At 40.1% G+C, this 57,671-nt stretch carries 55 protein-coding genes (2 of these 55 only partly in view); 46 read left to right on the top strand and 9 right to left on the bottom strand.

Annotated features, from left to right (window positions below):
* A protein-coding gene (locus FFR60_RS11615; protein ID WP_137664286.1) for a 2-hydroxyacyl-CoA dehydratase crosses the window boundary here: on the top strand, positions 1-3,859 show its 3' portion. 383 nt of this gene lie to the left of the window's left edge; only the last 3,859 of its 4,242 coding nucleotides appear in the window; its start codon lies off the left edge, out of view; the stop codon is at positions 3,857-3,859.
* A 146-nt stretch (positions 3,860-4,005) separates the two neighbouring features.
* Complete coding sequence (locus FFR60_RS11610) at positions 4,006-4,710, top strand: GntR family transcriptional regulator (protein ID WP_137664285.1); 705 nt, start codon at positions 4,006-4,008, stop codon at positions 4,708-4,710.
* Between the two features lie 9 nt (positions 4,711-4,719).
* Here the strand turns inward: FFR60_RS11610 and FFR60_RS11605 are convergent, their stop codons facing one another.
* On the bottom strand, positions 4,720-5,361 hold the full coding sequence (locus FFR60_RS11605; protein WP_137664284.1) for a YigZ family protein: 642 nt from the start codon (positions 5,359-5,361) through the stop codon (positions 4,720-4,722).
* A gap of 109 nt (positions 5,362-5,470) precedes the next feature.
* On the opposite strand from FFR60_RS11605, the gene FFR60_RS11600 reads away from it, so the two are divergent.
* The 31 genes from FFR60_RS11600 to FFR60_RS11450 all read left to right on the top strand — a co-directional run bounded on the left by FFR60_RS11600 (position 5,471) and on the right by FFR60_RS11450 (position 34,083).
* Entirely contained in the window at positions 5,471-5,752 is a 282-nt protein-coding gene (locus tag FFR60_RS11600; RefSeq protein WP_455709032.1) for a DUF7662 domain-containing protein, read from the top strand.
* 133 nt (positions 5,753-5,885) lie between these two features.
* Positions 5,886-7,190, top strand: coding sequence for a DEAD/DEAH box helicase (locus FFR60_RS11595; protein ID WP_137664283.1), 1,305 nt, complete (start codon positions 5,886-5,888; stop codon positions 7,188-7,190).
* On the top strand, positions 7,180-7,845 hold the full coding sequence (locus tag FFR60_RS11590) for a ComF family protein (RefSeq protein ID WP_137664282.1): 666 nt from the start codon (positions 7,180-7,182) through the stop codon (positions 7,843-7,845). The genes FFR60_RS11595 and FFR60_RS11590 overlap by 11 nt, the downstream gene beginning before the upstream one ends.
* 139 nt (positions 7,846-7,984) lie before the next feature.
* A complete protein-coding gene (hpf, locus tag FFR60_RS11585; RefSeq protein WP_067622946.1) occupies positions 7,985-8,530 on the top strand; it encodes a ribosome hibernation-promoting factor, HPF/YfiA family in 546 nt (181 codons plus the stop codon).
* A 270-nt stretch (positions 8,531-8,800) separates the two neighbouring features.
* A complete protein-coding gene (gene secA / locus FFR60_RS11580; RefSeq protein WP_088931785.1) occupies positions 8,801-11,332 on the top strand; it encodes a preprotein translocase subunit SecA in 2,532 nt (843 codons plus the stop codon).
* 246 nt (positions 11,333-11,578) lie between these two features.
* A protein-coding gene (prfB, locus tag FFR60_RS11575) for a peptide chain release factor 2 (protein WP_137664281.1) occupies positions 11,579-12,689 on the top strand; the annotation gives its coding sequence in 2 pieces (ribosomal slippage) (positions 11,579-11,650 and positions 11,652-12,689; 1,110 coding nt in all).
* A gap of 97 nt (positions 12,690-12,786) precedes the next feature.
* The gene (gene ftsE, locus FFR60_RS11570; RefSeq protein WP_016181267.1) at positions 12,787-13,476 is read left to right on the top strand and encodes a cell division ATP-binding protein FtsE; all 690 of its coding nucleotides are present in this window, start codon (positions 12,787-12,789) and stop codon (positions 13,474-13,476) included.
* A complete protein-coding gene (ftsX, locus tag FFR60_RS11565) occupies positions 13,469-14,353 on the top strand; it encodes a permease-like cell division protein FtsX (RefSeq protein ID WP_137664328.1) in 885 nt (294 codons plus the stop codon). The genes ftsE and ftsX overlap by 8 nt, the downstream gene beginning before the upstream one ends.
* A gap of 587 nt (positions 14,354-14,940) precedes the next feature.
* Complete coding sequence (locus FFR60_RS11560; RefSeq protein ID WP_088931788.1) at positions 14,941-15,261, top strand: DMT family transporter; 321 nt, start codon at positions 14,941-14,943, stop codon at positions 15,259-15,261.
* Positions 15,262-15,306: 45 nt separating this feature from the next.
* Complete coding sequence (locus FFR60_RS11555) at positions 15,307-15,744, top strand: GNAT family N-acetyltransferase (RefSeq protein ID WP_137664280.1); 438 nt, start codon at positions 15,307-15,309, stop codon at positions 15,742-15,744.
* Between the two features lie 60 nt (positions 15,745-15,804).
* The gene (gene cls, locus FFR60_RS11550; protein ID WP_137664279.1) at positions 15,805-17,253 is read left to right on the top strand and encodes a cardiolipin synthase; all 1,449 of its coding nucleotides are present in this window, start codon (positions 15,805-15,807) and stop codon (positions 17,251-17,253) included.
* Positions 17,254-17,674: 421 nt separating this feature from the next.
* Positions 17,675-18,523: a phosphate ABC transporter substrate-binding protein PstS gene (locus tag FFR60_RS11545; protein ID WP_137664278.1), complete on the top strand. Its 849-nt coding sequence runs from the start codon at positions 17,675-17,677 to the stop codon at positions 18,521-18,523.
* Between the two features lie 129 nt (positions 18,524-18,652).
* Entirely contained in the window at positions 18,653-19,429 is a 777-nt protein-coding gene (locus FFR60_RS11540) for a helix-turn-helix domain-containing protein (protein ID WP_137664277.1), read from the top strand.
* Between the two features lie 67 nt (positions 19,430-19,496).
* Positions 19,497-19,889: a VOC family protein gene (locus tag FFR60_RS11535; protein WP_137664276.1), complete on the top strand. Its 393-nt coding sequence runs from the start codon at positions 19,497-19,499 to the stop codon at positions 19,887-19,889.
* Between the two features lie 6 nt (positions 19,890-19,895).
* Positions 19,896-20,147 carry a helix-hairpin-helix domain-containing protein gene (locus FFR60_RS11530; RefSeq protein ID WP_137664275.1) on the top strand — a complete coding sequence of 84 codons (252 nt, stop codon included), beginning with the start codon at positions 19,896-19,898 and terminating at the stop codon, positions 20,145-20,147.
* A 268-nt stretch (positions 20,148-20,415) separates the two neighbouring features.
* A complete protein-coding gene (gene pstC / locus FFR60_RS11525) occupies positions 20,416-21,348 on the top strand; it encodes a phosphate ABC transporter permease subunit PstC (protein ID WP_088931795.1) in 933 nt (310 codons plus the stop codon).
* On the top strand, positions 21,341-22,228 hold the full coding sequence (pstA, locus tag FFR60_RS11520; protein WP_088931796.1) for a phosphate ABC transporter permease PstA: 888 nt from the start codon (positions 21,341-21,343) through the stop codon (positions 22,226-22,228). The genes pstC and pstA overlap by 8 nt, the downstream gene beginning before the upstream one ends.
* A 277-nt stretch (positions 22,229-22,505) precedes the next feature.
* A complete protein-coding gene (pstB, locus tag FFR60_RS11515) occupies positions 22,506-23,306 on the top strand; it encodes a phosphate ABC transporter ATP-binding protein PstB (RefSeq protein ID WP_088931797.1) in 801 nt (266 codons plus the stop codon).
* A 17-nt stretch (positions 23,307-23,323) separates the two neighbouring features.
* On the top strand, positions 23,324-24,079 hold the full coding sequence (pstB, locus tag FFR60_RS11510) for a phosphate ABC transporter ATP-binding protein PstB (protein ID WP_137664274.1): 756 nt from the start codon (positions 23,324-23,326) through the stop codon (positions 24,077-24,079).
* A 27-nt stretch (positions 24,080-24,106) separates the two neighbouring features.
* On the top strand, positions 24,107-24,784 hold the full coding sequence (phoU, locus tag FFR60_RS11505; protein WP_088931799.1) for a phosphate signaling complex protein PhoU: 678 nt from the start codon (positions 24,107-24,109) through the stop codon (positions 24,782-24,784).
* A gap of 183 nt (positions 24,785-24,967) precedes the next feature.
* The gene (liaX, locus tag FFR60_RS11500; protein ID WP_137664273.1) at positions 24,968-26,509 is read left to right on the top strand and encodes a daptomycin-sensing surface protein LiaX; all 1,542 of its coding nucleotides are present in this window, start codon (positions 24,968-24,970) and stop codon (positions 26,507-26,509) included.
* 25 nt (positions 26,510-26,534) lie between these two features.
* The gene (locus FFR60_RS11495) at positions 26,535-26,852 is read left to right on the top strand and encodes a PspC domain-containing protein (RefSeq protein ID WP_137664272.1); all 318 of its coding nucleotides are present in this window, start codon (positions 26,535-26,537) and stop codon (positions 26,850-26,852) included.
* Positions 26,852-27,214, top strand: a complete 363-nt coding sequence (locus tag FFR60_RS11490; RefSeq protein ID WP_137664271.1) for a phage holin family protein — start codon at positions 26,852-26,854, stop codon at positions 27,212-27,214. The genes FFR60_RS11495 and FFR60_RS11490 overlap by 1 nt, the downstream gene beginning before the upstream one ends.
* Positions 27,215-27,800: 586 nt before the next feature.
* Positions 27,801-28,736, top strand: a complete 936-nt coding sequence (hprK, locus tag FFR60_RS11485; RefSeq protein WP_088935896.1) for an HPr(Ser) kinase/phosphatase — start codon at positions 27,801-27,803, stop codon at positions 28,734-28,736.
* Position 28,737: 1 nt separating this feature from the next.
* Positions 28,738-29,568, top strand: a complete 831-nt coding sequence (gene lgt, locus FFR60_RS11480) for a prolipoprotein diacylglyceryl transferase (protein ID WP_137664270.1) — start codon at positions 28,738-28,740, stop codon at positions 29,566-29,568.
* A 129-nt stretch (positions 29,569-29,697) separates the two neighbouring features.
* Entirely contained in the window at positions 29,698-30,717 is a 1,020-nt protein-coding gene (locus FFR60_RS11475) for an NAD(P)H-dependent glycerol-3-phosphate dehydrogenase (protein WP_088935894.1), read from the top strand.
* Between the two features lie 23 nt (positions 30,718-30,740).
* The gene (gene galU, locus FFR60_RS11470) at positions 30,741-31,634 is read left to right on the top strand and encodes a UTP--glucose-1-phosphate uridylyltransferase GalU (RefSeq protein WP_088935893.1); all 894 of its coding nucleotides are present in this window, start codon (positions 30,741-30,743) and stop codon (positions 31,632-31,634) included.
* A 165-nt stretch (positions 31,635-31,799) separates the two neighbouring features.
* Entirely contained in the window at positions 31,800-32,360 is a 561-nt protein-coding gene (locus FFR60_RS11465) for a TetR/AcrR family transcriptional regulator (protein ID WP_137664269.1), read from the top strand.
* A gap of 117 nt (positions 32,361-32,477) precedes the next feature.
* A complete protein-coding gene (locus tag FFR60_RS11460) occupies positions 32,478-32,915 on the top strand; it encodes a DUF948 domain-containing protein (RefSeq protein ID WP_088935891.1) in 438 nt (145 codons plus the stop codon).
* 2 nt (positions 32,916-32,917) lie between these two features.
* Positions 32,918-33,484 (top strand): YtxH domain-containing protein, encoded by a 567-nt coding sequence (locus tag FFR60_RS11455; protein ID WP_137664268.1) that lies wholly within the window; start codon positions 32,918-32,920, stop codon positions 33,482-33,484.
* 116 nt (positions 33,485-33,600) lie between these two features.
* Complete coding sequence (locus tag FFR60_RS11450; RefSeq protein ID WP_137664267.1) at positions 33,601-34,083, top strand: helix-turn-helix transcriptional regulator; 483 nt, start codon at positions 33,601-33,603, stop codon at positions 34,081-34,083.
* 46 nt (positions 34,084-34,129) lie between these two features.
* Here FFR60_RS11450 and FFR60_RS11445 read toward each other — a convergent pair whose 3' ends face one another.
* The gene (locus FFR60_RS11445; RefSeq protein ID WP_137664266.1) at positions 34,130-35,230 is read right to left on the bottom strand and encodes a M24 family metallopeptidase; all 1,101 of its coding nucleotides are present in this window, start codon (positions 35,228-35,230) and stop codon (positions 34,130-34,132) included.
* Between the two features lie 195 nt (positions 35,231-35,425).
* Between FFR60_RS11445 and ccpA the strand changes: the two genes are divergently transcribed.
* Positions 35,426-36,430: a catabolite control protein A gene (gene ccpA / locus FFR60_RS11440; protein ID WP_088935887.1), complete on the top strand. Its 1,005-nt coding sequence runs from the start codon at positions 35,426-35,428 to the stop codon at positions 36,428-36,430.
* A gap of 67 nt (positions 36,431-36,497) precedes the next feature.
* Here the strand turns inward: ccpA and treR are convergent, their stop codons facing one another.
* Positions 36,498-37,220, bottom strand: coding sequence for a trehalose operon repressor (treR, locus tag FFR60_RS11435; RefSeq protein WP_137664265.1), 723 nt, complete (start codon positions 37,218-37,220; stop codon positions 36,498-36,500).
* A 393-nt stretch (positions 37,221-37,613) separates the two neighbouring features.
* Here treR and treP point away from each other — a divergent pair, with 393 nt between their 5' ends.
* Positions 37,614-39,560 carry a PTS system trehalose-specific EIIBC component gene (gene treP, locus FFR60_RS11430; protein ID WP_137664264.1) on the top strand — a complete coding sequence of 649 codons (1,947 nt, stop codon included), beginning with the start codon at positions 37,614-37,616 and terminating at the stop codon, positions 39,558-39,560.
* Between the two features lie 15 nt (positions 39,561-39,575).
* A complete protein-coding gene (treC, locus tag FFR60_RS11425; protein WP_137664263.1) occupies positions 39,576-41,198 on the top strand; it encodes an alpha,alpha-phosphotrehalase in 1,623 nt (540 codons plus the stop codon).
* Positions 41,199-41,229: 31 nt separating this feature from the next.
* On the opposite strand, the gene FFR60_RS11420 is transcribed toward treC, so the two are convergent.
* From FFR60_RS11420 to FFR60_RS11405, 4 genes are all read right to left on the bottom strand, one after another.
* Positions 41,230-41,736, bottom strand: a complete 507-nt coding sequence (locus FFR60_RS11420; RefSeq protein ID WP_137664262.1) for a QueT transporter family protein — start codon at positions 41,734-41,736, stop codon at positions 41,230-41,232.
* A 117-nt stretch (positions 41,737-41,853) separates the two neighbouring features.
* Positions 41,854-42,606, bottom strand: coding sequence for a 3-oxoacyl-ACP reductase (locus tag FFR60_RS11415; RefSeq protein WP_137664261.1), 753 nt, complete (start codon positions 42,604-42,606; stop codon positions 41,854-41,856).
* A complete protein-coding gene (locus FFR60_RS11410; RefSeq protein ID WP_010740040.1) occupies positions 42,603-42,824 on the bottom strand; it encodes a DUF2829 domain-containing protein in 222 nt (73 codons plus the stop codon). Before FFR60_RS11410 ends, FFR60_RS11415 begins: the two co-directional genes overlap by 4 nt.
* A gap of 145 nt (positions 42,825-42,969) precedes the next feature.
* Positions 42,970-45,360, bottom strand: coding sequence for a transglycosylase domain-containing protein (locus FFR60_RS11405; protein WP_137664260.1), 2,391 nt, complete (start codon positions 45,358-45,360; stop codon positions 42,970-42,972).
* Positions 45,361-45,691: 331 nt separating this feature from the next.
* Between FFR60_RS11405 and tyrS the strand changes: the two genes are divergently transcribed.
* The 3 genes from tyrS (at position 45,692) to FFR60_RS11390 (ending at position 48,867) form a co-directional block, all read left to right on the top strand.
* The gene (gene tyrS, locus FFR60_RS11400; protein WP_137664259.1) at positions 45,692-46,954 is read left to right on the top strand and encodes a tyrosine--tRNA ligase; all 1,263 of its coding nucleotides are present in this window, start codon (positions 45,692-45,694) and stop codon (positions 46,952-46,954) included.
* A 95-nt stretch (positions 46,955-47,049) separates the two neighbouring features.
* The gene (locus tag FFR60_RS11395; RefSeq protein ID WP_137664258.1) at positions 47,050-47,955 is read left to right on the top strand and encodes an AEC family transporter; all 906 of its coding nucleotides are present in this window, start codon (positions 47,050-47,052) and stop codon (positions 47,953-47,955) included.
* Between the two features lie 21 nt (positions 47,956-47,976).
* Complete coding sequence (locus tag FFR60_RS11390) at positions 47,977-48,867, top strand: deoxyribonuclease IV (RefSeq protein WP_137664257.1); 891 nt, start codon at positions 47,977-47,979, stop codon at positions 48,865-48,867.
* 43 nt (positions 48,868-48,910) lie between these two features.
* On the opposite strand, the gene FFR60_RS11385 is transcribed toward FFR60_RS11390, so the two are convergent.
* Positions 48,911-50,161: a glutamate-5-semialdehyde dehydrogenase gene (locus tag FFR60_RS11385; protein WP_137664256.1), complete on the bottom strand. Its 1,251-nt coding sequence runs from the start codon at positions 50,159-50,161 to the stop codon at positions 48,911-48,913.
* A complete protein-coding gene (proB, locus tag FFR60_RS11380; RefSeq protein ID WP_088931812.1) occupies positions 50,154-50,963 on the bottom strand; it encodes a glutamate 5-kinase in 810 nt (269 codons plus the stop codon). The genes FFR60_RS11385 and proB overlap by 8 nt, the downstream gene beginning before the upstream one ends.
* Positions 50,964-51,265: 302 nt before the next feature.
* Between proB and FFR60_RS11375 the strand changes: the two genes are divergently transcribed.
* The 7 genes from FFR60_RS11375 to thrB form a co-directional block, all read left to right on the top strand.
* Positions 51,266-51,484, top strand: coding sequence for a YneF family protein (locus tag FFR60_RS11375; RefSeq protein ID WP_010740033.1), 219 nt, complete (start codon positions 51,266-51,268; stop codon positions 51,482-51,484).
* Between the two features lie 224 nt (positions 51,485-51,708).
* Positions 51,709-52,623, top strand: coding sequence for a thioredoxin-disulfide reductase (gene trxB / locus FFR60_RS11370; protein WP_088931813.1), 915 nt, complete (start codon positions 51,709-51,711; stop codon positions 52,621-52,623).
* Between the two features lie 182 nt (positions 52,624-52,805).
* Positions 52,806-54,530 carry a phospho-sugar mutase gene (locus FFR60_RS11365; RefSeq protein WP_137664255.1) on the top strand — a complete coding sequence of 575 codons (1,725 nt, stop codon included), beginning with the start codon at positions 52,806-52,808 and terminating at the stop codon, positions 54,528-54,530.
* Positions 54,531-54,548: 18 nt separating this feature from the next.
* Positions 54,549-54,836 carry an ArsR/SmtB family transcription factor gene (locus FFR60_RS11360; protein WP_088931815.1) on the top strand — a complete coding sequence of 96 codons (288 nt, stop codon included), beginning with the start codon at positions 54,549-54,551 and terminating at the stop codon, positions 54,834-54,836.
* Between the two features lie 127 nt (positions 54,837-54,963).
* Positions 54,964-56,253, top strand: a complete 1,290-nt coding sequence (locus FFR60_RS11355) for a homoserine dehydrogenase (protein ID WP_137664254.1) — start codon at positions 54,964-54,966, stop codon at positions 56,251-56,253.
* Between the two features lie 2 nt (positions 56,254-56,255).
* Positions 56,256-57,314, top strand: a complete 1,059-nt coding sequence (gene thrC, locus FFR60_RS11350; protein ID WP_088931817.1) for a threonine synthase — start codon at positions 56,256-56,258, stop codon at positions 57,312-57,314.
* A protein-coding gene (gene thrB, locus FFR60_RS11345; protein ID WP_088931818.1) for a homoserine kinase crosses the window boundary here: on the top strand, positions 57,311-57,671 show its start. Its footprint extends 503 nt past the window's final position; the window shows 361 of its 864 coding nt (coding positions 1-361); the start codon lies at positions 57,311-57,313; its stop codon lies off the right edge, out of view. Before thrC ends, thrB begins: the two co-directional genes overlap by 4 nt.

Genomic DNA, 57,671 nt, shown 5'->3' with positions numbered 1-57,671 from the left:
AGCTTTTATCGACCAGATGGCCGTTCTATTGAAGACAGATGCTAATGGCGTGAATGAATTAGCCAAAAATTATAAAACCATTTATCCGATCGCTTCACGATGTGGAGTATTCGCGAAAACAGATGTACAGCCACTGATCAATGAAGGAGCAGCAAAAGAAGATATCGCTGCGAGTATTTTTCAAGCAGTTGTGAATCAAACGATTGCTGGTTTAGCTGCCGGTCGAAAAATTAAAGGAAACATTGCGTTTCTTGGCGGTCCATTGTATTTCATGTCAGAGTTGCGTCAACGATTTATTGAGACGTTGAATATCGCACCAGAAAATGTGATCTTTCCAGAAAATCCGCAACTCTTTGTCGCGATGGGGGCTGCGTTCTATTCAGAAGAAGCAGACGCTACTTCTTTGGAAGGTTTATTGCATCGTTTAACAACTGCTGAAGAGGGACATTTATCACCTTCAGATACTTTAGAGCCATTATTTGAAGACGAAGCAGATTTAGCTGACTTTCGGATGCGTCATGGTCAGGCACAGGCTAAAGAAAAAAGTTTGGCTGAACATGAAGGTGTGGCATTTTTAGGTATCGATGCTGGATCAACGACGACAAAAGTAGCTTTGATCGATGATAACGGTAATTTGATGTATTCATTTTATGGCAACAACCAGGGGCAACCGTTGGAAACGACCATGACAGTATTAAAAGATCTCTATACAAAATTACCGGAAAATGTTTTTATCGGAAAAGCTGCGGTGACTGGATACGGAGAGCAATTAATTCAAAATGCATTGAAGGTCGATATCGGTGAAGTAGAAACAATGGCCCACTACAAAGCCGCGAATCATTTCCAACCGGGCGTTGATTTTATTCTGGATATTGGCGGTCAAGATATGAAGGCCATGACCATCAAGGATGGTGCCTTGTCTTCGATCCAGTTGAATGAAGCATGCTCTTCAGGCTGCGGATCGTTTATCGAGACCTTTGCAAAATCGTTGAATTACAATGTAGAAGACTTCGCGAAGGCGGCCTTAAAATCAAAAGCACCGGTTGACTTAGGTTCACGCTGTACCGTCTTTATGAACTCCAAAGTAAAACAAGTTCAAAAAGAAGGCGCCTCTGTGGGCGATATCTCTGCAGGATTGTCTTATTCAGTTATCAAGAATGCTATCTATAAAGTAATCAAAATTCGTCGGCCAGAAGAACTGGGAGAAAAAATCGTCTGTCAAGGCGGTACTTTTTACAACGAAGCTGTTTTACGGGCCTTTGAAATGGTTACAGGACGAGAAGTTGTTCGTCCCTCAATCGCTGGATTGATGGGGGCATTCGGAGCGGCTTTGATTGCTCTAGAAAATTATGAGATCGGTGAAAAAACTGAAACCCTTTCTTTAGCAGAGATCGATAGCTTTACTGCTGAAAAAGAATTTACGCACTGCGGTCTATGCGAAAATAATTGTATGTTGACCGTTACAATGTTCTCAGACGGCCGTCAGTTCATTACAGGAAATCGTTGTGAACGCGGGGCACGAATCAAAGTTAAACGAGAAGATAAAAAGGTCAATTTGGTGGATTACAAATATCGCCGTTTATTCAAGTATCGTCCATTACGCAAGAAAGAAGCGGTTCGCGGCGAGATCGGAATCCCTCGTGTTTTGAATATGTATGAAAATTATCCATTATGGCATACCTTCTTTAGCGATTTAGGTTTCCGCGTAAAATTATCACCACGTTCAAACAAGGAATTGTATGAACAAGGGATGGAGACGATCCCTAGTGATACAGCTTGTTATCCTGCGAAGATCGCTCACGGACATATCCAAGCATTGATCGATGGCGGTGTTCCGATGATTTTTTACCCAGGCGTAGTATTCGAACGGCAGGAATCCAAAAAAGCGGACAATCATTTTAACTGTCCAATCGTTCAAAGTTATCCTGACGTCATTCGTAACAACGTAGATGATATCCGTGAAGGCAAAGTCGATTATCGCAATCCTTATTTGAACTTAGCCAATGAAGCCTCTGTAGCAGCTGTTTTAGGACGCTGTTTCCAAGATCTAGGTATTACGCAAGAAGAAATCAATAAAGCATTGCATCATGCCTATGAAGAATTAGAGGCCTTCAAAGAAGATGTTCGTCAAAAAGGTGAAGAGACCTTGCTGATGCTTAATCAAAAAGGTGAACGGGGTGTCGTTCTTTCTGGTCGCCCGTATCACTTAGACCCTGAAATCAATCATGGGATCGCTGAGGTTATTACACAAGAAGGATTTCACGTATTAACAGAAGACAGTGTCTCACATTTAAGTGATGTCGGTAATCTTCGTGTAGTTAATCAATGGGTTTATCATTCTCGTCTTTATGCAGCGGCCCGTGTTGTGGCAAAATCGAAAAATCTTGAGCTTGTTCAATTGAACTCCTTTGGCTGCGGTTTAGATGCTGTAACAACGGATCAAGTAGAAGAGATCATGGAGCAATATGGAAAAATCTATACTGTCTTGAAAATTGATGAAGGATCAAATCTTGGCGCGATCAGAATTCGTCTGCGTTCATTAAAGGCTGCGGTCAACGAACGAGATAAATCAAATTTCCAACCAGTCAAACGTTTCGAAGAACCAGAAAAAATCGTCTTCACCAAAGAAATGCGCAAAAAGCATACTTTGCTGCTGCCGATGCTTAGTCCGATCCATCAATCAGGATTATTTGATATTGCGTTGGAAGCTTCGGGTTATAATGTCGTTTGTTTACCAGCGATGGATAGAGAAGCGGTTAATGTTGGGTTAAAATTCGTCAATAATGATTCATGTTACCCAGCGATCATTTCGATTGGTCAACTTGTTGAAGCATTGCAAAGCGGCGAATATGATTTGAACAATACGAGCGTGATGATGAGTCAAACCGGCGGCGGGTGTCGTGCAACAAATTACATTCCATTATTGCGTAAGGCGTTAAATGATGCTGGGTTCCCACAGGTTCCTGTTGTTTCAGTTTCACTTGGAAACAAAGGTGTGGAAAGCAATCCAGGCTTCAAGTACACATTGCCGATGCTGAAACGAATCGTTGTTGCGATTCTTTACGGTGATTTATTCGAGCGAGTCGTTTATCGGACACGTCCATATGAGTTGGAAAAAGGGCAAATCGATGCTTTACATGCAGAATGGTTGAAAAAAGTTGAGAGCAATGTACGAAATGGTTCGTTGACAATCTTCAATCGCAACATGAAAAAAATCATTAAAGACTTTGACACTGTACCGATTTCAAATGAAGTCAAACCGAAAGTCGGTGTCGTCGGTGAAATCTTGGTGAAATATTCTCCGACAGCGAATAATGATATCGTTCGTTTGCTGGAAGAAGAAGGTGCTGAGGCGGTAGTTCCAGACTTGATCGGGTTTATGAATTATTCCTTGTACAACCAAATTTGGAAATACGATAATATGGGAATGCCGAAGAAAAATAAAAACATTGCTGAAATGGCGATTAAATTGATTGAAGTCGTGGAAAAACCAATGGATAAAGCTTTGCGTGCATCGGAGCGCTTCACTGGTATTCATTCAATTTATCAATTAGCTGAGGACGCCAGCAAGATTCTTTCAATCGGAAATCATACTGGTGAAGGCTGGTTCCTGACAGGTGAAATGATTGATCTGTTGAAAACCGGTGTTAACAATATTGTCTGTATGCAGCCGTTTGGTTGCTTACCAAACCATGTCGTTGGTAAAGGAGTAATCAAAGAACTGCGTCACCAATATCCGAAATCGAACATTGCGGCGATTGATTATGACCCAGGTGTTTCAATCGTTAACCAATTAAACCGAATTCGCTTAATGATGGCGACTGCCAATAAACAGTTAAAAGAAGAAGTCAAAAATTGATTAAAAGAGTAGACCAATTAAAACAGGTCTGCTCTTTTATTATAGAAAAGAAAAGAGTGAAAAGAATCGCAAAGGATTATTGTTGTACATTAGGTATATACCAGTTATAATAAGAGTAGTAAAAATTTTGAACGGGGTGACGGAACGTGGCGAATCAAGTGCCAGTTTATATTCAAATACATGATCAATTGAAGCATGAAATTGAAAACGGTGTATGGAAGGTTGGAGCGCGCTTGCCTTCTGAACGCGAATTGTCGTTGAGATTTGGAGTAAGTCGAATGACTCTCCGCCAAGCAATCCAAACATTATCCGATGAGGGGATTTTAGAACGAAAGATCGGTTCAGGAACTTATGTAGCAAGTAAGAAAGTCCAAGAAAAAATGAGCGGAACGACGAGCTTCACTGATATTATGGAATCATTAGGTAAAGTGCCAGCAAGCAAAACGATTTCTTTCTTTCATTCGCGAGCAAGCTCTAGTGAAGCGGAAAAATTAGGTTTAGAAAAAGGCGAACAAGTTCTGCGTATGGAACGAATTCGTTATGCGGATGATGTGCCGATTTGTTTTGAAGTCGCAAGTATTCCGGCAAAGCTGATAGAAGGCTTTAGTAAAGAAGAGATCACCGATTCTTTTTATCACAGTCTGCAAGAAAAAGGGTTTGAAATCGGACGTGCCAATCAAACAGTATCCGCCACTCTAGCTTCAGAACAAATTGCTGAATACTTAGCAGTGAAACGCGGAGATGCCATTTTACGTCTGCGGCAGGTATCATATTTAGCGGATGAGCGTCCATTTGAATATGTGCGAACACAGTATGTTGGCAGTCGTTTTGAGTTTTACTTAGAAAAATAATCCAAGCGGTTACACCTCTTGGATTACTTGTTCGTGGTAAATGACTTCACCAGATTTGAAGTTGACTTGACCGTTTAATAAATCGGTCACTTGATTTTCGAAATCAGCAGTCTTATTTTCATCTACCATACAAGTCACAACGACTTGATCGGTAAATTGGGTATCTTTGACTGCCAAATGTTCATTAGCAATGAAATTCTCCATCTTCCCCCAATTGGGATAATCTAACTGCACAAGAACCTCTTGCTGCAGTCGACCTTCTACGATGCCCGTGGCAGCTATCGCTTGGGCCACGGCTCCTGAATACGCACGAATCAAGCCGCCTGCGCCGAGCTTGGTTCCGCCGAAATAGCGGGTTACGACCGCGCAAACGTTGATCAAATCATTTTTTTTCAGCACTTCCAGCATGGGGACACCAGCGGTTCCGCTAGGTTCACCATCATCTGAAGAACGCTGAATCTCATTGCGATCGCCTAAGACAAAGGCACTGCAATTATGGTTTGCTTTCCAATGCTCCTTTTTGATCTGTTGAATGAAGTTTTTTGCTTCATCTTCTGATTTGATGCGTTTCAAAAAACAAATGAAGCGAGATTTTTTGATCTCGATTTCGTGTTGATTGTCTTCTTTAATAGTTCGATAGTTTTGCAGCATGATTTTGCCTCACTTTAATTTTCTCTATTACAGTATAGGAGAAAAGCGGGGCAGGTTTCAACTAAACGCTGTTTATCAGTATGATTTTGTTTGAAGGTGAGGGATGAGCATGACACGAGCAAAAAAATATGATGGTATTACTCATTATTTGAAAAGTAATAACGGCTCACAGGTAACGCTGACCTTTACACAGTTCGATGAGCTGTTGTTTCCCCGCAGCGGTCTGCCGCAAACTGCGCGTCAAGATCTAGATTGGTGGGCGAATGATTATCGTCATCCAGAAAAGGGAGCTTATGGCTGGTTGAACGCCAACTATGAAGTAGTCCAGGTTAATCTCACCAAAGAATATGTAGTTTTCAATAAATTGGTAAAATCAAACTGGCTGATTTAAGCCTAGACTAAAAAGGAAGTGCGATTTAATTGTCGTGCTTCTTTTTTTTGTTTCTTTCAAGCTAGTAAAATCATCTGAACGTGAAGATTGATAAGTCAATTTGCGTATGTTTCTTGAAAAGAGGAGGTCTCAGATGGAAATAACTGGTCAACGATTATTATGGAAGGAATGGCAGGTTTTTTACCCGCAGATAGATTTAGCATATGCTGAAAGAATTTCTGCAATGGTAGAGGTCGAAGATGGGTGGTTATGCCAACGCTGTGGAGGGATTTCTCAGGAAAAACTGCCGGCAGGCTTTTTTTACTGTACAGACTGTCTAACTTTGGGACGTGTGGATAGTCGCAGTTTTCTGTATTATTTTCCAGCCGAAGAATTATGCACGAGGCAGGTTAATCTTGTCTGGTCGGGACAACTTTCACCTGCACAAAATAAAATTGCAGAGCATTTATTGGAGAATCAAGCTGTAGCAAAAACATTTTTGATTTGGGCCGTGACGGGAGCAGGAAAAACAGAGATTCTATTTCCTTTATTAAAAGCTTCGTTGGAGCGAGGAAAAAGGATTGCGGTAACGTCGCCTCGGGTTGATGTTTGTAACGAACTTTATTTGCGTTTTCGTAACGCTTTTCCGCAAGAAAAAATCAGTCTTTTTCATGGACAGGAGCGAAAAGATGCCGGAGATGTTTTTGTTGTATGTACAGTCCATCAGCTTTTACGTTATCACAGCTACTTTGATCTGATCATTGTTGATGAAGTAGATGCGTTTCCTTATGCAGCCGATCCATTATTGCATCGTGCAGTAGATGACGCTCAAAAAATAGATGGAAATCGCATTTATTTAAGTGCAACCCCCGATGATTTTTTAAAAAAGGAGGTAGATAGACTTTATTATTTACCAGCACGTTATCATCGTCGTCGTTTACCCGTTCCGCAACTGCTATTTTCTTGGCGTTTAGAAAAATACTTAATCAAAGGACAACTCTCTGAAAATATTTTGATGAAAATCGGCAGGTTATTAGAACAAAACAATGTTTTGCTTTTCTGTCCCAGTATCTCTTTGTTAGCAAACATAGCCAGCTATATTGAAAAAAAATTTCCAGAAGTACGTTTGACAACTGTTTTTTCACAAGATCAAGAGCGGCTGATAAAAGTCGAAAATATGCGAGCGGGTAAATACCAATTGCTTATAACAACGACTATTCTTGAGCGTGGTATAACCTTTGAAAAAGTATCGGTTGTTGTATTGCAGGCCTCACATCGTGTTTTTAATAGATCAGCGCTGGTTCAAATCGCAGGAAGAGCGGATCGTAAGGGTGGTTATACTCATGCTGAGGTGATTTTTATCACGAGTGAAGTAACTATTTCGATAAAAAAAGCGATTAAAGAAATTGAAGAAAATAATCGTCAGGCGTTGCAGGAGGGATTAATTGATGCGCTGTAGTTGTTGCCAAAAAGAATTAATTAATAATCTAACCTTGCGGGAATTATTTTTTCCAAGCAGTCAGCGATGCTATCACTGTGAACAATTATTTTCAAAAATAGATCAAGCACAAGTCTGTCCAGGTTGTGGTCGACCAAATTCAACAGAGTTGTGTCAGGATTGTTGTTTATGGCAGCAAGAGCTTGGTTTTGTGATGAGGAACTTCAGTTTGTTTAGCTATAACGAGGGCTTTCGACAATGGATTGAGACTTACAAATTTATGGGAGATTATCGAACGCGTGGGGCTTTTGTCTTGGAATTAACCGAAGCTTTACAAAAATATCAGGAATATTTGATTTGTCCATTGCCGCTTTCAAAAGAGCGTTTTGAACAAAGAGGGTTCAATCAGGTACGAGGGTGTCTAGATTTGACGAAACGTTCTTATGAACTTTTGCTAAAGCGCAGTGAATTAGCGCCGCAGTCAGAAAAATCACGTGAAGAACGTTTGCAAATGAAGCAGCCTTTCGAAATAAATGTACCAATTGAAAAAATTAGAAATCAGAAAGTTTTATTAGTTGACGATGTTTATACGACAGGTCGTACGCTGTTTCATGGAGCAGAATTGCTTTATAAAAGTGGCGCAGAAACGGTGAAAAGCTTGACTTTTGCACGCTAAAATGCATTCTTTTAGCTTTGTAATTTGATAGCGATTTACTTTGCAAAAGGATTAGATTTCGATATAATAGAGATAAGAAGAAGAGGTAAGAGTGGTCCTTCCTTAATCTTCAGTTGGCAAGACGAAAGGGGCAATACGTATGTTCAAATATAATGTTCGTGGGGAAAACATCGAAGTTACAGAAGCTATCCGCAATTACGTTGAAAAGAAAGTAGGAAAGTTAGAACGCTACTTCACTGATGTTCCGGACGCAACTGCTTATGTCAATTTGAAAGTTTACACAGAAAAAACGGCAAAAGTTGAAGTAACGATCCCATTACCTTACTTGGTTCTTCGGGCGGAAGAAACTTCACCAGATTTATATGCAAGTATTGATTTGGTTGTGGATAAATTGGAACGTCAAATCCGCAAGTTTAAAACAAAAATTAATCGTAAAGCTCGTGAAACGGGTGTACCAGAACGTGAAGTGGAAGTGTTAGTGAACGCAGAAGATTCAGAAGAATCTGAATTAGAAATCGTACGTACAAAACGCTTATCATTGAAACCAATGGGCAGCGAAGAAGCGGTCTTACAAATGAATATGCTTGGACATAATTTCTTTATCTTTGAAGATGCTGAAACAAACGGTACAAGTATCGTTTATCGTCGTAAAGACGGCAAATATGGATTAATCGAAACAGATTAACAGAAATTTATCGCCTTCCAGCGTTTTGCTGGAAGGTTTTTTATTTTGATTGAAAATAAAGTTTTAGGATAAGATCCTGTTTTTAATGCAGATTTACTCCTTGTAAGCCTTGATATTAAAGAAAATCACAAAAAAAGATTAATCATTTATATAAGTCGAGGTTTATTCGCTATGAGAAGTTTCTTTTCTCAAAGACTAATGATAAAATATACTAGCGGGTTTCTATCGAAAAATAGAAAATGAAAAGAAATAAAGGAGTAAGATAAACGAATGGCAAACTTTCTGAAACGAATGATTGAGAACGATAAAAAAGAATTAAAAAGATTAAGTGTGATTGCTGACAAGGTCGAAGAATTTTCTGGCGACATGGAAAAATTGTCAGATGGACAATTACGCGGTAAAACCGAAGAATTTAGAGGGCGTTACCAAGCGGGTGAAACGCTAGATGAATTACTGCCAGAAGCATTCGCAGTGGTTCGCGAAGCAGCAAAACGTGTCTTAGGTCTATACCCATATCATGTCCAATTAATGGGTGGGGTTGTTTTACACGATGGCAATATCCCTGAAATGAAAACTGGTGAAGGTAAAACGTTGACAGCAACGATGCCAGTTTATTTAAATGCATTAACAGGCGAAGGAGTTCACGTAGTTACAGTAAATGAATACTTAGCAACACGGGACTCGACTGAAATGGGTGAGTTGTATAATTTCTTAGGTTTGAGTGTTGGTTTGAACATCAATTCGAAAACTGCTGATGAAAAGCGTGAAGCCTACAACTGTGACATCACATACAGTACGAATAATGAGCTTGGGTTTGACTATTTGCGTGACAACATGGTAGTTTACCAAAGCCAAATGGTTCAACGTCCATTAAACTATGCGATCGTCGATGAAGTAGACTCAATCTTGATTGATGAAGCGCGGACACCATTGATCATTTCCGGTGCGGCAGAAAAATCAACGGCGCTTTACACACGGACAGATAACTTCGTGAAACGTTTGAAAGAGGATGAAGATTTCAAGATCGATATCCAATCAAAAACAATCGGCTTAACAGAACAGGGAATTGAAAAAGCAGAAGAAAACTTCGGCTTAGAAAACTTGTATGATTTAGACAATACTGCTTTGACTCACCATTTAGATCAAGCTTTACGAGCAAACTTTATCATGATTCGTGATATTGATTATGTGGTTCAGGAAGGTAAAGTCTTGATCGTTGACCAATTTACTGGACGTATCATGGATGGCCGTCGTTATTCTGATGGTTTGCACCAAGCGATCGAAGCGAAAGAATCGGTTGAGATCGAAGATGAAACCAAAACAATGGCAACCATTACTTTCCAAAACTATTTCCGGATGTATAAAAAACTTGCCGGGATGACTGGTACAGCTAAAACGGAAGAAGAAGAATTCCGTGAAATTTACAATATTGAAGTAATTCAAATTCCAACAAACCGCCCAATTGTTCGAGAAGACCATGCAGATTTGTTATATCCAACCTTGGAAAGCAAATTCCATGCGGTGGTACAAGACATCAAAGAACGTCACCGTAAAGGTCAACCGATTTTAGTTGGTACAGTGGCTGTTGAAACGTCTGAACTGCTTTCAAATATGTTGGACCGTGAAAAAGTTCCGCATGAAGTTCTAAATGCGAAGAACCACTTTAAAGAAGCGGAAATCATTATGAACGCGGGACAAAAAGGATCAGTTACGATCGCTACCAATATGGCCGGTCGAGGAACCGATATCAAATTAGGTCTTGGTGTTGTTGAATTAGGCGGATTAGCCGTTATTGGTACAGAACGTCATGAATCACGCCGTATTGATAATCAGTTGCGTGGACGTTCAGGACGTCAAGGAGATCCGGGTGTTTCACAATTTTATCTTTCATTAGAAGATGATTTGATGAAACGTTTTGGTTCTGAACGAATCAAAGCTTTCTTAGATCGAATGAAAGTTGAAGATGAGGATGCCGTTATTCAAAGTAAAATGTTGACTCGCCAAGTTGAATCTGCTCAAAAACGAGTGGAAGGCAACAACTACGACACACGTAAAAACGTCTTGCAATATGACGATGTAATGCGTGAACAACGGGAAGTTATCTATAAACAACGTCAAGATGTAATCATGGGTGAAAAAGATTTAACTCCGAACTTGCTAAACATGGTACGCCGGACAATTTCACGCGTTGTGGATAGCCATACTCAGTTAGAAAAAGATAATTGGAACCTTGAAGCGTTAGCAGATTTTGCTGGAGCGACATTAGTTCATGAAGATTCTGTTTCAAAAGCAGATTTTGAAGGCAAATCGCCAGAAGAGATGAAAGATTATTTATATGATCGTGCGAAAGCTGTCTTTGATACAAAAGTGTCTCAATTACAAAGTCCTGAGCAACTATTGGAATTTGAAAAAGTAGTTATCTTGCGTGTTGTAGACACGAAATGGACGGATCACATCGATGCGATGGATCAATTGCGTCAATCTGTAGGACTTCGTGCTTATGGACAAAACAATCCATTAGTTGAATATCAAACAGAAGGCTACAAAATGTTTGAGGACATGGTTGGTGCTATTGAGTTTGAAGTTACGCGTCTCTTTATGAAAGCAGAAATTCGCCAAAACGTTCAACGGGAGCAAGTAGCACAAAATCAACAAGAGCATCCTGTAGAAGCTGATGGCGATCCGAAGAATTTAACGCATACAAAACAAAAGCCGGTCCACGTAGAAAAAGTTGGACGAAATGATCCATGTCCTTGCGGCAGCGGTAAGAAATATAAAAACTGCCATGGTAAAGGACAATAATCTTTTACGAGAAAAGAACCTTCAGGACGGGACATAGCTGCTATGTCTCGTCTTTTGACAGTTCTGCCTTTGAAAATTTGATGAATTATGGAATAAAGCCGCTTTGTTAGAGCCTAGTATTGAAGCCGAGATACTTTGTTGAAGGACAGGTGTACGGAAAAATTATATACTACTAATTGAGCCGGCTATTTTTGGAATTATTGGTTAAACGGGTGATTTTTTACCCGTGAGAAAGAAGGAATAGATTTGGAAAACGCAGAAATTCGAAATTTGTTAGACACGATGCAAGAGCAGGTCGTAAGCTTCAGGGGGTCTCTTTGACCTCGAGCAGTTAGAAGAGGATATTGCAGAAGCAGAAAATCAAATGACTGCGCCTGATTTTTGGGATGATTCAGAAAAAGCCCAAGCACTGATCAATCGCAACAATACCTTAAAAGAAACCTATGATCAGTTTCAAGCGATAGCAAATGAAAATGATGAATTGAACGTTATGTGGGAAATGCAGCAGGAAGAATTTGATGTCGAGTTGCAAACTGAACTGGAAGAACGCTTAATTGAGCTGCAAGAAAAAATCGCTGGTTTTGAGTTGTCACTTTTATTAGATGAACCTTATGATAAAAATAATGCGATCCTAGAGCTTCATCCAGGAGCTGGCGGAACAGAATCTCAAGACTGGGGTTCAATGCTTTTACGAATGTATACTCGTTGGGCAGAGCAGCATGGTTTTTCAGTTGAAACGATCGATTATCAATCAGGTGATGAAGCGGGAATCAAGAGTGTCACGTTGATGATCAAGGGAACTAATGCATATGGATATTTGAAATCAGAAAAAGGAGTGCATCGCTTAGTTCGTATCTCTCCATTTGACTCTGCTAGTCGCCGCCATACTTCATTTTGTTCTGTCGAAGTTATGCCTGAATTGGATGAAAATATCGAAGTTGAGATTAATCCGGATGATTTGAAGGTGGATGTTTATCGAGCCAGTGGTGCGGGTGGACAGCATATTAATAAAACTTCTTCTGCTGTGCGAATCACTCACTTGCCAACTGGAACGGTGGTAGCTAGTCAAGCGCAACGTTCGCAATTTCATAATCGTGAGACTGCGATGCAGATGTTGAAGGCGAAGCTTTATCAATTAGAGATCGAAAAAAAGGAGCAAGAAGCTGCTGCTTTACGTGGTGAACAAAAAGAAATTGGCTGGGGTTCACAAATTCGTTCTTACGTTTTTCATCCTTACTCGATGGTAAAAGATCATCGTACTGAATATGAGACGGGAAATGTACAGGCAGTAATGGACGGCGAATTAGATCCTTTCATTGATGCTTACTTGAAATGGCGCTTAGCACAAGATGCTTAATGCTAAAATGAAATCAAATTGTAAAGTAATGAAAGCTAGTTGCAATGTTGGCATGCTATAATAGCAAAGAATTTAAGAGGATTTGGAGAGATAAAGCATGATTGAAATGCAGGATGTAACAAAAAAATATCCTAATAAGACAACTGCTGTACGTGGGATTTCGGTCCGTATCGATCAAGGTGAGTTCGTCTATGTCGTTGGTCCCTCTGGTAGCGGAAAATCTACCTTTATCAAGTTGATGTATCGTGAAGAAAAGGCAACTTCTGGAAAAGTGCTGGATGTTGCTCGTCATGATTTATTGAAAATCAAAAATAAAGAAGTTCCTTATCTGCGTCGTGATGTCGGCGTTGTTTTCCAGGACTTCAAATTATTGCCCCGTAAGACAGTTTATGAAAATGTTGCTTACGCAATGCAAGTAATCGGACGTAAACCGCGGGATATCAAGAAACGTGTTATGGAAGTTTTGGACCTCGTTGGCTTGAAACACAAAGTCCGCGTATTTCCAAGTGAGTTATCTGGTGGAGAGCAGCAGCGTGTTTCGATTGCACGGGCGATTGTAAACACACCGAAAGTTTTGATTGCCGATGAACCAACTGGTAATTTGGACCCAGATACCTCTTGGGAAATCATGCATCTATTAGAACGGATCAATAACCAAGGAACAACGATCGTAATGGCCACACACAACAAAACGATCGTAGATACAATGCGCCATCGTTTGATCGCGATTGAAAATGGATTGATCGTTCGAGATGAAGCGGAAGGAGAATACGAGTTTGATGATTAGAAATTTCTTCCGACATTTGTTGGAAAGTATCAAAAGTGTCAAACGTAATGGGTGGATGACATTGGCATCTGTCAGTGCGGTGACGATCACATTAACGATGGCTGGAATCTTTATGGCATTAATCATGAATGCGACAAAATTAGCACAAGACGTTGAAGGTAATGTCGAAGTAACGGTTTTTGTTGATATCGGTACAAAAGATAAAGACTTAAAAGAGTTGAAATCAGAGTTACAGGATATCAGCCATGTTGATAAGGTTACATTCTCTAGTAAAACAGACCAGCTGAAAAAGTTGCAAAAACAAATGGGTGACGCTTGGGATCTATTCGAAGGCGACAGCAACCCGCTTTACGATGTGTATGTGGTCAGTGCGACAGATGCGCAATACATTAAACCAGTAACCCGTGAAGCAAGTCAGCTTCCAAATGTTTTCCGCGCTAACTATGGTGGTAACTCAGCCGATCGAATCATTCAGATGTCAAAAGTTGTTCGTACTTGGGGTCTAGCTGCAGCAGCATTGTTAATCTTTGTAGCAATTTTCTTGATTTCCAATACGATTCGAATCACGATTATTTCACGTAAAACGGAAATTCAAATCATGCGTCTCGTGGGTGCTAAGAACGGATATATTCGTTGGCCATTCTTCCTTGAAGGCGGTTGGATCGGCTTGATTGGTTCAATCGTGCCAATTCTAGTCTTAACGTATGGCTATTCACAAGTATATGGTTTAGCAGCGCCTTATCTATTGCAATCAAATCTAGAATTGCTGCGTCCAAGCCAAATTGTTTGGATCCTGGATATCACAATGGCTGTTGGCGGATACTTGATTGGTTCAATCGGATCAGTTATTTCAATGCGTCGCTTCTTGAAGATTTAAAAAGATAAACTTCTCTGATTTTTTTGGAGAAGTTTTTTTGCTGCCAGAAAGTATAAGAAATTCACAAGTAAAACGTTGAATCAACAGCTTTAACGATGTCCAGCTTCACGAACTAGCTTTTCTACACAACGGTGTGACCTAACCAGCTTCTGCTAAATTAGCATTAAGCAGAACGAGCATATCGCGAGTAAGAAAATTTTGTTAAGTCTGAGAAACGCCAAGTAGGAATAATCGCCATCAGCTCCTAAAGATCGCTGTGTTTCTTGACAACTTATCAAAATTTTAGTCTTATTACTGTGAGACACAGCGATCTTTTTTTGGAGCTGATGTGGAACAGTACCTACTCGGTGCTCAAAAGCTGAGCGAGTTCGAGAAGCCTTTCTTATGAAAAAAATGAATGTTGAGTCTTGCCTTTTTTAATAAAAGGTTCTAAGATAGGAAACAAGTGAATAAAACGCTACCGAGCAAGGGAGCCAATTTCGTTAGGTCATTGAAGAAATTGGACTCCCTTTTGTCATTTCTATTTTTACAGTTGATTTGCTTGGTGCGTTAGACAAAATCATATTATTTTAGGAGGAGTATGTATTATGGCATGGGTATCTTTGATTGTAGCAGGAGTTTTTGAAATGTTTTGGGCAACGATGATGAAAATGAGCGAAGGGTTCAGCAAATTGAATTATTCGCTATTAACAATAATCGGCATGATTGCCAGCTTCTATTTTTTGGCAAAGTCGCTTCATGCGCTGCCGATGAGTTTGGCCTATCCGATTTGGACAGGGATCGGAGCAGTGGGGTCGATTTTGATCGGAGTACTTTTCTTCAAAGACCATTTATCCCTTTTGACAAGCTTTTTCGTCGTGCTTTTAGTAGTGGGAATCATCGGAATTAAGGTTACTAGCGGACATTAAACAAAAAATGGGTTAAACTATTTTTATTAAAAATAGGAGGTTATTATGATTAAAACAACGGATGAGTTAACCCCGCAAGAGTTAGTAACAATTTTCCAAGCTCGCACGGCTGTCTTTGTTGTGGAGCAAGAGTGTCCTTATCAGGAAGTTGACGAGGCGGATCGTCATGCGCTGCATGTTTGTCTGGAAGAAAATGGCGAGCTGCAGGCGTATGCACGAATTTTAGAAGAGGATGAGGCAATCCATTTTGGTCGTGTATTGGTCGTGAAAAAATATCGCGGGCAACAATTAGGACGAAAAATTGTAGCAACAACGTTATCAGAAATTGAAAAACGCTATCCTAATCAACCGGTTATTATTTCGGCACAAGCGCATTTAGTCGATTTTTATCGCTCATTTGGTTTTGAACAAAATTCCGAAGTATATTTAGAAGATGAAATCCCTCACATTGAGATGCTTTTACAAAATGGCAAAAATGGTTAGGGCACATTGTTTACATTAATCATTTTCTCGGCTATCCTTTAGAAGAAGGAGTGTGGAGGCATGTCTTTTGTGACAGAGCACTTAGGTTTATTTTTTTTGGTGATCAACACTATTTTATCTTTTATTATTGTTTTTCGAGAACGTAAAGATACAGTCAATACGTGGGCATGGTTATTAGTTTTGACCTTTATTCCCGTCGTGGGATTTGTTTTATACGTTTTCTTCGGGAAAGGCATCTCTAAAGAACGTATCTTTGATTTGAAGATGCAGACTAAAATCGGGATGAACGTTGAAGTTCAGCAGCAACAGCGAGCATTGGCACGAGGGCTATTTCCAAAACCAACGACCAATCAAGTCGATCCGCGACAGCTGATTTACATGCTGACGATGTTTGAAAGTTCTTTATATACTACTAATAATGAGGTTACTCTTTATACTGATGGTCGTGAAAAGTTTGATGCATTGATTGAAGACATCAAGCAAGCGAAATATCACATCCATATGGAATATTATATTTATCGAGCAGATGATTTGGGTCTTGAGGTCCGAGAAGCATTAGTCGATGCTGTTTTACGCGGCGTGAAGGTACGTTTACTTTTGGATGCTTGGGGTTCTACGCAAGTTAATCGTCGCTTTCTTGCGCCTTTGATCGAAGAAGGAGGCGAGGTTGACTTTTTCTTCCCGTTATTTTTGCCGTATTTAAATCCGCGAATGAATTATCGTAATCACCGAAAAATCGTGGTGATTGATGGCGAGATCGGTTATACCGGCGGGTTCAATGTTGGCGATGAATACCTGGGATTAGTGGAAAAGTTTGGTTATTGGCGAGATAATCATCTGCGTATCCATGGACAGGCCGTCTATACACTGCAAAATCGCTTTTTGATGGATTGGAATTCGCAACAAAAAAATGAGCTGGTTTATCAACCGGATTATTTCCCAGAGATTGAATCGGAAGGGAAATTGGCTTTGCAGATCGTCAGCAGTGGACCAGACAGTGAGCACGAGCAGATCAAATTGACTTATTTAAAAATGATCAATTTGGCTAAAAAGGAAATTTTGATTCAAACCCCTTATTATATTCCCGATGCACCAATTCATGAAGCCTTGAAGTTGGCGCTGCTCTCTGGTGTTAAAGTTCGAATGCAGATACCGAATAAGCCTGACCACATCTTGGTATATTGGGCGACGTATTCGTTTGCGGCTGAATTGTTGGAATACGGCGCAATTATTGAGACATATGAAAATGGATTTATTCATGCGAAGACTATGGTGATCGATGGCGGGATTGCTTCGGTTGGTTCGGCTAATATTGATGTTCGTTCCTTTAAATTGGACTTTGAAGTAAACACGATCGTTTATGACGCTGCTTTTGCGGAAGAATTGCGTGAGGAGATTCATAAGGATTCAATGAAGTCGGAGCTTCTAACACAAGAAAAATATGATCAGCGCGGTACTGTGATTAAGTTTAAAGAAGGGATTGCCCGCTTGATTTCACCGCTCTTATAAAAATCATTTGCGCTTTCATGGTTTGATAGTATAAAATGAACTAGCTTGTTTAGTGAGTCAAACGTAAAAGTGACGAATGAATACTTAAAAATGAATAAGGATGCCAGTTCAACTTTTATCAGTGTAATTAATTAGCGGTTCAGTTAGAATTATATAAACAAACTAAACTTGTGTGCTGGTAGTTGAATGGTATACGGCATGAAAATAAGAATCATTTTTCGTTTTTTGAAAAATGAATACTTAAAAATGAATAAGGATGCCAGTTCAATTTTTAGCAGTGTAATTAATTAGCGGTTCAGTTGGAAATATATAAGCAAACTAAACTTGTGTGCTGGTAGTTGAATGGTATACGGCATGAAAATAAGAATCATTTTTCGTTTTTTGAAAAATGAATACTTAAAAATGAATAAGGAGCTTTTTCATGAAGAAATGGTTAATTCCCCTATTGGGTACGCTTCTGCTTTTATCTGGTTGTTCAAAATGGATCGATCGCGGCGAGTCAATCACTGCTGTCGGGTCTTCCGCCTTGCAGCCGTTAGTTGAAACAGTGGCAGAAGAGTATCAAAGTAAAAATCCAGGCAGATTTATTAATGTCCAAGGCGGCGGGAGCGGCACGGGGCTTAGTCAGGTACAATCAGGGGCAGTCGATATCGGCAATTCAGATTTATTTGCTGAGGAGAAAAATGGGATTGATGCTGAGAAATTAGTTGATCATAAAGTCGCTGTTGTTGGGATCACTCCGATCGTTAATAAGGATGTCGGTATAACAAATATTTCACTAGAGAACTTGCGCAAGATTTTTCTAGGGGAGATCAAAAACTGGAAAGAGCTTGGCGGAAAAGATCAAGATATCGTAATCTTAAACCGAGCGACTGGCAGTGGAACACGTTCGACATTTGAGCAGTGGGTCTTAGACGGCAAGACGGCGGTACGTGCGCAAGAGCAGGATTCTAGCGGAATGGTTCGTCAAATCGTTGCCGATACCCCTGGAGCAATCAGTTATACGGCTTTTTCTTATGTAACAAAAGATGTTCAAACACTGAGTATTGATAATATCGAACCGACTGATGAAAATGTGACGACCAACGATTGGAAAATTTGGGCATATGAGCACATGTATACTAAAGGAAAGCCCACCGAGCTAGTCAAAGATTTTCTTGATTATATGCTTTCAAAAGAGGTTCAGGGAAAAGTTGTTCCCCAACTGGGCTATATTCCGATCTCCGATATGAAAGTTGAACGTGATTGGCAGGGCAATGAAATAAAATAAGAATTTTTAGAAGGGCACGGAATATTTCTGTGCTCTTTTTACTAATCCATTTTTTCGCAATATAGAAGATGAAGTAATAGAAGAACGACAAGCAAAAAATGTCGATCGAAAGCAAGGAGGATGACTGTGATGTATTATCCGATTCAACTACCCTTTATTTTAAATGAAGCTTTTACTCGAGTAATGACTTATCGTGAGATAGTGATTCCCGAATGTAGTGATTTTGTATTGTGCTTTTGGGAGATGTTTCCAAAAGTAAATGAGCAGACACGAGTTAAAAATGTAATCATTGCTGACGGCTGTATTGATTTGATTGTCGATTACGATCAAAAGCAGCTTTTTTTTACAGGAAATCAGCAGACTGATTTTGATTACGAAATTGAAACGCCGGCGCGCTTTTTTGGGGCTCGTATGATGCCGGGTGCTTTCCATCAATTAACTGGTTTACCTGCTGTGCAGGCGATGGATGATTTCATTTTGCTGCAAGAGGTTTTTGATGATTTGAATTTAGAGACTTTTTTTGCTTTATCATTTGAAGCGGCTAAAGAGCAGTTTCAGACATATCTGACGAAAAAGTTTTCAGGCGAACAGCCGAATGAGTTTACTCAGCTTTTCCCACGATTAGCTGAGAAAATCCCCCAGACGACCAAGGAACTATATGAGCTGCTCTATTTTAGCCCGCGTCAATGCCAACGATTATTCGCAAAAAATTTTGGATTAACACCTAAAATGGTATTGAGTATTTTAAGGTTTCAACGCTGCTTGCAGATTCTAACTTCAAACCAAGCGAAGCCAGCAGATATTTTAACTGTTACGAACTATTATGATCAACCGCATTTTAATAAGGACTTCAAACGTCATTTAGGTATCACGCCTTTGGAATTAATGGCCCGCTATAAAAAATGACGCATTTTTACAATAAAATTTTTCGTTGCCTTGTTAGAATTAGGCTATAAGTTAGGAGGCAGTTAAAATGTATAAAAATATAACAACGAATTTGATGGTGGCAAGTGTAGATAAATCTGTGGTGTTTTATCAAGAGATTCTTGGATTAGAAGTAGTAGCTTCAGTTCCAGCAAATGATCAAAGTTTGCAGTTTGCGATCCTTGCTAAAGAGGCGATTACGCTGATGCTGCAGGAAAAAAGTAATTTGAGCGAAGAGTATCCTATTTTAGCGACAGAAAAAATTCACCCGTCGATCACTTTGTATATTACGATTGAAAATTTTGAAGAATTTTATACCAATACTAAAAAAGCTTATCCAATCTATACGGAACCTCATGCAACTTTTTATGGAGCGAAGGAATTTGCTATTACAGATCCCGATGGTTATGTGTTGACCTTTACTGAATACAAAGAGGGATGATAGACAATGGAAAATAATTTACAAGTGATTCCCGGCATTGGAAAAAATATGAAACAGCATCTGATCAGAGCAGGCTATCCGGATGTTGCTTCGCTGAAAAAACAGGACCCAGAGGAAATCTATTTAAAAGATTGTGTAGTACAAGGGGCGAAAGTTGACCGGTGCGCTTTGTATGTTTATCGTTTAGCGGTACATTATGCTGATAATGACGGCAACTTGCCGCCGGATAAACAAAATTGGTGGGATTGGCAAGACTGATAAATTTTTTTAGCAGTATCTATTTTTGGATGCTGCTTTTTTTGTCGTTTTTTTTTAGTATCGACTAGATAACAGTATTTATCATTCTTGATGAAGCACCAAGCAGTTCTGTTGCAGGAAGTCTCTAATCTGGTTTACACTTTCTTTACAATTGTCATGGAAGCGTTACAGGACATTAAAAGGAAATTGATTTTCAAAAGGTAGAATGACTTTGTTGGTTTGCAAAAAAACCGAGTGAATTAGCTTGAAGGAATCAGGAGGAGTAGCTTTGGAAAATGAAGATGTAAAAAAAGCGCTGACGACGAAATCAAAGCGGGCGAAAATCGAACAGCGAGGACGTTTTATTAGTTTCATTTGTATCGCGTTGATCGTACTTGTCGTAGGAGCAATTTTCTATTTTGTAGCGAGTAAAGGACTATCAACCTTTTTTGTAGATAAAATTAATGTATTCGACTTCTTATTTGGAACGGTCTGGAATCCTAGTGCAACTGGATCAGATGGTCAACCATTAGTAGGCGCGTTGCCGATGATTTTAGGATCATTCATGGTTACATTTTTATCAGCGATCGTAGCGACTCCGTTTGCGATCGGTGCGGCTGTCTTTATGACCGAGATTTCACCTAACAAAGGACAAAAGTTTTTACAGCCGGTCATTGAATTATTGGTAGGAATCCCTTCTGTTGTTTATGGATTTATTGGCTTAACAGTGATCGTACCGTTTATCCGTTCGATTTTTGGCGGAACGGGTTTTGGTATTTTGTCAGGGACTTTCGTTTTGTTTGTAATGATTTTACCTACCGTTACGACGATGACGGTGGATACGTTGAAATCTGTGCCGCGTCATTACCGCGAAGCTTCATTAGCATTAGGCGGAACGCGTTGGCAAACGATATATAAAGTTGTTTTACGGGCGGCAGTACCGGGAATTTTGACGGCGGTTGTCTTCGGCATGGCCCGTGCCTTTGGTGAAGCTTTAGCGATCCAAATGGTGATCGGAAATGCGGCATTAATTCCGACAAGTTTAACGACACCAGCTTCAACATTAACTTCGATTTTGACGATGGGAATCGGAAATACGATCATGGGTACAGTAGAAAATAATGTATTGTGGTCACTAGCGTTGATCCTATTATTCATGTCTTTAGTTTTCAATATTTTGATTCGCTATATTGGAAAGAAAGGGGAGATAACAAATGGATAAAGCAAAACGTGCAGATAAAATCGCCACGGGCGTCCTTTACATTATCTCAGCTTTGATTGTTGCGATATTGGCATTTCTCCTGCTTTACATTTTAATTCGCGGCTTGCCGCATGTATCTTGGGAATTTTTGACTTCCCCTTCAAAAGCCTATCAAAAAGGCGGCGGGATCGGAATTCAATTGTTCAATTCGATTTATCTGCTGCTGATTACTATGATCATCAGTTTACCTATCTCGCTTGGTGCGGGAATTTATTTATCGGAATACGCAAAGAAAAATTGGGTGACGAATGTCATTCGTACATCAATTGAAATTCTAAGCTCATTGCCTTCAGTTGTTGTTGGTTTGTTTGGGTTCTTGATTTTTGTTATTCAATTCGGATATGGCTTCTCGATCCTTTCCGGCGCTTTGGCATTGACCCTATTCAACTTACCGTTACTGACAAGAAATATTGAAGAATCTTTAAGAGCGATTCATTATACGCAACGTGAGGCTGGCTTAGCGTTAGGTCTATCACGTTGGGAAACAGTCACGAAAATCGTTGTGCCAGATGCTTTACCGGGAATTTTGACTGGTGTAATTTTGAGCTCAGGCCGAATCTTCGGTGAAGCGGCAGCTTTGATTTACACAGCCGGACAAAGTGCTCCAGCATTAGATTTTACCAATCTCAATCCATTGAGTGTTTCAAGCCCATTGAGTATCTTCCGACAGGCAGAAACATTGGCCGTGCATATCTGGAAAATCAATACTGAAGGAACGATGCCGGACGGCACAGCAGTATCGGCTGGCGCATCAGCAGTTTTGATTTTAGCGGTTCTATTATTTAATTTTGGAGCCCGGGCTATCGGGAAGAGACTTCATAGAAAAATGACTTCAGCGTAAAAATTCTGATTTAACGTTGCTACGTATATCTTGCTTTAGTAAGTTGGAATAGTATACGGCGTGAAAATCCGAGAAATTTTACGAAAGAAAAATTTCAACAATAGTATGAAGTAGGATGTCAGTCCAACTTTGCCAATTCACATTGTAGAAGAAGTAAGAAAGAATTATTAAGTTTATTAAGGTGTAAGGCAGATAGTTGGATGATATACGGCGTGAAAATCCGAGAAATTTTTACGCAGGAAAAATTTCAACAATAGTATGAACTAGGAGAAATTCAATGAAAGAATATAATTGGGAGGAACGCAACATTATCAGCATGCCTGGTGAAATTGCGTTGCATACGGAAGACCTGCACGTTTACTATGGCGACAACGAAGCCATTAAGGGTGTCGATCTTGAATTTGAAAAAAATAAAATCACCGCTTTGATCGGACCTTCCGGTTGTGGCAAGTCGACCTATCTACGTTCACTCAATCGAATGAACGATGGTATCGCCAGCGCTAGTGTAACGGGTAAGATCGTTTATAAAGATGTTGACGTCAACGCATCGAACATCGATGTTTACGAAATGCGCAAGCGTATCGGCATGGTGTTTCAACGGCCGAATCCTTTCAGCAAATCGATTCGTGACAATATTACTTTTGCCTTAAAACAGCATGGTATGCGGGATAAGCATCAGTTGGAAGAAATTGTAGAAACTAGTTTAAAACAAGCAGCGTTGTGGGACCAAGTCAAAGACAATCTAGATAAGAGTGCTTTAGCTCTTTCCGGTGGACAACAACAACGTTTGTGTATTGCACGAGCAATTGCTATGAAACCTGATATTTTACTTTTGGATGAACCAGCCAGCGCCCTAGACCCGATTTCAACTGGTAAAGTAGAGGAAACGCTGGTTCAGCTGAAAGAAAATTATACGATTATCATCGTGACCCATAACATGCAGCAAGCTGCCCGAATCAGCGACTACACAGCTTTCTTTTATTTGGGAAATGTCATCGAGTACGATGATACAGCAAAAATCTTCACGCGGCCGAAAATCCAAGCGACTGAAGATTATGTTTCAGGACACTTTGGTTAAGAGACGGAGGAAATTGAATGTCGAAGATTATTACTTCCAAAGACCTTCATTTATATTATGGTAAAAAAGAAGCCTTAAAGGGCATTGATATGGAAATCGAAAAGGGCGAAATCACTGCGATGATCGGACCATCTGGTTGCGGGAAATCGACTTACTTACGTTCGTTGAACCGGATGAATGATTTGATTCCCGGCGTTACGATTACCGGAAGTGTCATGTATAAAGGCGAGGATATTTATAGCCCGAAGACAGATACGGTAAATTTGCGAAAAGAAATCGGCATGGTTTTCCAACAACCCAATCCTTTTCCTTTTTCGATTTACGAGAACGTCATTTATGGGTTAAAATTAAAGGGTGAAAAGGATAAAAGCAAACTTGATCAAGTCTTAGAAGAAAGCTTGAAGGCTGCTTCCGTTTGGAACGACGTAAAAGATAAACTGCATGAGAGTGCCTTGTCGCTATCTGGCGGACAGCAACAACGAGTTTGTATTGCTCGCGTTTTAGCGGTCAACCCTGAGGTTATTCTTATGGATGAACCAACGAGCGCTTTGGACCCTGTATCAACTGGTAAGATCGAAAATATGTTATTAGAATTGAAAGAAAATTATACGATCATCATTGTGACTCACAACATGTCACAAGCATCACGAATTTCTGATCGTACAGCCTTCTTCTTGCAAGGCGAATTGATCGAATTCGATAAAACAAAGAAAATTTTCTTAGACCCGGCAAAACAAGAAACCGAAGATTATATTTCAGGGAAATTTGGCTAACAATTAACAATCATAAGGAGGGCAACGATGTTACGTACACAATTTGAAGAAGATCTGCTGAATCTTCACAATCAGTTTTATGAAATGGGTATGATGGTCTCAAGTGCCGTGCACAAATCGGTCCGTTCATATATTGACCATGACAAAAAATTAGCGCAAGAGGTTATCGATCACGATATTGAGATCAATGACATGGAAGTCCGCTTAGAGAAAAAAAGTTTTGAAATGATCGCTTTGCAGCAGCCGGTTACGACCGATTTGCGGACGATCATCACGATCATGAAAGCCAGCTCAGACTTGGAGCGAATGGGAGACCATGCTGTTTCAGTGGCAAAATCAACTATTCGTCTAAAAGGGCTGCCGCGGATTTTAGAAGTTGAAAAAGAAATCAATGAAATGTCTAACTATGTTAAAAAGATGGTGGACAATGTCTTGATTGCTTACGTTAAGACAGACGAAAAAGATGCCCGCATGATCGCAAAAATGGATGAGCGGGTAAATGATTATTTCCAAAAAATCTATGATATGACGACTAATACGATGGAAAAAGAATCCGATACAATTATCAGTGGAACGGATTATCTGCATGTTGCAGGTTATTTGGAACGTGTGGGTGACTATGTAACGAATATCTGCGAATGGATCGTTTACTTAGCAACTGGGAAGATCACTGAGCTTAACAGCAATCGCAACGAAAATTTTTAAGAACAAGCAACCAGCTAGAATTTTCTGGCTGGTTTTTTCTACATTTAAATAGGAAGAAACACCTCTCTTTAAGAAGTCGGATAAAAAGATGGGTCTTTAGTCCTATGACAAACGGATAAAAACATTGCATAATATGAATGTAAACAAAAGTAATGTATTTGCTTTTTGAAGGAGGCAATTTCTATGAATGAAAGACAAAGAATTTTGGAATTAGTAAAAAAAGGTATTTTATCAACTGAAGAAGGTTTAGATTTATTAGAAAGCATGGCCAAGGCAAAGGATGAAGCGCAGATCAAACAAGCTGCAGATAAAGTGGATTCTTATCACCGTGACCAAGCAACGAACTTAGTTGATGAATGGGAAACTGGTAAAGAAGCAAAAGGTTCTGAAGAACAGGACTTGGAAGACCTTGAAGCTTATTTTGATGACTTAGCTACAGAAGTCAACCAAATTTCTGCTCACATTGATGAGATCAACCAAAAGAAAAATGATTTAAAAAATGTACTTCATGAAAAAGAAGAAGTTTTGATGGAGTTAGACACAAAAGAAGAATTAGATACTTTATCAGAAGCAGACGATGAAATTCGTGAAGCGGTCGAAGCTGCAATCAAAGAATTGAAAGAACAAATCGCAGAGTTAGAAGACCAAGTTGAAGAGCAAGAAGAAGAATTAAGCAACGTACAAAGTAATCAAAAAGAAAATCGTAAAAAACGGGTCTATGCTCATATTGAGATTCCAGATGATTTGAAGGATCAAGCCAGCGAAACTTTCTCGCAAGTTGGTGAAAAATTGGGAGAAGCCGGCGTTCAATTAGGTCGTTTGATGAAGAAGACTTGGAAATCTGTTTCTGACACAGTAGAAGAAAACGTTGACTGGAAAGATTTCAACGTAAAAGTTCCTGGTTTAGTTACTTCTAAGTTTGAACATCAATTCTTGTATACAGATGTTGAACCAACATTGCTTGATATTAAATTGGCAAATGGGAAAGTAACCTTAAAGTCTTGGGATGACGCAGCTATCAAAGTGGATGCGAAAATCAAACTTTATGGTAAAATGAATGAAGCGACACCATTACAATCATTGATGGAACGCAGCCAAATTGAAGTCAACGATGAACATATCTCATTTCAAATCCCGAATAAACGTGTTCAAGCAGAATTAGTTTTCTACTTGCCAAAACGGACTTACGATCATGTAGCTGTTAAACTATTAAACGGTGATTTGATTGTTGAAGAAATGGATGCCAAAGATGTTTATGCTAAATCAACCAACGGCAATATTACTTTCCAACATATCGATGCAACAATGCTTGAAATCCAAGGCGTCAACGGAAATATCGAAATTCGCGAGGGTGCGATCTTAGATTCGATCATCGAAACTGTTAATGGTAATATCACTACTAAAGCAGCGATTCAAAACTACGGTATTTCATTAGTCAATGGTGACGTGAAATTAACTGCGGGTCATGCTACTTTACAAAAAATCAAAGCAAGCTCAGTTAACGGAAATGTCAAAGTTTCTGTAGGAAAAACGATTGGGTTGGAAGGCTTAGCAAAAACAAGCCTAGGCAGTATCAATGATCGCTTATCAAACTACGAAGTCATTAGAGAGAAAAAAGAAAAAACGAATCGCTTGCTGCAATTCCGTCGAGTAGCGGATGAAATGGCGAAAATCGATGTATCAACTACTACAGGTAGTATTTTCTTGAAAGATTTCGACAATTAGGAAATAATAAGGAAGGAAGATTCATATGCAAAAGAGATTACAAAAGTCACGAAATAATGTGGTACTTACAGGTACCTTAGCCGGGATTGCCGAATACTTCGGGATTGATCCAACAATCGTGCGTGTGATTTATGTTTTCTTGAGTTTCGGTTTACTAGGCTCGCCTGTAATTCTATATATCATTCTAGCCCTATTGATTCCAGCTGGACCAAAAGGACGAGATTCATATGGACATAATAATCCCTATTACGGGAATAATGACTACAATAACTATGAGAAAAAAACGCCTCGCCAACGTAAGAAAGCGGACAAAATCGACGATGATGACTGGAGCGACTTTTAATGACTTACCTACAGCGCGTATTAGCTAATGCACTGATATTTATTTCACTGTCGGTGCTCTTTCCCAATCAAGTTTATGTGGAAAGTCTGACGATGGCTATTGCTGCAAGCTTTGTCCTATCAATATTGAATACTTTAGTGAAACCAATTTTGATTTTGCTTTCACTGCCGTTAAATATTATGACTCTCGGACTATTTAGTTTTGTAATTAGCGCTGGTATGCTGCAATTGACTTCCAACTTATTAGGAAATTATCGTTTTGGCTTCTCCAGCTTTGCCATGTCAATCTTGGTGGCTATCGTCATGGCGATTGTCAACGCGATCGTTTCAGATCATAATATCGACAAATACGCGGATAGGTAAATATTACCTATCCGTTTTTGTTAGTTCTGCTTTTCGCAGTGTTAATAGTGAACAATTCTTTTATTATGTAAAAGTATTCTTGAAGCTGTGATGTTTAGCAGAATGATATGCGTAGTGAAAATCAAACTCATTTTTCTGATCTTTAGAAAAATGAATACATTAAAATGAATTAGCTGTGTGTTCAACTTTTCCCAGTTTGCTTATGGATGAAACGAAGTATAGTTTGCTTAGAATGACTAAATTTTCAAGCTGTTTAGTTGAAACGTATGCGTAACGATGATCGGCTCATTTTTCAAGGAGTTAGCGGTTCGTTCTGCTTTTCGCAGTATTAATAATGGACAATTTTTTATTATGCATAAGTAATCTCGAAGCTGTGATGTTTAGCAGAATGATATGCGCAGTGAAAATGAATTCACTGCGTATTAATTTTTTTCTGCTTTTCATGTATGAAAATTGAATTCTTTTTCTTGGTTTCATTAATATTTTATGAAGCCTTTTTTGTTTATTATGGTAGAAGTTGTCTGAACCTAGTCACTCCATTGATAAAATGATAAAATAGAGCGGAAGTGTAGAAAAGAGGGATTATATGGCTGAAACAGTAAAAGTAAAAGAACTAGTTGATAAACTTTCATTGGAAGTAGTAACTGGCGATGAAGAAAGCCTAGAGCGGGTCATCACTACCGGCGATATTTCTCGTCCAGGTTTAGAGTTGACCGGCTATTTTAACTATTATTCGCATGATCGTTTACAACTTTTTGGAAATAAAGAGATCACCTTTGCCGAACGCATGATGCCAGAGGAGCGGTTAATGGTTTTACGTCGTATGTGCAGCGATGACACACCGGCTTTTATCGTTTCCCGAGGATTAACTCCACCAAAAGAAATGATCAAAGCAGCTAGCGAACGCAACATTCCGGTCTTGAGCTCACCAATCTCAACGTCTCGTTTATTAGGTGAAATCTCTAGCTTTTTAAATGGCGGATTGGCAGCACGGACAAGTGTTCATGGTGTATTGGTGGATGTTTATGGATTGGGTGTGCTGATTCAAGGTGACAGCGGCATTGGTAAAAGTGAAACTGCTTTGGAATTAGTTAAACGCGGACATCGCTTGATCGCAGATGATCGGGTCGATGTTTATCAACAGGACGAACTGACTTTGGTCGGGGAGCCGCCTAAGATTTTGCAGCATTTAATCGAAATTCGCGGAATCGGTATCATTGATGTAATGAACTTATTTGGTGCCAGTGCGGTAAGAGGATCGATGCCATTGCAATTAGTGGTCTATTTAGAAAATTGGTCGAAAGACAAGAAATATGATCGCTTAGGCAGTGGAAATACGGAAGTAGAGATCGCCGATGTGAAAATTCCACAGGTGAAGATCCCAGTGAAGACTGGTCGAAATGTTGCTATTATCATCGAAGTGGCAGCAATGAATTTCCGAGCGCGCACGATGGGTTACGATGCTACGAAGACCTTTGAAAATCGTTTGACCCAATTAATCGAAGAAAATTCTGGACAATAGAATGGTTGCTCAAATAAATCGTACAGCCTTTGAATTGTTTGGTCTTCCAATTTATTGGTACGCGATTATTATCGTTTCCGGGATTGCCATTGCCTTATGGCTTTCTAATCGCGAGGCATTACGAGTGGGTCTAAAAGAAGATGACATGACAAACTTCATTCTTTGGGCTCTGCCGATTGCGATCATTGGTGCTCGGCTATATTATATTTTGTTTGATTTAGGTCCCTATCTTGCAGATCCGATTCAAATCTTTAACACACGCAGCGGGGGCTTGGCTATTTATGGTGGTTTGATAGCAGCAACCATTGTCTTGATCGTTTATACACGGCATAATTTTATTGATCCGTGGCTTTTTTTAGATGTAGTAGCACCGGGTGTTCTGTTGGCGCAAGCGATGGGACGATGGGGCAACTTTACGAACCATGAAGCTTACGGCGGGGAAACAACGCGTCAATTTTTGGAGAGTTTGCATTTGCCGCAGTTTATCATCAATAACATGTATATTGATGGCGCTTTTCGCCAGCCGACTTTTTTCTATGAATCAATGTGGAGCCTAGCAGGTTTTATTCTGATTCTGATCATTCGTAAAAAGGTTTCAATTAAACACGGTGAACTCTTTTTAGGTTATGTGATCTGGTATAGCTTTGGCCGCTTCTTTATTGAAGGTATGCGGACAGACAGTCTGTACTTGTTTGGCGGCATCCGTGTATCCCAAATGTTGTCAGTTGTTTTATTTGTTGGCGGATTAGTTCTGCTTTATTATCGGAGAAGAAAACGTACGGATGTCAAGCTGTACGAACGTGATAAGGGTGCTAATCAAGCTTTAATTTAAGAACGGGACAAAGGCTATCTATGCTATGATGGTAAGGAAGAAATCTTTAAAATGAACCATTTTTGAGTACAAGCGTATTTATTTTCTTAATGGAATAAATAGCTTAATATGAACTAGGAGGAAATCTCTGTGAAGCAAAAAGTTGCAGTTTTAGGACCGGGCTCTTGGGGGACGGCGTTAGCACAAGTCTTAGCCGAAAATGGGCATGAAGTAAGACTTTGGGGAAATCATGAGGCACAAATTGATGAAATCAATACGTACCACACGAATCGCCATTACTTGCCCGATCTAAAAATTCCCGAAAGCATCAAAGGTGAAAAAAATCTGAAGAATGCGGTGAAGGATGCGGATGCGGTTTTATTCGTTGTACCAACGAAAGCGATTCGATCAGTCGCACAGGAATTTGCTCAAGTTGTTGAAAATAAACCAGTTATTATCCATGCTAGTAAAGGGCTGGAACAAGATACGCATAAACGAATCTCAGAAGTCTTGATCGAAGAGATTCCGGAAGAACATCGTCAAGGCGTGGTCGTTTTATCTGGACCAAGCCATGCGGAAGAGGTAGCTGTTCATGATATTACGACAATTACTGCTGCTTGCAAAGACGAAGAGTTAGCAACCTATGTCCAAAAACTTTTCATGAACGACTATTTAAGAATCTATACTAATCCGGATGTAATCGGTGTTGAAATGGGGGCGGCATTAAAAAATATTATTGCTCTAGGAGCCGGTGCATTACACGGTCTTTCTTATGGAGATGATGCTAAAGCTGCGATCATGACACGTGGATTAGCAGAAATCAGTCGTCTTGGTGTAGCCATGGGAGCGAATCCGCTGACCTTTATCGGATTAAGCGGTGTAGGTGATCTGATCGTTACGTGTACATCGGTCCATTCCCGAAACTGGCGTGCAGGAAATCTTTTAGGTAAAGGCCATAAACTGGACGAGGTTCTAGAAAATATGGGCATGATCGTCGAAGGTGTTTCAACGACGAAAGCGGCGAAAGAATTGTCTGATAGTATGAATGTCAGCATGCCGATCACTGAAACAATCTATGATGTTTTATACAATGGGAAAGACGTACGTCAGGCTTGTCAAGAATTGATGACCCGTGAAGGTACGTTTGAAAATGAATTTACTATAGAATAAATAGAAAGAGTGGGACAAGAAACATGCGAGTGAAAAAAGCAGTTATTCCAGCCGCAGGGTTGGGAACGAGATTTTTACCGGCTACAAAAGCGATGGCCAAAGAAATGCTTCCGATCGTTGACAAACCAACGATCCAGTTTATCGTTGAAGAAGCGTTAAAATCTGGGATCGAAGATATTTTGATCGTAACAGGAAAAGCTAAACGCCCGATTGAAGATCATTTTGATGCGAATATCGAATTAGAAATGAATCTGAAAGAAAAAGGCAAAACAGATTTATTAAAATTAGTCGAAGAAACGACAGATGTGAACCTGCATTTTATTCGTCAATCACACCCTAAAGGCTTGGGACATGCTGTCTTGCAGGCTCGCGCCTTTGTTGGCAACGAACCATTCGTTGTAATGCTAGGTGATGATTTGATGGAAGATCGTGTTCCGTTAACTAAGCAATTGATGAATGATTATGAACAAACACATGCCTCAACGATTGCTGTTATGCGTGTTCCTGAAGATGAAACTTCAAAATATGGGATCATCAATCCAGGTGAAGAGGTTTCTAAAGGGTTGTTCAATGTGAAGAACTTTGTAGAAAAACCAAAACCAGAGGAAGCACCAAGCAATTTGGCGATTATTGGCCGCTATTTATTAACACCTGAAATTTTTGATGTGTTAGACAATCAAAAACCAGGTGCAGGCAACGAGATCCAATTAACGGATGCGATTGATACTTTGAACAAAACACAGCGCGTTTTTGCTCAAGAATTTAGCGGAAAACGTTATGATGTGGGTGATAAATTCGGCTTCATGACTACAAGTATCGAATATGGCCTGAAACATCCAGAGATCAAAGATAAATTAAGAGAATACATCATTGCTACAGGAAAAGAACTAAGCGGACAAACAAAAATCAAAAAATAATTATTAAAGCGTAGATTAGCTTCTACGCTTTTTATATTGTTAGTTATTTTAAAAAGGCTAATTATTTGATTTTTAAATGCAAATTATCAATATAACGTATAGATTAAATATAATATTTTGTTATATAATGTTTTTTAGAAATAACGTAAAAGAAAAGGAGACTTAATGAAAACTTCCCGATTGAACAAAGATATCGTCATTGAATGTGCGATGGAGTTGGTCTACGAGTCAGGACTTAATGGCTTGAGACTGAATAAAATCGCTGACCGCCTTGATGTCAAATCTCCTTCGTTGTATACGCATACAGGCAGTGTAACAGAATTGCGGCAGTCAGTCGTGAAACGGGCAATGGAGGATTTTCGCGAACAATTAGTGGATTCGTTATTAGGCAGAGCAGATCTTTGTGCCTTTATCGAATTAGGAAAAACGTGGGCTGCTTTCGCGAAAAGTAAAAACGCATTTTATACTGTGTTTTACGAGAAAGAGTACATAGATTCTTACGAAAAAAATATTGCCGCTTTTCTAAGAGCTGCATTTGATCGAATTTTTACTGTATGTGATTTGACAGATAAAGAGCTTATTCAAGTCGAGCGTGTAATGACAAATTATTTTCGTGGGCATGCAGAGAGTTTTGCTGAAAATACATTTAATGAAACGGATTTGGTCAGTGATTTAGAAATCATTTACAATGGCATCCGTCAAAACTTTACGAAAGTATCTCAATGATTTAATTGAGATGCTTTTTTAATAGTACATATTATAGCTCTTTCTCTTTCATTAATTTCCCTTAGAATGGTATAATTTAAGTTAGCATAATGAGTGAAATATGAGAGGAGCGATTGAATGAGTTTAGGCGGCATTGCTGCAATTATTGCGGCACTTGCATTTGTTGTTTTGGTTATATTCTTAGTGCGTGTCTTAAGCCAAGTTTCAAAAACGGTTGAAAAAGTTGAAACGACGGTGACCGAGGCCAATACAACAATTGATGTTCTTACCAAAGATGTAGATTTACTCATGCAGCAAGTAGAAGGATTGTTAGTTAAAGGCAATCACTTGTTGAATGATATTAACGGAAAAGTTGAAACGATTGATCCATTGTTTACGGCGGTGGCTGATTTGAGTCAGAGTGTCTCTGATTTGAATACTAGCAGTCGTAATTTAGCAGGGAAAGTTGGCGGCGTTGGAAAGAATGCAGCGAAGGCAAGTGTTGCAGGAAAAGTTGGCGCGACCACAATGAGATTCTTTAGAGATCGTAAGACAACAACGAAAACGGAGGGTTAAGAATGGCAAAAAGCGGAAGATTTTTAGCAGGAGCCTTAATCGGCGGGACAGCTGCTGCAGTAGTAGCTTTATTATTAGCACCGAAGTCAGGAAAAGAAATGCGTGAAGATTTAGCGAGAAAAACAGATGAATGGTTAGATCTAGCTTCAGATTATACGGATGATATCGTTACAAAGACAAGTGAGATGGGATCGATCGTGAAAGATCGGGCTTCTGACTTGAGTGAGCAAGCAAGTGATTTGGCTTCAAATGTGAAGGAAACAGTTAGTGATTCTATGGACGACATGGATGATATCACTGCTGATACCTTGGCAGATTTGAAACGTCAAAGCTCTGATTTATCTGATCGTTTCCGTAAAGCGGCAGGCGATGCTAAAGACGTTGCTGAAGATGCCTCGGAAGATATCGTAATTGATGCTAAAGAGACTAAAGAAGACGCTAAAGACACTGTATCTGAAGGTGCAGAAGCTTTGGCTGCTAAAACAAAAGAAATGAATGATGAAACACCTGATTTTTCTGAAGTCAAAGAAGAATTAAAAGAAGAAGTTGAAAAGAATAATCCAGAATAGCATGTAATGATGTAGCCCTTAGCAATTAAGGGCTATTTTTTTAGCCATTGCGTGCGCAACGCATGATATTGCTGTAATCTGAGGTCATAATAATCAATAATTGAGGTGTAGCGAAATTGGAAATAGGAAAAACGATTCGTTCAAAAAGAGAAGAATTGAAGATGACTCAGCAGCAATTGGCCGATCAAATTTATGTGACCCGACAAACCATTTCAAAATGGGAGCTGGGAAAAAGTGAGCCGGATGCCATTTCTAAAAAAAGTTTAGAGAAAGTTTTAGCTGTTCAATTCGTCGAGGCATCTTCTTCAAAAAAAGAGAAGGAGGAAGATTTTTTGAGGAAAATTAAGTGGTTTTTAGGTTTGGCAGTATTTGGGATTGTCTTTCTTCCGTTGCGGGTACTATGGGTAATGATTCGCCGCAATTGGAAACAGCCATGGAATCGGTTTGCATTGCTGCCGGCTGTTTTAGCTTTTTCATTATGGTATTTGCATTCACTTAAAGACAATGTATTCTATTTATTTTTAGCATTGATCATGATTGCTTACTTTAGTACAAGCGCTTATTTTTTCAGTGATCAACGAGCGATAGGAGAGAATTAAAAAAAGGAACACCGATCATTTTTTTGATCGATGTTCCTTTTGTCTTCTATAAGATGGTTAATTCTTTTGAAGTCTTAGTGAATGGAATGCAGCCGTCTTTAGTTACAAACAAGCAGTCTTCGATTCGAACACCGACATCATTTGGCAAGTAAATACCTGGTTCGATCGAGAAGCACATGCCTTCTTTCACTTCCAGATCATTTCCGCCGACGATTTGCGGGAATTCGTGGATCGTTGTTCCGATACCATGCCCTAAACGATGGTTGAAGTATTCACCATAGCCGTGGCTCTCAATAACATCACGGGCCAGTTTATCTAGTTGACCGCAAGTCACACCAGGTTTCACAGCCTCTAGCGCTGCCATATGAGCGTCTAATACGATATTGTAAATATCCTTTTGGTGATCAGTTGGTTTGCCGCAAGCAACTGTTCGAGTCGCATCACTGCAATAGCCGTTAACGATCGTGCCAAGGTCAAACAAAACAAGTTCGTTTTCTTTACAGGTATTTTTCCCTGGGGTGCCGTGGGGGCTGGCAGCGTTTGGTCCAGCCAAGACTTCGGTAGGGAAGGACATTTGTTTAATGCCTTTTTTCTTTAATTCATATTCGATCTCAGCGACGATCTCTTCTTCGGTGACACCTGGCTTCACATGTCTAAACCCAATTTCAAAGGCTAAATCAGCGGTAGAGCCTGCTTCGATCAAACGTTGGCATTCTTCTTCGGTTTTATATAGTTGCAATTCTTGAACTAGCGGAGTTAAGTCAGCTGAAAAATCAGCAGCTGGAAAGGCGTCGCTTAAACGTAAATAACGATCCAATACTAATTGATTTTTTTCTAACGCGATTTTTTTAGGCGAACCGTAGCGTTTTTTGATTTCTTCTACGATGATGGTAAATGGATCTTGGCTGTCTAAGTAGCCCACCACATCATATTCAAAACTGCTGGCTTTTGCATCTTCGACTTCTAAGCCAGGGGCAAATAAAAATGGTTCCTTTTCAAGCGGAATGAACAATGCTAATACACGTTCCATCGGATTACTATCAAATCCGGAGAAGTAACCGATGTGGCTCGCATCAGAGACATAAGCCAAATCTACATCATTTTTTTGCATCCATTTGCGTAGTTCTAAAACTTTTTCTTGGTTCATTAAAGCATCCTTCTTTCTTTTGGCGTTATATTGATTGTAACACTAATAAAATTTATTGAAAAACGATTCTTATAAAACGCTTACACAATTTTAAGGAAAAATGTGTAAAACGGTTGCAATCAGTGAAACAACGTGCTATTATCTTTTAGAAATGTAAATGATATTTTCTGAAAACAAAATCAAAGGAGCATATCCATGGAAAAGCAAACAATTACGATTTATGATGTTGCCCGCGAAGCCAATGTTTCAATGGCAACCGTTTCTCGTGTGGTCAACGGCAACCCAAATGTAAAACCAACAACACGTAAAAAGGTGTTAGAAGTTATTGAACGTCTAGATTATCGTCCAAATGCTGTCGCACGAGGACTAGCAAGCAAGAAAACGACAACAGTCGGTGTAATCATCCCTGATGTCAGCAATATGTTTTTCGCGTCATTAGCACGCGGGATCGATGATATCGCCACAATGTACAAATACAATATTATTTTAGCTAACTCAGATGGAGAAGCGCAAAAAGAAGTGAACGTACTGAACAACTTGTTAGCAAAACAAGTAGACGGTGTGATTTTCATGGGTCATCGCATTACTGATGAAATCCGTGCAGAATTTTCACGTTCAAAAACACCGATCGTTTTAGCTGGTTCAATTGATCCAGATGAACAAGTCGGCAGTGTAAACATTGATTATGCAGCAGCTACGAAAGAGTCTATCGACTTATTAGCCAAACACGGCAATAAGAAAATTGCTTTCATCAGCGGCGCGTTGATCGATGCAATCAATGGACAAGCTCGGATGGGCGGTTATAAAGAAGCCTTAGCTGACAATGGCTTAGATTATAATGAAGGCTTGATTTTTGAAGCCCCTTATAATTTTAAAGAAGGTTTGGCTTTGACTGACCGTATCTTAAACAGCGGCGCAACAGCTGCTTACGTCACTGACGATGAGTTGGCGATTGGTTTGTTAGATGGTTTGATCGATAAAGGTGTGAAAGTTCCTGAAGACTTTGAAATCATCACAAGCAATGATTCATTGTTAACAGATGTGGCTCGTCCACGCCTAAGCAGTGTGACCCAACCGTTATATGATATCGGTGCAGTAGCAATGCGTCTATTAACAAAAATGATGAACAAAGAAGACATTGAACAAAAAACGATCGAATTGCCACACGGTATCTTCGAAAAAGGTTCAACCAAACAATAATTCAAGAAAGACTGTGCTGAAAAAATCAGCACAGTCTTTTCATTTAGTAATTTATCTCATAAGATCACTACATAGTAGAAGGGTGGCGCCGGGCAAAATCGAAAAAGCGAAATTTATCGACCTGATGGCGGCTCTCGGTATATTGAAATTGACGAGCATCACTGGTGAAGACTCGACTTTTTACTGAAACGATATTGATATCATGCTGATTTAAGTCTAATAAATCACGATCCTCGTCAGTCAATGCGTCGATCGTGATTTCTTTTTCTGCAAAAGCGATGTTCAATCCCAATTGGTTTTCAAAATAGCGATAGATCGAATCTTTGGCTATTTCAGTATCCAGCTCGGGAATAGTTGATGTCAGCAGTATATCCTTATCGAGAATTACTTTTTTCTGATCGATCGCACGCGTGCGAATCAATTCCCAACAAACAACTCCCGCTTCAAAGCCAGTAACACGAGTCATTTTCTCATCGATCACAATTTTTTTTAGACTGACGACCTCGGTGCTGCTGTCGTAGCCGTAGGAATTTTGCAGTTCCTTGTAACTAGTCAAGCCAGAAACAGGAAAACGCAACTGCTCCCGCTTTAATACCAGCGACCCCTTGCCTTGAATTTTTTGAATGTAACCATTCGCCATTAAAAGCGATAGGGCTTTACGAATCGTATCACGCGAGACATGATACGTTTGCCGCAGCTTATTTTCGCTAGGCAGATAAGAGCCCGCTTCATAGACACCTTTTAAAATTCCGCGTTCGATTGCTTGATAGATCACTTCATAGTTTTTCAAACTGTCCACCTTCTTCATTTTTTCTATTTCCAGACTGGCTGGTTAGCACAAAAAATCCTGTCCAGAATGATATCTCGACTTGTCCGTATAAGTAATTTCATTATACAAAGAAAAAAACTACAAGTAAAACGCTTTCTGACAGATAGTAAAAATAAAAATGAGTAAATTTTTATTTTTGCTAGGACTTGTTTGGTTTCTTCCCCACCTGTAGGTAACAATAAGACTGATAAATCCTTAATAAAATCCGTTATCTTGAATTAAAATGAGAATTCTCTAATAAATGATAATCTGCCATGAATGTAAGCGATTTACAAAAAAGCTTAAACCAACTATAGTAAAAGTATCAGCTGAACTTATCCATACAAGTTAAAAATTATTCGGAGGGAAAAAACGATGGGAAAATATGAAAAGGATACAAAGGACCTGCTGGCAGCCATTGGCGGTAAGAAAAACATTTCCGCGGTTACTCACTGTGCAACACGGATGCGCTTTGTGCTAAATGATCCGAAAAAAGCGGATGAAGAGCGTATCGAGGACATTCCTAGTGTCAAAGGCATGTTTACAAATGCAGGACAGTTTCAAGTAATTATCGGAAATGATGTAGCAGTTTTTTATAATGAGTTTGCTAAGATTTCAGGAGTAGAAGGTGTTTCTAAAGAGGCGGCGAAATCTGCGGCCAAACAAAATCAGAATCCAGTCCAACGCGCCATTACTGTTTTAGCAGAAATTTTTACCCCGTTATTACCAGCAATTATTGTCGGCGGTTTGATTTTAGGGTTCCGTAATATTTTAGAAGCTGTGCCAATGGGCTGGCTAAATGGTCAAACAATCGTGGAAGCTTCAACTTTTTGGAATGGCGTCAATGGTTTCTTATGGCTGCCGGGTGAAGCGATCTTCCACTTCTTACCAGTTGGTATTACTTGGAGTATCGCCCGTAAGATGGGTGCTACTGAAATTTTAGGGATCGTCCTAGGTATCACATTGGTTTCACCGCAGTTACTAAATGCTTACGCAGTAAACGGAACAACCGCTGCAGAAATTGCAAAGAACTGGACATGGGACTTTGGCTTCTTCACTGTTGATAAAATTGGTTATCAAGCCCAAGTTATTCCAGCGATGCTGGCAGGTTTCTTACTGGTTTATCTAGAACGTTTCTTCCGTAAACGTATCCCAGAAGCAGTATCAATGATTTTCGTTCCATTCTTCTCTTTACTACCAACGATTTTGGCAGCCCATATTATTTTAGGGCCAATTGGTTGGAAAATCGGAACAGCGATTTCAGCGGTCGTAAATGCTGGTCTGACTTCTAGCTTCAGCTGGTTGTTCGGCGGTATCTTCGGAGCACTGTATTCACCGCTGGTTATTACTGGTCTGCATCATACGACATTAGCGATCGATTCCCAATTGATTGCCGACTTTGGTTCAACGAACTTATGGCCAATGATCTGCTTATCAAATATTGCTCAAGGGGCGGCTGTTTTGGCAGTAGTATTCGCTCATCGCGGCAATAAAAAAGAAGAACAAGTGTCCATCCCATCTGTTATCTCTTCATGGTTAGGGGTTACAGAACCGGCGATGTTCGGGATTAACTTGAAATACACCTATCCGTTTATTGCAGCTATGATCGGCAGCGGGATTGCCGGATTATTCGTTACCTTGTTTAAAGTTCGTGCATTGTCAATTGGTGTCGGTGGATTACCAGGGATTTTAGCCATTCGTCCGCAAGACTATGTGATCTTTATCATCGCTATGGTTATTGCGATCGCCGTGCCGTTTGTATTAACATTGACTTTCCGTCGCATCGGATTATTCAATAAAATCGATCGGATCGAAGAAGGAAATGTTCCATCTTTAGACAATGAAGTTGCTAAAAAAGCTGGTTCGGTTGTTGAATTATTTGCACCGATCGCAGGCATGCTGCATCCATTAAGCAGTGCCAAAGATCCAGTTTTTGCTGAAGGAATGATGGGACAAGGGGTCGTGATTGATCCAAGCGAAGGGAAATTGGTCGCACCATTTGATGGTCAAATCAGTTTATTATTCCCAACCAAACATGCGATCGGCTTAGTCAGCACAGAAGGGACTGAGGTATTGATCCATATCGGGATCGATACAGTACAATTAGACGGCAAGCATTTTACTAGTCATGTAGAGCAAGGCGACAGCGTCAAAAAGGGTCAGCTGTTGATGGAATTTGATGTTGAGGCGATCAAGGCGGAAGGATATGAAGTTCAAACGCCAATCATTGTGACAAACTCGACTGATTTTCAAGTAGACCCATTGATTGATGAGGCACCTGTGACGAGCGCAGAGAAAATATTATTGGCAACAGAATTATAGAAGTTGGAGGACATCATGAGTTTTAAAGAGAAAGTAATCTATCAAATTTATCCCAAATCGTTTTTAGATACAAATCAAGATGGCATTGGAGATTTGCCGGGGATCAAGCAAAAAATCCCTTACTTGAAACGACTAGGTGTTGATATGATTTGGTTAAGTCCAATCTATCCGAGTCCGCAAAATGATAATGGGTATGATGTTGCCAATTACACGGCGATTAATCCCATGTTTGGGACAATGACTGATTTTGAAAATCTAATGGCAACCGCAAAAGAGCATGGGATTGAAATCATGCTGGATATGGTTTTCAACCATGTCTCGACGAACCATGAATGGTTTCAAAAGGCATTAGCTGGTGATAAAAAATATCAAGATTACTTTATTTTACGCGACGAGCCGACAGATTGGGTCTCAAAATTCGGTGGAAACGCCTGGGCCCCCTTTGGTGATACGGATAAATACTATTTGCATTTGTTTGATAAAACGCAGGCCGATTTAAATTGGCGCAACCCAGAAGTACGGGAAGAATTATTTGAAGTCCTGCGCTTTTGGATGGACAAGGGGGTAAAGGGATTCCGTTTTGACGTGATCAACTTGATCGGCAAGGATGAGGTTTTGAATGATTGCGCTGAAAATGACGGCAAACCAGCTTATACGGATCGTCCCATTACTCATGATTATATCCACATGATGAACCAAGCAACCTTTGGCAAAGAGGCTGAAATCATTACAGTTGGCGAAATGAGTTTTACCTCGGTGGAAAATTGTATTTTATATACCAAGCCTGAACGGGAAGAACTAAATATGACGTTCAATTTCCATCATTTAAAAGTTGATTATGAAGATGGAAAAAAATGGACGCAGATGCCCTTTGATTTTGCACGATTAAAAGAATTGTTTCATACTTGGGGAACGCAGATGAGTGAAGAAAGCGGCTGGAATGCACTTTTCTGGAATAATCACGATCAGCCGCGGGCCTTGAATCGATTTGTCGATGTGGATAACTATCGAGTAGCGGGGGCTAAAATGTTAGCGAGTGCGATCCACTTGAATCGCGGAACACCTTACATTTATATGGGAGAAGAAATCGGGATGGTCGATCCAGATTTTGATTCCATGGAAAGATATGTTGATGTGGAAAGTTTAAATGCTTATCAAGAATTACTGCTTGCAGGAAAAACTGAGCAAGAGGCTTTTGAGATCGTCAAAGCGAAATCACGGGACAATTCTCGCACACCGATGCAGTGGGATAGTGGAGAGTACAACGGCTTTTCAGATGTTGCACCGTGGTTGGCAGTAGGAAAGTCAGCAAACGAAATCAACGTAGCAAAAGAATTGCAAGAAGGTTCGGTATTCAACTACTATCAAAAATTGATCCAGCTGCGTAAAGAGTACCCAGTAATCGCTGAAGGCAGCTATGAAGTGTTTTTACCGGATCACCCACAAATTTATGGCTATATTCGCCGTTTTGAAGGGCATAGTCTGCTGGTCCTTAATAACTTTTTCGCTAAAGAAACGACGATCGAGTTACCAGCAGAATTTCAAAAAGGCGAGGTCTTGATCTCTAATTATGATAATGAAGAACTCAATCAAGATTTCACATTGAAGCCTTATCAATCAATTGCTGTTTATCGTTAAAAAATACGCGTGAGCAAATTTGCTCACGCGTTTATTTTGTTAAATCAATTCGTTTATTTATCAAGTAGATCAACACACCGCCTAGCGACATAGAAAGCAGTTCGCCTAAGCCGATGATCAGCCAATTGAAGAAAAAGGGAGCTTGATAGAAAAAGCTCAGTTGACCAGCAACCGTAAACATCGAAAAGGCAAAAATCAATGCAGTGATGATCATTTTTTTCTTAAGGCTCTTAATTTTTTTAGTTGCGACTCGACAGATCAATAAAACGATCAAGGTAGAAATACTGCCTAATAGGACATCCACGATACCAAGTGGCGAGGCTAGATTGGCGATTGCAACGCCCAGCGTCACCGCGATAGTGTAGCGTTTGTTAAAAAGAGGCATGTAGTTGAACATTTCCGCAATGCGGAGTTGGATCGCGCCAAAACTAATGATGGATAAAACAATGGTGACAGCAACATATAGTCCGGTCACTACGGCCATTTTTGCCGTGTCGGTGGTGGTCCAGCGTTGCGCTGAACTTTTTTCAAGATTCATTTTTTTAGCTCCTTTACAAGACAGTGTCTCGTTAATAACTGCGACCAAAGGATTGAAGTGCCGCAGTGCGAAATTATCGCTATCATTTATCTTAGATGATTTCACAAAAATTGCAAGTTATTTCAAAAGCCAGCCGCCATCGATTGGTAAAATATTTCCCTGCATGTACCGTGCCTCATCACTGGCTAAGAACAAGGTGGCGTAGGCTACTTCCTGTGGATCAGCCCAACGTTTAACAGGCGTTTCTTCTGCTACCCATTTAGCCATCTGACCGTCGCCAGCAAAGTCCGCTTGGTTCATAGGCGTATTGATTGCTCCAGGCGCGATGGCGTTGACATGGAGTTCTTTGGCCGCATAGTCTAAAGCCAATTGCTTGGTGAAGCCAACAATGGCGTGTTTGCTAGTAGTATAGGCGATTCCGCCGCCGCCAGCGACAAGTCCGGCGATCGAAGCCATATTGATAACTGTTCCTCGATTAGCTAAAAGCTCCGGCAACAATAATTTTGTCAATGTGAACATACTTTTTACATTGGTCTCCCAAATGCGATCCCACAACTCTTCCTCGGTTTCATGCAGCGGCAGATAGTCATCCAGCACCCCGGCAGTATTTAGTAAGATATCGACTGTTCCGAAAAGCTCATGACATTCTTGTCGCGCCTCCTGCAAGCTTTTTTTATCACGGACATCGCCAATGAAATAAGCCAGCTGTTCAGGAAAGTTTCTTTGCAGCTCCTCTAAAAGTTGTTTTTGCTTATCAAAAGCGAAAACACGGGCACCATTAGCTAAAAAGGCCTGCGCTTGAGCCGCTCCAATCCCCGAAGCCGCTCCCGTGACAAAAACAACTTTACCAGTAAAATCAACAGTCATCATTCAACGATTTTCCAGTCTTCAGCCAGAATATCACAAACGGTTGGTGCAAAGCTGGAGAAGCCTTCATCGGCTGTTTTGATTAAAAAGTAAGGCGTCACTGGTGAGCCATCAAACACTTCACCTTCCACTAGGGTTACATATAACTCAAAGCCGCCCCAGCCTTCACGAATAATTTTTGCGCCTTTTTTTAGTTCAGGCAAGATTTCTTCAAATGTCATTGATCGTTCCTCCGTTCAAAAATTCTTTGTCTTTTGGTAGGATACCAAAAAGCTGATAGTGCCACAAGGTGATTAAGTATATAGAACAATTAGGAAAACAAAAATAAAAGACCTCTCTGTAAAAGAGAAGCCTTCTATCAAAAATTTAATCATCTGTTTTTGTTTCTTCATTATCTTTGTCATCGTCTTTGCTTTTGGTGCTGGCTTTATTGCGAGTATTCCAATAAGTCTTGTAATCATCATCGGTTCCGCCGATACCAAATTCATAGGTATTATCGGCTGGACCATCCTTCGCCCAAAGCGAGGTCGTCTCGCCGCTTGGTACTTGATAATTGGTACCGTTGTGATTTACTTTTCCAGGTTTTAATCCTGTGAAATCAGATACTTTGACCTGTTTGACGTCATCGGATAACTCGAATTCTTCGTCTACACCAAAGACATTCGGGTTGACTTGATAGATTCGTCCAGCAAGATAAGCCATGTAGGTCGCTGTCCGATTTCCCGCGCCATCATTCATCGGTTTGTTGTCATCTCGTCCAGTCCATGTTCCTAATGTAATAGAAGGAGTGGAAACGATCAGCCAATTATCGGCATAATTATCAGTTGTACCGGTTTTCCCGACCCAGTCAGCAGTGCTTAGTTGATAGTTCACTCCGCTTAAAATAGATTTAAATGGCGTCGTGTGCTGTTCGGTTATAACACTGCGCATCATATCATTCATGATCGAAGCAGTTGCTTTTGAGAACACTTGTACAGGAGCATCTTTGTGCTTATAGATTTCTTTGCCTGTACTGTCCGTGATTGAATCAATCAAGTAGCCTTGTTGATAAACACCACCATTAGCCAAGGTTTGGAATCCGTTGACTTCTGTTAACGTAGTCACGTCCGTCGTTCCTAAGGGGGCAGATTCAACTCCCCAAGCATCAGATGTAGGATAATTCATTTTCTTCAAATAATTATCGTAAGCAAATTGATCAGAGCCTTTAGTTGCCAGCATATCTTGATACACATGATATGCGGTAATATTGGTAGATTGAACAAGAGCCTGTCGTGCTGTTTGGAAGGTTTTAGAACCTTTATTTTCAGCATTCGCTAATTCCTTGCCAGCATGTTCACCATGTTGATACTTCATTGGGAAATCGGCAATTCGTGTTGCACTGCCTAATAGTCCTTGGTCAATCGCAGGACCATAGACTAATACCGGTTTGATGGAGGAACCTGCTTGTCGAGCGGTATCAAAGGCATGATTATTTTGGTTGGTGTTGTAATCACGACTGCCGACAAAGCCGTAGATGCGGCCTGTTTTGTTATCCATCAGCACTGTTCCCGGTTCAACTGTTGCGCCAGAACCATCATCTAAGTATTGCCCATATTCAGCGACACCTAATCGCATCGCATCATAAATATTTTTGTCGATTGTGGATTTTACAACCAAACCTTGATTTTGCATTTTGACTTTGGCTTGTTCAACATAGCGATTACGGGTTTCTTCTTTATTGTAATCCGCATCACTGACGCCGTCTTCTTTGGCCTGTTGTTTTGCCACGATACTGATAGCTTCATTATAAACGGTATAATACAAGAAGCCGTGTTGTTGTACTTCCACGTCTTGCCGCGCTTGGAAGTCTTTTGAGAGGTCATATTTTTTTGCGTCTTCATATTCTTTTTTTGAAATCATTTGTTCACGATACATATTGAAAAGGACATCATCTTTTCGAGCCATCCCAAGGGAGTAATCTTGTTTTAGATCACCGGTATTGGTATATGGACTGTAAACAATCGGACTTTGCGGCAGACCAGCAATAAATGCCGATTGCGGCAGATTCAAGTCTTTTGCATGGACACCAAAGATACCAATTGCAGCTTCTTCGACTCCGGCAATGTTTTGACCTTTGTTATTACGGCCAAAAGGAGAAACGTTTAGATAAGCCGTTAAGATTTCATCTTTACTTAGATATTTTTCCAAATCCAATGCCAAGACAATTTCATTGGCTTTCCGTTTGAAGGAAGTCTCATTAGTTAACACCTGCTGCTTGATCAGCTGTTGCGTAAGGGTAGAACCACCAGAACCAGCCCCAAAGCCGACTACTTCACCCAGCAAAGCCCGGACAACAGCTTTAGGAACAACACCATCATGTTCATAAAAGTTCTCATCCTCTGTGGCAACTAATGCTTTTTTCACCCATTGAGAAATTTCATCAGAATTTATCTTTTCGCGAATCGGATCAGCTTGAATCGTTGCTAGCTCTTGTTCATCAGCGTAGAGCAGTTTAGACGATTCCGCGATGTCGCCAACTTTTTGCTTCATTTCTGATTTTGTCGGCGTCGGTGTTCCTTCGACAAGGTGAGCAAAATACCCAGCACCAATCCCGACCACAAGCATGCCGCCTAAAAAGAGCACAACGACTAAGCCAAGCAGCAATGACTTGACCACCCGCAATGAAACATTCAGCGCAAAAGAACCGCCCAGAGTAGCTCTGGATTTACTTTTACTGCTCTTTTTCGGTTGCTTGTTTATTTTTTTCTTGTGAGCCAAAAAGTCCACCTCATTAGATTCTATTCATTTTAATTATCTGTTGAATTATAGCAAAGTTTTACTTCTATTAACAAGCGGATGCAATGTTTGTAATCAAAACTTCAACTAATTGTTAAGTAAAACAAAACAAACATTATTACATTGCTTGGTCTCTTTATCTCAAGAAGATTTTTTATTGAGACGGAACTTCGACTATTTCCAGCGAATAGCTTTTATTTCCCTGTTTTTTCAGTTAATATGGGAAAGTATAAATCATTTAGGAATGATATGCAGAATAAGCAAATGTTTAACTTTTTAAGTAAAACATCATAACAAATTAGGAGGATAAAAAATGCATTCAGACTTTTTCCAAGAATTAAAAGCCCGTGGCTTAATTTTTCAAGTAACAGACGAAGCAGCCCTAGAAAAACAATTAAATGAAGAGTCTGTTAAACTATATATCGGCTTTGACCCGACTGCAGACAGTCTGCATATTGGTCATTTATTACCGATTTTGACGTTGCGTCGTTTCCAGCAAAACGGACACGTGCCAATTGCTTTGGTTGGCGGCGGGACCGGGATGATTGGGGACCCTTCATTTAAGGATGCAGAACGTCAATTAAATACTTTAGACACTGTTCAGAACTGGTCGCAAAGTATTAAAAATCAGCTTTCTGGAATCATTGACTTTGAAAATAAAGAAAATCCAGCGATTGTTGCGAATAACTATGAATGGTTAGGCGAGTTAAAGCTGATCGAATTTTTACGTGATGTAGGTAAAAACTTCACGATCAATTATATGATGAGTAAAGAAAGTGTCAAACGTCGGATCGAATCTGGGATTTCTTACACGGAATTCGCGTACCAATTATTACAAGCATACGATTTCTATGAATTGAATAAACGCTACGGCTGTTTATTACAGCTTGGCGGCAGCGACCAATGGGGAAACATTACATCAGGGATCGAATTAATCCGTCGTGAAGAAGGCAAACAGGCTTTTGGCTTGACGATGCCCTTAATCACTAAAGCCGATGGAACAAAATTTGGGAAAACTGAAGGCAATGCTGTTTGGTTGGACTCAGAAAAGACTTCTCCATATGAGTTTTACCAATTCTGGATCAACACAGATGATCGAGACGCGATTAAATTCTTGAAATACTTTACTTTCTTAGGTTTAGAAGAAATCGATGGGATTGAAAAAGAATTTACCGCGGCACCGGAACAACGTGCGGCTCAAAAAGCGCTGGCTAAGGAAGTCACAGTCTTAGTTCACGGCGAAGAAGCCTATAATCAAGCCGTTCATATTTCTGAAGCATTATTCAGCGGCGATGTTAAAAACTTAAATGCAGAAGAAATCAAACAAGGCTTTAAGAATGTTCCGAGCTACCAAGTTCAAGCGGATGATAATCTAAACCTTGTGGAAATTTTATTAACTGCCGGGATTGAGAATTCAAAACGTCAAGCACGTGAAGATATCAACAATGGTGCGATCTATATCAATGGAGATCGCGTACAAGATGTGGCGTACACATTAAGTGATCAAGATAAATTATCAGATGAATACATCGTTGTTCGTCGTGGTAAGAAAAAATATTTTGTTTTACAATTTTAAGCATAATTACGAGAGGGATTGGACCAATTTTTTGGAGCAATCCTCTTTCTTTATGGTGAGCGGTAAGCGTTTTAGATGGCAGATGGGGTGAGCATGTGAGAGCAGTTTTATTAAACTCGTTAGGATTATTTGTTATTATCTTGATAGGGTATCTAACGAAACGATTAAATATATTGATGAAAGCAGACGGCTCGATGATTTCAAAAATCGTCGTCAATGTCACACTGCCAGCAGCGATCATCGTGAACCTGCAGTTTTTGGAGGTAAAGAATCAATTATTGCTGCTGATTATAGCGGGACTGCTTTTGAATCTAGTAATGATCATTATTGGTCATTTTTTATCTAAAAAACAGGATCAGGTGGAACGCGAATTTTTGATGTATGGCGTTTCCGGCTACAATATCGGGAATTTCGCGATCCCATTTGTCCAAAGTTTTATGCCGCTGGCGATTCCTATTTTATCTTTCTTTGATATTGGGAACAGCGTGATGCTGGCCGGGGGATCGAATGTTGTAATCGAAGGAATCAGCGGCAGCAATGCAGAACGACCAACTGCTAAAAAGGTTTTAGGACGTTTGGGACGCTCAGTGCCATTTCTCTGCTATTTGTTTATGCTGGTCTTTCGTATTTTAAAAGTCGATTTGCCGGAAGCTGTTTTTCAGATTGCGCAACCGATTGCTAATGCGAATACATTCTTATCAATGTTTATGATCGGTTTGTTTTTGGAACTGCGTCTGCCGAAAAAAGATTTGGCTTTAGTCTTTCGTGTTCTAGCGATCAAATATGGTGTCGGTATCTTATTAGTGATTCTGTTTATGCTGATGCCGTTTCCCAATATGATCAAAATCGTTTTATGCCTGGTTTCAGTCGGACCGATTCCGACATTTGGTGTAATCAATAGTGTAGCTGCAGGAATGCGAGCCGAAGTGGTAGGTTTTACCTCATCTCTCAGCTTCTTGATTAGCTTGCCGTTGATGACGAGTTTGTTGCTATTCCTATAAATAAAAAATCTGGAGGTTTTTATGTTAATTGGTTCTCATGTAAGTATGAAGGGAAAAGAAATGTTACTAGGTGCGGCACAAGAAGCTGCCAGCTATAAGGCCTCGACCTTTATGATTTATAGCGGTGCTCCGCAAAATACTCGTCGTAAATCAGTAGACGAGATGAATATTCCAGCTGGAGAAGAATTCATGAAAGAGCACGGCTTATCGAATATTGTTATGCACGCGCCGTATATCATTAATTTGGGTAACACTAAAAAGCCGGAGATGTTTCCATTTGCGGTCCAATTTTTGCGTGACGAAATCATGCGGGCAGAGGCTTTAGGTGCTATGCAGATCACTTTGCACCCCGGCGCTCACGTAGGAGCTGGTGAAAAAGCTGGTTTGGATCAAATCATCAAAGGTTTGAATGAAGTGCTGACCAAGGATCAACGGGCACAAATTGCGTTGGAAACAATGGCAGGCAAAGGGACAGAGTTAGGAAAAACATTTGAAGAACTAGCTTATATCATCGATGGCGTAACATTGAATGAAAAATTATCAGTGACCTTTGATACTTGTCACACTAATGACGCCGGCTACAATGTGAAAGATGATTTTGATGGTGTTTTAGACGAGTTTGATCGGGTGATCGGCTTGGATCGTTTAAAAGTGGTCCATGTGAATGATTCAAAAAATCCAATCGCCTCTCATAAGGATCGGCATGCGAATATTGGTTTTGGTACGATTGGCTTTGATACCTTGAATGCTATTGTCCATCATGAAAAATTGAAGGACTTGCCGAAAATTTTAGAAACTCCTTATGTTGGGCCTGATAAAAAGAATCAGTACGCGCCTTACGGTTTTGAAATCGCTATGCTAAAAGATGGAAAATTTGATCCTGATTTATTGGAAAAAATTCAGGCACAATAAGAAAAGAAGCACATGCCCATTTCTAGCGGCATGTGCTTTTGATTTATTCTCGAATTTGACCGTCACCGTAAATGATGTATTTACTAGAAGTTAAATGCTCTAAACCCATTGGGCCGCGAGCATGCAGTTTTTGTGTAGAGATACCAATCTCGGCACCAAAGCCAAATTTAAACCCATCGGTAAAACGAGTAGAGGCATTGATATATACCGCCGCCGCATCGACTTCTTTTAAGAATTTCTGTCCATTAGGATAACTGTCAGTCACAATGGCTTCTGAATGCTTTGAGTTGTAGTGATTGATATGTTCAATCGCATCATCTATGGAAGCAACAACTTTGATCGCTAACACATAATCTAGAAATTCAGTTGCCCAGTCATCTTCAGCAGCTAAGTCCGCCTGCTCTAAATAAGCCAAAGCCTTTGAATCCGCCCGCAAGCTAACCTCATGAGAAGCCAATGCCTTTTCAATCATCGGCAGAAATTCAGATGCGATGTCTTCATGGACCAGCAGAGTTTCGATCGCATTACATACCGAGGGACGCTGTGCCTTTGCGTTGATAACGATATCGCGGGCCATATCTAATTGAGCCGTACTATCAACATAGACGTGATTGTTCCCGGTCCCTGTTTCGATTACTGGAACAGTGGCAGTGTTTTTGACACGTTGGATCAAACCCGCACCGCCGCGAGGAATCAAGACGTCTAAAAAGTCATTTAAGCACATCATCTCGTTTGCCACATCATGAGAAGTATCATTAACAAATTGGATCATTGCTGAATTTAACTCGTTATTTCGCAATGTTCGCTGCATAAGCTCTACCAGTGCTTGATTGGAATAGAAGGCTTCTTTACCGCCGCGCAGTATTACGGCATTTCCTGATTTAAAACATAAGCTAGCGGCATCTGTAGTCACATTTGGACGTGATTCAAAGATTATTCCGATCACACCCAATGGTACACGTTGTTGACCAATCATTAGTTGATCTTCGGTCTGCCACATTTTTTCTACTACCCCGATTGGATCAGCCAGTGCGGCCACTTGTCGAATTCCTTCAGCCATCTCTTGAATTCTTTCATCGGTTAAACGTAAACGATCAATTAACGGCTCTGGAATACCATTTTCCTTCGCTTGATTCAAATCACGTCGATTTGCCGTTAATATCGTTTTGGCATTATCTTCTAAATCTTGCGCCATCTGCATCAAGCAGTCATTTTTTCGAGCTGTTTCAAGCTGACTCAGTTGTTGAGCGGCTTTTTTACTTTGTTGACCTAAAGTGTTCATTAAGTTATTCATGGCTGCCCTCCTTGAATAAAGTTCCTACTTCTGCGCCAGATAGGATATCAAAAATTATTCTGGGAGGTTTTCCATTGGCTAAGACCATGGCACTTTTTGCATCTAATATTCTTTGAGCAGCCTTTAACTTACTGACCATTCCACCAGTACCGAAGCGACTGCCTTCACCGCCAGCTTGGTCCATTAAGGTTTGATTGATGGTTGAAATAGTCGAGTAGAGAATTGCTTGTTTATTTTTTGACGGATTGTCAGAATAAAAGCCGTCAATATCACTTAACATAATCAGTAAATCGGCATCCATCAATTGTGCGACGATGGCAGATAATTCATCATTATCGCCGAACTTTCGCGTATGATCCATTTCGTCGACAGCCACTGTGTCATTTTCGTTTATTATAGGAAGAATCCCCATTGAAATAAGCTGCTCTAATGTATTGATTACATTCTTGCGGCTTTCTGGAAAATCTACCACATCGCGCGTTAACAAAACTTGGGCGGTTTGTTGACTATATCCTAAAAACCGCTGATTATAGATATGCATCAGCTCTGATTGTCCGACCGCAGCAACGGCCTGCTGCACAGGGATTTCTTGTGGACGTTCGGGGATATGAAGCTTGTCCATGCCCACACCGATCGCGCCGGAAGAGACTAATATTATTTCTTTGCCTTGATTACGAAGGTCGGTTAAAACAAATGCTAATTGATCAATACCATCCAAATTGATCTTTCCAGTTGGATGAATCAAAGAACTCGTTCCGATCTTCACCACGATCCGATTGACGGATCTCAAAAAATTTCTCATGCCTACACCTCTTCACTTAGCCACCAGCGAGGAAGATATTGTTTTGCATTTTAGCATATTCTAATCAATATTTCATCATTTATTTAAAATTAATTGAAAATTTTTTGATAATTTCCTGAACTTGCGACAGCACAGCTTTTCCTATCATTTAACTGAACTTAAAGAAAAGAAATACCTCCCGCGTAATTAATAAGATTGAACTAAAATTTCATACCCAGATTTGAAGTTTCTTAAAACAGCTTTTCTTTTGAGGTATCTTTTAGTAAAATATATGAGAATGTGTCAGGAAAGGAGCGGTGAAAATGGTATCAACTGGAATCGTAGTATTGATCGCGGTAATCGCTGCACTATTAGGTGCTGTCGGCGGTTTCTTCTTAGCTCGTAAATATATGCAAGACTATTTCAAAAAGAATCCTCCAATCAACGAGGATATGTTACGTCAAATGATGATGTCGATGGGGCAAAAACCTTCAGAGAAAAAAGTTCGTCAAATGATGCAGCAAATGAAAAACCAACAATAATTTTGAAAGGACAATCGTCGCAGGATGATTGCCCTTCTTTTTTGATTTATAAAGGAAAAAAGACAGCAAGAAATATTTCAAAATCTAACGCTGCTTAATAAATTTCACTCTGCTAATCTTTGGAAAAAGCTAAGTTAGCATAGTGAAGGTTACATTTAGTAAGCAGATTTGTCGACAGAATAATTTCTTAGATGTATGGTAAAGCCGAATGGGGGAATGTCTGAATGTATGATGTAATAATTATTGGTGCGGGTCCAGCAGGGATGACCGCTGCCTTATACGCTTCACGTTCAAATTTGAAGGTACTTTTGATTGAACGCGGTGCACCGGGCGGACAAATGAACAATACCGCCGAAGTTGAAAACTATCCAGGCTTTGAATCAATTATGGGGCCGGAGCTTGCCATGAAAATGTACGACGGCGTTACAAAATTTGGTACAGAGAATGCTTATGGTATCGTTCAAGATATCAAGGATCATGGTGATTATAAAGAGGTCATCACTGAAGATAAAAGCTATCAAGCTAAAACAATCATTGTTGCAACAGGTTGTGTTCATCGTAAGTTAGGTGTTCCGGGTGAGGAATCCTTTGCCGGTCGCGGAGTATCCTATTGCGCTGTTTGTGATGGGGCCTTTTTCCGTAATAAACGTTTGATCGTTGTCGGCGGAGGCGACTCAGCAGTGGAAGAGGCGATTTATTTAACTCGTTTTGCTTCTGAGGTTGTGATCGTTCACCGTCGTGATGAATTGCGTGCGCAAAAAATTATCCAAGACCGCGCATTCGCTAATGAAAAGATTTCATTCATTTGGGACAGCGTTGTAGACGAAATTGTCGGTAATGACATGGTCGTAACCGGTGCGCAAATCCGCAATGTTAAAACTGGAGAGGTTCATCTTGAACCCGCAGATGGCGCGTTCATTTATGTTGGTTTGGAACCATTGACTGAACCCTTTAAGAAGAGCGGTATTACAAACGCTGCCGGCTGGATCGAAACCGATCATGAAATGAAGACTAAAATTCCCGGTGTTTTTGCTATTGGTGATGCACGGGAAAAAGATTTACGTCAGATTACAACGGCTGTTGGCGAAGGCGGAATCGCAGGACAACAAGTTTATAAATATATCGAAGCACAAAATTAATTTTTGGAAGAGGAAGATCAATTGCGGCTTCCTCTTTTTTCTTTCTAAAAATAAACTATTTCATTTATCAAAAAAAGATGTAAAACATTTTTTTAAACAGACAAGACACAAGTTTTCTTTGCTGAATATAACAGTAATGGTATACTTAAATGGTAAGAAAATTTTGAAAGAGGTGTTGTTTCATGTCTTGGGAACAAGTTTATGAACAGTGGATTGATTCAGATAAATTAGATGAAAAAATGCGTAAAGAATTACAAGACTTAGGCAAAGACCCAGAGTTAAAAAAAGATGCGTTTTATAAACAATTAGAATTTGGAACCGCTGGTATGCGCGGAGTTTTAGGTCCTGGTGTCAACCGGATGAACATTTTCACTATTCGTCAAGCAACAGAAGGTTTAGCTCGCTTCATGGATACACAAGATGCTGAGACAAAACGTCGTGGTGTAGCAATTGCTTATGATTCACGCCATATGTCACCTGAATTTGCGATGGAAGCAGCAAAAACTTTGGCAAAGCATGACATTCCTTCATTTGTATTTGAAAGTTTGCGTCCAACGCCGGAACTGTCTTTTGCCGTTCGTTTTGAAAATGCCTTCACTGGAATTATGATCACAGCGTCTCACAATCCCGCTGAGTACAACGGTTATAAGGTATACGGAGAAGATGGCGGACAAATGCCTCCTGAAGATGCAGATGCATTGACGAAATTTGTCCGTGCTGTGGAAAATCCGTTAGAAGTTGAAGTTTTATCTGATGAAGAAGTAAAACATAGTGATTTGATCAATATCATTGGCGATGAAGTTGATTCAAAATATTTAAAAGAAATTAAATCAGTCACCATCAATCAAGAACTGATCGATGAAATGGGCAAAGAACTAAAATTAGTTTATACACCATTACATGGTACGGGTAAAATGTTGGGCGAAAAGGCGTTGAAGCAAGCGGGCTTCGAAAAATTCGTTTTAGTTCCTGAGCAAGCGATCGCCGACCCAGATTTCTCAACTGTAAAATCACCAAATCCAGAAGAGCATTCTGCTTTTGAATATGCTATCAAGCTGGGCGAACAAGAAGGTGCAGATTTGTTGATCGCAACTGATCCGGATGCCGATCGTCTTGGTGCGGCTGTTCGTTTACCAGATGGACGTTATCAAGTATTGACCGGAAACCAAATCGGCGCCATCATGATTCGCTACATCTTAGAAGCGCATAAACAGGCAGGGACTTTACCAGCCAATGCGGTTGTTCTAAAATCGATCGTATCGAGTGAATTAGCAACAACCATCGCGGATTCTTACGATGTCAAAATGGTAGATGTATTGACCGGCTTCAAGTTTATCGCTGAAAAGATTCAGCAATATGAAGATGACAACTCACAAACTTTCATGTTCGGTTTTGAAGAAAGCTATGGTTATTTGATTAAGTCCTTCGTACGTGATAAAGACGCTATCCAAGCGTTGGTATTATTAGCCGAAGTAGCAGCATACTATAAAAAGCAAGGCAAAACATTGTATGATGGCTTGCAGGACATCTTTGAAGAATACGGTTATTATGCTGAAAAGACGATCTCTGTTACTTTAAGCGGTGCTGAAGGAGCAGAACAAATCAAAACGATTATGGGCAACTTGCGTAATGAAGCACCAAAATCGTTTGCAGATGTAGCAGTTAGTTTGACCGAAGACTTCAAAACATCGAAAGCGATGGATGCTGACGGAAATGAAAAAGCGATCGACATGCCAGCTTCAGATGTGTTGAAATATACACTAGAAGATGAAACTTGGTTAGCGATTCGACCTTCCGGCACAGAACCAAAAATCAAATTCTATATTGGCGTAAAAGGCGATTCTCACGATGCTGCCGCAGAAAAAATTGCAATGTATGAAGAAGCGATCCGTAAAATCGCCGAATAGAGTAAATGAGGGCTATAAATGAAGGAACACGAAGAATTTCAAGCGGTCAGTCAATTTTTCAAAATTTTGAGTGACCCGACACGTTTAAAAATTTTGATGTTTCTAAAAGAAGGAGAGCGCAATGTTTCATCCATCAGCGAGACATTAGCGATGGAGCAATCGGCTGTTTCTCATCAATTGAAATTATTGCGTGATAATCGATTGGTTAAGGCGCGTCGTGATGGAAAGGCGATGCTTTACAGTTTGGACGACCAGCATGTCTTGGATGTTTTAGAACAAACCTTTCGACACGTTTTACATCAATAAAAAAGGGCTTTTCCAAAATTTTTGGAAAAGCTCTTTTTTTTTACAGAAATTTTGTTATACTGAAAGCTAACTATTAGAATATGATGAAATTACTTTTAATACGAATGTAATTTACTGGAGGCGGATTATGGAAAAAGCAGTCAAGGTGGGTCTATTAGGTTTAGGTGTAGTAGGTACCGGTGTCTTAGAAATTTTGGCAGATCATCAAGAAAAAATTGAGAAAAGTATTGGCGGTCCCTTGGTTGTAACGAAAGCTTTGATTCGACCACAGGAAGATAAAAGTGCGTTGGCGGGAAAATACAATTTGGAATTAGTTACAGAGTTGGATGCTATCTTAAAAGATCCCGAGATCTCAATTGTCGTGGAGGTAATGGGGCGCATCGAGCCGGCTAAAACATTCATTAAAGAAGCGTTGATAGCAGGTAAAAATGTAGTAACCGCGAATAAAGATTTATTAGCCCAGCATGGCAGCGAGCTAGTAGATTTAGCCCGTGAGCAGCAGCGTAATTTGTATTATGAAGCTAGCGTTGCCGGCGGTATTCCAATCTTGCGAACGATTGCTAACAGTTTAGCTGCGGACGATATCACCGAAGTTTTAGGAATCGTCAACGGTACGACCAATTATATGCTGACTAAAATGGTACAAGAGCATCGTACCTATGATGAAACTTTGAAAGAAGCACAAGAACTCGGCTTTGCAGAAAGTGATCCGACAAATGATGTAGATGGCATTGATGCTGCTTATAAAATGGTCATTTTAAGTAAATTTGCTTTTGGTATGACTATCACGATGGATCAAGTTAAAATAAAAGGAATCCGCGGTTTGGCTGCAGAGGATGTTTCGCTTGCTGATCAGCTTGGCTACACTATAAAACTAATCGGCTCGACGATCAAAAAGGATGGTACGATCTCGGTAGAAGTTGGCCCAGTCTTAGTTCCGCATGAGCATCCGCTTGCTTCGATTCATAATGAAATGAATGCTGTTTTCGTTAAGAGTTCAGGTATCGGAGAATCTATGTATTATGGGCCGGGTGCTGGTGCACGACCAACAGCAACGAGTATCGTGGCAGATTTGATGACGATCGTCAATAAGATGAAAAAGAATACAGTTGGACATCGTTTTACTGGCTATACACAGCCGACCCAATTAACACCGCCAAGCGACAACATCAGTAAATATTTCTTATCGTTAGAAATGCCTGATGAACCGGGACAATTTTTGAAAATTGCAGAGATTATGACCGAAACGCAAGTTGGTTTTGAGCAAGTTGTTCAAGAAAAAGGCGATGGCGAAAGTGCACGAGTAGTATTGATCACACATGAAACATCAGAAACGAAGATAGCGACGATCCAAAAAGAAATCAAAGAGAAGACTAAATATAAATTGATATCATTGATGAAAGTGATGGGGGAATAAGCATGTACGAAGGTTTATTAAAGCAGTATAAAGAATATCTGCCAATTACAGATAAGACGCCAAATATCGCGTTAGCGGAAGGAAACACACCGTTGATTCCTTTGAAAAATTTATCAAAAGAACTAGGAATTACTTTATATGGTAAATATGAAGGCTTAAATCCAACGGGTTCTTTTAAAGATCGCGGAATGGTGATGGCAGTCGCAAAAGCTGTGGAAGATGGAGCAAAGGCCATTATTTGTGCATCGACTGGTAATACTAGTGCAGCAGCAGCAGCTTACGCAACCCGTGCTGGAATCAAAGCTTATGTCGTAATTCCTGATGGGAAAATTGCGATGGGTAAATTGGCTCAAGCGATTGCTTATGGCGCGGATATTATTTCAATTCCTGGAAACTTTGACGAAGCCTTGAAGGCTGTGCGGGACATTGCTGAAACTGAAGCAGTAGCTTTAGTGAACTCAGTTAATCCTTATCGTTTAGAAGGACAAAAAACAGCTGCCTTTGAGATTTGTGAGCAATTAGAAAAAGCGCCGGATGTTTTGGCGATCCCTGTTGGTAATGCCGGAAATATTTCTGCTTACTGGAAAGGCTTTAAAGAATGGCATGAGAAAAAGGGAACTGAGCTTCCACGCATGCACGGTTTTGAAGCAGAAGGAGCAGCGGCGATTGTAAAAGGTGAAGTTATTGAACAACCTGAAACAGTTGCAACAGCTATCCGGATCGGTAATCCAGCTAGCTGGAAATTGGCTGAAGCTGCTCGTGATGAATCGAATGGTTACATCGATTCTGTGACAGATGAAGAAATTTTAAATGCTTATCGTAAAGTTGCTGCACAAGAAGGCGTTTTTGTTGAACCTGGTTCAGCCGCTTCTCTAGCAGGAGTGATCCAACACGTGAAAAATGGTCGTATCAAACCGGGTGAAACAGTCGTAACTGTCTTTACCGGAAATGGTCTGAAGGACCCAGATACAGCAATCAACGAAACAGATATCAAGATCAATAAAATGAGTGATTTGGAGGATATGCGCCGACATTTACGTGAAGGAGTGGCGTCTCTATGAAAATCCGCGTTCCAGCAACAAGCGCCAATTTAGGTCCCGGGTTTGATTCATGCGGGATCGCGTTATCCCAGTATTTGACTATTGATATAGGACCTGAATCACGAAAGTGGGAGATCAAGCATCAGCTAGGAAGCGAGATCCCTTCAGATGAAAAAAATCTGCTGATTCAGACTGCTTTAGACTTAGCGCCTAAGTTGACTCCCCACAGAATCACGATGATCTCAGATATTCCAATCGCACGAGGTTTGGGAAGCAGTTCATCGGTTGTAGTGGCGGGCATTGAATTAGCCAACCGCTTGGGAAATCTAGGAATGACTCCGCAGCAAAAAGTGAATTACGCGACAAAAATCGAGGGAC

The organism is Enterococcus hulanensis (assembly GCF_005405485.1).
In the GTDB taxonomy this organism is placed as follows: Bacteria; Bacillota; Bacilli; order Lactobacillales; family Enterococcaceae; genus Enterococcus_A; species Enterococcus_A hulanensis.
This window is presented reverse-complemented; position numbering and strand designations above follow the sequence as displayed.

Coding starts and splice junctions, on each gene's coding strand:
- treC (WP_137664263.1), top strand. CDS start 39,576: ATGAGTTTTAAAGAGAAAGTAATCTATCAAATTTATCCCAAATCGTTT.
- pstB (WP_088931797.1), top strand. CDS start 22,506: ATGAAAGAATATAATTGGGAGGAACGCAACATTATCAGCATGCCTGGT.
- FFR60_RS11445 (WP_137664266.1), bottom strand. CDS start 35,230: ATGAACCAAGAAAAAGTTTTAGAACTACGCAAATGGATGCAAAAAAAT.
- FFR60_RS11390 (WP_137664257.1), top strand. CDS start 47,977: ATGTTAATTGGTTCTCATGTAAGTATGAAGGGAAAAGAAATGTTACTA.
- FFR60_RS11385 (WP_137664256.1), bottom strand. CDS start 50,161: ATGAATAACTTAATGAACACTTTAGGTCAACAAAGTAAAAAAGCCGCT.
- FFR60_RS11530 (WP_137664275.1), top strand. CDS start 19,896: ATGGAAAATAATTTACAAGTGATTCCCGGCATTGGAAAAAATATGAAA.
- FFR60_RS11595 (WP_137664283.1), top strand. CDS start 5,886: ATGGAAATAACTGGTCAACGATTATTATGGAAGGAATGGCAGGTTTTT.
- lgt (WP_137664270.1), top strand. CDS start 28,738: ATGGTTGCTCAAATAAATCGTACAGCCTTTGAATTGTTTGGTCTTCCA.
- FFR60_RS11545 (WP_137664278.1), top strand. CDS start 17,675: ATGAAGAAATGGTTAATTCCCCTATTGGGTACGCTTCTGCTTTTATCT.
- FFR60_RS11460 (WP_088935891.1), top strand. CDS start 32,478: ATGAGTTTAGGCGGCATTGCTGCAATTATTGCGGCACTTGCATTTGTT.
- FFR60_RS11590 (WP_137664282.1), top strand. CDS start 7,180: ATGCGCTGTAGTTGTTGCCAAAAAGAATTAATTAATAATCTAACCTTG.
- hpf (WP_067622946.1), top strand. CDS start 7,985: ATGTTCAAATATAATGTTCGTGGGGAAAACATCGAAGTTACAGAAGCT.
- treP (WP_137664264.1), top strand. CDS start 37,614: ATGGGAAAATATGAAAAGGATACAAAGGACCTGCTGGCAGCCATTGGC.
- FFR60_RS11540 (WP_137664277.1), top strand. CDS start 18,653: ATGTATTATCCGATTCAACTACCCTTTATTTTAAATGAAGCTTTTACT.
- FFR60_RS11605 (WP_137664284.1), bottom strand. CDS start 5,361: ATGCTGCAAAACTATCGAACTATTAAAGAAGACAATCAACACGAAATC.
- thrC (WP_088931817.1), top strand. CDS start 56,256: ATGTACGAAGGTTTATTAAAGCAGTATAAAGAATATCTGCCAATTACA.
- galU (WP_088935893.1), top strand. CDS start 30,741: ATGCGAGTGAAAAAAGCAGTTATTCCAGCCGCAGGGTTGGGAACGAGA.
- FFR60_RS11560 (WP_088931788.1), top strand. CDS start 14,941: ATGGCATGGGTATCTTTGATTGTAGCAGGAGTTTTTGAAATGTTTTGG.
- ftsX (WP_137664328.1), top strand. CDS start 13,469: ATGATTAGAAATTTCTTCCGACATTTGTTGGAAAGTATCAAAAGTGTC.
- FFR60_RS11455 (WP_137664268.1), top strand. CDS start 32,918: ATGGCAAAAAGCGGAAGATTTTTAGCAGGAGCCTTAATCGGCGGGACA.
- phoU (WP_088931799.1), top strand. CDS start 24,107: ATGTTACGTACACAATTTGAAGAAGATCTGCTGAATCTTCACAATCAG.
- FFR60_RS11375 (WP_010740033.1), top strand. CDS start 51,266: ATGGTATCAACTGGAATCGTAGTATTGATCGCGGTAATCGCTGCACTA.
- cls (WP_137664279.1), top strand. CDS start 15,805: ATGTCTTTTGTGACAGAGCACTTAGGTTTATTTTTTTTGGTGATCAAC.
- FFR60_RS11355 (WP_137664254.1), top strand. CDS start 54,964: ATGGAAAAAGCAGTCAAGGTGGGTCTATTAGGTTTAGGTGTAGTAGGT.
- proB (WP_088931812.1), bottom strand. CDS start 50,963: ATGAGAAATTTTTTGAGATCCGTCAATCGGATCGTGGTGAAGATCGGA.
- FFR60_RS11535 (WP_137664276.1), top strand. CDS start 19,497: ATGTATAAAAATATAACAACGAATTTGATGGTGGCAAGTGTAGATAAA.
- hprK (WP_088935896.1), top strand. CDS start 27,801: ATGGCTGAAACAGTAAAAGTAAAAGAACTAGTTGATAAACTTTCATTG.
- ftsE (WP_016181267.1), top strand. CDS start 12,787: ATGATTGAAATGCAGGATGTAACAAAAAAATATCCTAATAAGACAACT.
- trxB (WP_088931813.1), top strand. CDS start 51,709: ATGTATGATGTAATAATTATTGGTGCGGGTCCAGCAGGGATGACCGCT.
- FFR60_RS11555 (WP_137664280.1), top strand. CDS start 15,307: ATGATTAAAACAACGGATGAGTTAACCCCGCAAGAGTTAGTAACAATT.
- FFR60_RS11600 (WP_455709032.1), top strand. CDS start 5,471: ATGACACGAGCAAAAAAATATGATGGTATTACTCATTATTTGAAAAGT.
- tyrS (WP_137664259.1), top strand. CDS start 45,692: ATGCATTCAGACTTTTTCCAAGAATTAAAAGCCCGTGGCTTAATTTTT.
- FFR60_RS11420 (WP_137664262.1), bottom strand. CDS start 41,736: ATGAATCTTGAAAAAAGTTCAGCGCAACGCTGGACCACCACCGACACG.
- FFR60_RS11465 (WP_137664269.1), top strand. CDS start 31,800: ATGAAAACTTCCCGATTGAACAAAGATATCGTCATTGAATGTGCGATG.
- pstB (WP_137664274.1), top strand. CDS start 23,324: ATGTCGAAGATTATTACTTCCAAAGACCTTCATTTATATTATGGTAAA.
- FFR60_RS11495 (WP_137664272.1), top strand. CDS start 26,535: ATGCAAAAGAGATTACAAAAGTCACGAAATAATGTGGTACTTACAGGT.
- FFR60_RS11360 (WP_088931815.1), top strand. CDS start 54,549: ATGAAGGAACACGAAGAATTTCAAGCGGTCAGTCAATTTTTCAAAATT.
- liaX (WP_137664273.1), top strand. CDS start 24,968: ATGAATGAAAGACAAAGAATTTTGGAATTAGTAAAAAAAGGTATTTTA.
- FFR60_RS11415 (WP_137664261.1), bottom strand. CDS start 42,606: ATGATGACTGTTGATTTTACTGGTAAAGTTGTTTTTGTCACGGGAGCG.
- FFR60_RS11365 (WP_137664255.1), top strand. CDS start 52,806: ATGTCTTGGGAACAAGTTTATGAACAGTGGATTGATTCAGATAAATTA.
- ccpA (WP_088935887.1), top strand. CDS start 35,426: ATGGAAAAGCAAACAATTACGATTTATGATGTTGCCCGCGAAGCCAAT.
- FFR60_RS11490 (WP_137664271.1), top strand. CDS start 26,852: ATGACTTACCTACAGCGCGTATTAGCTAATGCACTGATATTTATTTCA.
- pstA (WP_088931796.1), top strand. CDS start 21,341: ATGGATAAAGCAAAACGTGCAGATAAAATCGCCACGGGCGTCCTTTAC.
- secA (WP_088931785.1), top strand. CDS start 8,801: ATGGCAAACTTTCTGAAACGAATGATTGAGAACGATAAAAAAGAATTA.
- FFR60_RS11410 (WP_010740040.1), bottom strand. CDS start 42,824: ATGACATTTGAAGAAATCTTGCCTGAACTAAAAAAAGGCGCAAAAATT.